Genomic DNA, 43,858 nt, shown 5'->3' on the forward strand with positions numbered 1-43,858 from the left:
GTCACACCTGTTATCGCTGCCGTACTGATTACCGCAGGCTGTGTTTCAGGAAATACCGCCGTCACAACTCCCGAACCGGCTGAATTTGTCGCTGCTGCTCCCGCTACCGTAAAAAAGTTTGCAGGCACTCCTGTCAAGGTATAGCCTGTTTTGGGTGTAAGCGTGATAGTCGCTGTATATACCTGTTCTCCCGCAAAGACTGACGCTACAGGTGACCATGATATTGCCGCCGTATATTCTGCTGTATCTGCTATTGCCGCTGTGGGAGTTGCACCTGTTACAGGTATTGTCACCCCTGTTATTGCTTTTGTGCTGATAACTATTCCTGTTGCCGGAAACTTCGCCGATACATAATTTGAATTTGCTGAATTTGTTACTGTTGTGGCTCCTGCTACCGTAAAAAAGTTTGCAGGCACACCTATCAAAGTATAGCCGGTTTTTGGTGTAATTGTGATTCCTGCTGTGTAGACTGTGTTTACTTTAAACGTCGTATCTGCCGGTGACCAGCTAATTGCTCCTGTATATTGAGTTGTTTCCGTTATTGCTGTTACAGGTGTTTGCCCTGTTACAGGTACTGTTACTCCATTTATTTCAGAAATATTAATTGGTATGGATACCGTCGAAGGAAAGGTTGCCGTCACAACTCCTGAATTTGCAGCATTTGCTGTTGAAGCACCACTTACCTTGAAAAAGTTTGAAGCCACGCCTGTTAAGGTATAGCCTGCTTTTGGTGTAATTGTGATCGTTGCTGTGTACACTGTGCTCCCTTTATACGTTATATCTGCCGGCGACCATGATATTGCCGCTGTATATTGTGCTGTTTCATCTACAGTTGTATCCGGAGCTGCCCCAATTACAGGTGCTGTTACTCCGGTTATTGCAGAAATATCAATTGGTATAATTCCCGTTGCAGGAAAGGTCGCTGTCACTACTCCTGAATTTGCAGAATTTGTTGTCGATGCACCACTTACCTTAAAGAAGTTTTCACTTACACCTGATAAGGTATATCCTGTCTTGGGCGTAATTGTAATGGTTGCTGTGTAGACTGTCCCGCCCTTAAACTTCGTATCTGCCGGTGACCATGATATTACGGCTGAATACTGTGCTGTTGAATCAACTGTTGTATCCGGAATTGCCCCGGCTACCGGTACTGTTACCCCTGATATAGAAGATATATCAATCGGCAATGATTCAGTAGCATGAAATACCGCATATATATCCCCGGAGGTATTAGTATTTGTTGATTCTGCTCCTTCTACCGTAAAAAAGTCTTTAGCTACCCCCATCAGCGTATAACCATGTTTCGCCGTAAGTATAACATTAGCCGTATAAACTACGCCTGCGCTGAACTTAGATCCGGTTGAGGGAGACCATGATACCATGCCTGTGTATTGGTCTGTAGGAGTAATTGTTGTTACAGGAGTTGCTCCTGCAACCGGTGCCGTCACTCCTTTTATTGTAGATATATTAATCACTACCGGTTCTGTCTCTGTAAATATTGCTGTTACAACTCCCGAATTTACCGCATTTGTCAATTCTACCTGAATTTCTGTTTCTGATACTCCATCTAATTTAAAATAGTTTGAAGCCACCCCTGTTAATGTATAGCCTGCTTTCGGTGTAATTGCAATTGTTGCCGTGTACACTGTACTTCCTTTAAACGCTGCATCTGCAGGTGACCATGATATTGCCGCTGTATATTGTTCTGTTTCATCTACGGTTGTATCTGGAGCCGCTCCCGTTACCGGTACTGTTACCCCTTTTATTGTCTTTATATTAATTGTTGTTGCTGTTGCAGGGAAAATTGCTGTCACAACCCCTGAATTTGCTGTATTTGTTGTAGTTGTCGCTCCTGCCACCGTAAAGAAGTTCGCAGGTACTCCTGTCAAGGTATAGCCTGACTTTGGTGTAATTGTAATTGTTGCTGTATAAACCGTATTGGCAGCAAACGGTGCCTTCGATGGCGACCATGATATCGCTGCTGTATATTCTGCTGTCTCGGCTATTGATGTAACCGGAGCCGCTCCTGCCACCGGTGCTGTCACCCCCGATATAGCAGATGTATTGATTGTCGTTGCGGCTAAGGTGCTTACAGACGGCATAATTATCCATATAATTATAATTATTAATAATAATCTGAGCAATCTCTTAACACTAATACTTAAAGAACTTAAAACCTTCTCCATTAAATCGCCTCTCTTCTAATATTAGCGGTGAATCCATCGGGCAAATTTATAGTATGATGTATGTACCCACCCAGTATTTTTATTATTAAATATAACTAAAATAACTTTCTTATATAATAGTATATACCATAATAATGCCAGAAAAAAGAAGAAAAAAAGGAATAGTAAAAGAAAAATAAATAATCCCAAGATTATTTGTAGAATCCTGCGATATTTATCAAAAATAAAGTCAATTAAGGTTTAAAGTCTTCACGTAATAAAATATAAGTATGATATTTATATCATCTTGATATAAATACTGCTTTTAAGCTGATTTTGAACACAGTTTGGGTTATATCATATTTTATGCTTTTGGGTGTGTACAAAAAAACAATAAGACACAGCTATAAGAAGGAGATGTATCTGCGCAAGGCTAGAATTATTCTAATATACTAAGGCTGGATATAGGGGCTTGCCGCAAGATATAAAGCTGTTAATGAAAATCACTGAATTTTAAATGAGCAAATGTGTATTTTACTGATGCACTACGGAAATTAAATATAATTCGAAGTGTACCGACTTTATTTTTAGATAGTTTGTCGATTATTTTATTTTCCAGCAGGTACACTTCGTACCAATATTATATTACTATTAGAGTAATCAGTCAACTATATTATGGAATAATTTTAATTTTTTTCTATAATTTTTATAATATAATTCCGGCATCAAATTTTAACAATAATTCACTTTATAAATATATTTAGCAATTAATAAAAAATATTGCTATTACTAACATTCATCCATTATAATTATTTATTGAGGTGATTAAAATGTCTGTTCTTTCAGAGAGGATTAAAACACTACGTAAAGCCAAAAAGCAATCCCAAAATGAAGTAGGAAAGGCTTTAGGCAAAAGCAGGGAAACCATATCAAAATATGAGTTGGGTGAAAGAGAGCCAGACCCGGGTGTAATTGTTTTGCTTTCAAAGTATTTTGATGTATCTTCAGATTATATGCTTGGAATCACTAATAATTCAGAAAATTTACCGAATAATGAAAATGATCTGTTCAGCCCGGAAATGTATGCTTTTGAAACCTATCTGAAAAACGAAAATTTTATTCCATATGTAAAGTTAGCCGTATTAATGAATGCTTCAAATATTGAGGCAAATCGATTTGAAGCACTTATTAGTGACTTTATCGAACAAAATAACCGGCAAAAACACCTGTAAAAGGTGTTTTTGCTATCCTTACAAATTCTGCTTATTAAATTCAATTATCGTGCAAAAGCTTCAGGCAATATTAAGTTTTAATCAGATGCTTTTGCTTTTTACGCCCTAATCCATATTCAATTTTCTCAAAAAAGCTATGTCCTGCCGGAGTAATTCCGAACAATTCCGGCAAAATACCAAAGCATAATGAAATAGCGTACAACTTAATCCCGATGGCAGTTAATAGCATTGACAATACTAACCATACAAGCATATATATAACAGATATGATTTTAAATTTTCTTTTTTCCCTCGCATCTGTAATTAAACGATTTGGAGTATCTCTTGGTGCATATTTTATCAAAATATACATTCCTGTAAAAAATGTCAAGCCAATAAAACCTGCCAGACATAAAATACTCCAATACTGATATGTATATTGTGCAATCAAGGCTGCTGAAATAAATAGAACCATAGTTACAAAAAGGCATTTGCCATAGGTTTTCATATGATATCCGCCTGCTGCCTTACGCAGCAACGCAAAAGCTAGTGATATTGTAAGTGCCGGAAGCATTGCTCCGAGAGCAAAGGAAACGGCAACTAATATAACAGCTTTAACAATACTTCCAAGGGCTATCTGAAATCCATAATAATATAAGGCCTTTTTTTGATGATCTTCATCCAGCATTTGCGACAAGCCTTTCGCACAAGAATATGACCATTTGTTAATGAAACGCATAATAACCTCCGTCCGGGGTACAAAAATTTTAAACTTTGCTTCACATAATATATGCCAGATATTCTATAAATCTTATCCATATCTGACTAGACTAATTGATAATAAATATCACTGCTCGACATTAAACCCTCTATCTGTTACAGTTACCATTATCCGACCGTCATAACTTTTATACAGGCGTGTGCCCAGAGCATTGAGCTCGGATAGCAGCGCTGAATCAAGTCTTTTTTTTGATTCAGCTGTAACAGCGGCATATAAAGGTTTTGCGTTATTTAACGCTGCTTTCAGTCCACTGTCATAGCTGCCGTGATGAGGCAGCTTTATAAAAGTATAGGAATCCTTGCATACGGAATTAAATTCCTGCATTCTCTGCTCTAATGCATCACCGCACAGCAGCAAGCTGTACCCTTTACAATAAACAGATGTGATAAGAGAGTAATTATTCTCATTGTCATATACTTTTTTTAAGGGAGCATTAATCTGTACATGCCCATTTGCAGTTTCAATGGTGTAGTCCTCCGTCAGAAAAGATACCGGAACCCTTGCGGAATTAACAGCCTTCATAAGCTTACTGTACAGCTTTGAATCTCTCTTGTAGTCAGGAGCGAATATTCTCCCCACCTTATATTTTTTTATAATATTTGAGGCACTTCCTATATGATCATTGTCATAATGGCTTATAATAAAATAATCAATGTTTTTAATTCCGTAGTCATCCAGAACCGATGCTATTAACTTATGATCATCCTCATCTGCGGAATCATTAACTATTACCTTGTCCCCAATCTGCAGGATAATACAGTCAGATTTGCCTGTATCCAAAATATCCATTTTCAGGTATAAATTCTCTTTTCCGCAACCGGAAATACCTCCTGCAATCGATATAATAGCAACTGTACAAATCAGTACAATATTAACTTTTCTAATTTTATTATACAGTTTCAAAATAATAATAACCTCCATGTCCAGTCTAGTTACAAAAATTCTTTCAAGCTGACCTCCATGCCAGCCTTGACCCTGCAATGTAAGTATATCATATTTTTACCTGTATAAGGCATTTGACATATTTTATTACCGCTGAATCAATTTGAAATAATTATTTAATCCGCCAAAAACTCCGCCTTCTTTTAATTTCACAGGCAGCACGCAAGCCCTATTACAATACAAGCTATTCTTTTTAATTAAAAACCGGCAGAAACCTGTTAGAATTAAAAGGTTCCTGCCGGTTTTTCAGCTCATTGCCAAATCCGCAAAAAGCTGCTCGAAGCTTTTTAATGTGCTAAGAGAACAATAAATGCGTGAATTGCAACCTTCTCATTTTTCAAGCTATCTCAATAGTATAGCTTTTAGCAGTGCAAGATCAACAGCATCCAAAGACCTGTCATTATCCATGTCTACAGCTGACGGATTTATAATTGCACTCTTATTGCCCAATAAATACATTCTTAAGGCTGCCAGATCCAATGCATCCACGCTTCCATCCATATTGCCATCTCCTGCTTTGTAGCTTGAAATAAGCTTTCGATAAACCTTGACGCTTCCGGCTGATGCCATGTATTCGGTATCTCCCGGGAAATCCGCACTAACAGCACTATCAATAGTAATTATTTTACCTTTTGTGAAAGACGGAAACATAACAGTTATATTGTTCTTAGCAACTCCGTCAGAATCAGTAACAGTCTGATTGTATTTTAGTATCAGCCCATAAAATTCACCGGAATTTTCTTTCCACTCTACTTTTTTTCCTGCCAACGGGTTGCCCTGCGCATCTGTGAGCTTTACCCGGACTTCATGTTCAAAATCTGAAAGATTGCAGTAGCTCTGTCCATTTTCATAAACAGCTGCAAGCTGAGTATTTGCCAAAGCAGAGTTATCTGCAAAAGCTATAGCACCCGGTGCCGATAAAGATATCAAAACCGCTGCTGCAAATACCAAACAATTTTTCTTAATATTTCTCATAAAAATTACCTCCTCATAAGTAAATAGATTTTTTAAAAACAGAAAGCTTGTCTAGACATTGAAAATTATTCTGTTTTGTTTTTTCAATTTTACTTTGTATGGAAAATTTTTACAAGTGCTTAGTTTATTTTTTAACAGTCCTGTTACAATTTGCAAATAAAAAAACTGCAGAACGGAACTTGCCATTCTACAGTTTTTATCACTACTCTGACTCTTTAACCTTCACATAAAAATATTATTAAATTTTAACAAATTTTTATTGGCAATCTCAGGGAAATTATTTCCCGGTTAACAAATAAATCTTCAGCTTTGCATAATCGAGAGCATCGATGTTTCCATCCCCGTTCATATCAGCGTTTTCCTTAGTTATGGCGGTAGAACTGTTTAAAATGTATTTCTTCAATAAGGCAAAATCAATAGAATCAATTTCACCATCCGAGTTTACATCCCCTAAAGTAACAGTAACATCGTCAGGGAACAATATCGCATATATACCATTCGCCACAGCGAACTCACTCTGAGCCCAGAAACGGTGATATTTCATTGTCGGAACATCTCCGCCGTTCAAATACGCCTCAACCTTTGACCATTCCGGATCCTTTTTATATTTTGAACGGATGTCTATAAAAGTGATACCCGGTTTAATTGCATCACCGTTAGGCATCTTGCCGGAAAATCCGGATGGAACATATACTTCCTGTTTGAAGCGGCTATAATCTGTGCGAGGCTCCGGCACGCATATTCCCTTGTCGTCCTGATAGTTTTTCCACATACCGTCAAGAAGCTTTTGGGCACTGAGCCTTGATGTCTCATCTCCCGTAGCCTTTGCATAGAAGGTTAATGTGTTTGCAAGCGAGGAGGCAACTCCAAGGTCAGTACCATAATTGACTATGGATACATGCAGGTTGGGATTTCCGGTATATTCCCCGTTCCACGTGTCCGGCTGTCCTTCCCAGCTAATTGTATTCGGAATCTGGAAGGTTCCGTCCGAATTAAATTTAATTACTGAATTCGCCCATTTCGCCCATTTATCAAGAAGATTTTTTACTCTATTATCTTTTGTCTGATAATAGTATTCAGCCATACGCTGCATTGACCATGCCTGCATTCCCATCCAGGTGTTACTGCCGGGGTCCTTATATACCGGATTTTCTTCATAGCCCATCCCATCGAAGGTGGCTGTACCTGACGGCCATGCTTCGTATCGTCCGTTGCGCGAGTTGCTTGCTCCTCCGGCTATAGCTCCTTCGGCAGACTGCAGCCATTGATAGAATTCTATTTGTTTATCAAGACTCTTTCCCCAGTCTCTCGCTCCATTAGCCGACTTTGGTTTGAAGTCCGAAACCGTGGATAATACCCATGCAGTAAATGGATTCTGATAGCCAAAGTGATTATGGCTGCAGCCTATAATCCATGCCCAGTCAGCCTCAACTCCTCCGCCCCATGCATAATACCATGAAAGCAGGTAATGACATGCATCATATCCCGTACCTGCTGATGAAGATGACCCAATTTTGCGGAAGTACTTGTCAAACATTGCATATCTCAAATAATCACCCATCTTAGAGGCCTTGGATACGTAAGTCTTTATATCCGTACTTCTTTCCTTTGCCCATACATTTGCCCAATAAGTAGCTTGAACTGCACGTGCATCGGCATCGGGAGCATTTGTATATTTGAATTGTTTTGAATACGAGCTGTCTCCTGTGAATAAATTGAGATAGCCGTTTGACCCGCCAAACTTCATTGCATCCCAGCAAGGCTGCGGTATTGTTTCCCATGTAGACTCCTGCTCACCTCTCTGGAAGGTATTGATATATGAGTTTTTTGAGGTTCCGTCGCCTCTGTTTCCAAACCCATACCAGTTATCTACATCCAAAAGCCAGTGCATACCGTATATCATGCTTGTCCCATAAGCGGACTTCAGTTCCCCCGATATTGGGTCCTTACCGACAGGAGCATTTGTATCCAGCTGCGCCGGATATTTGCTTGGGTCCTGCCACTCTGGAGCATAAGTTGCCGGATCATCAGGATTATATTTACTCATCGCGGAATTTGGCTGATCCTGCGAGGATGGAATAATATATTTTTCTGCAATATCCCATGACTTTTTAAAGCCCGAGAAATCCCCTGTAAATTTTCCGTTGACTGCTTCAAGCCACATATAGTAGCTAAAGGCTTCACTGGTTGTGACATGTCCATAGTCAGGCGCTTCAACCATCAATGTTTCAATTGAATGGTACGGAACTCCGTCAGAGCTGAAATATCCGTTTGAAGTATTTTTGATTTTTTTGTACATAGTTTCAAAACGGCTTTTATATTCCTGATTGACAGGATCATCTGCCGCTGCATAAACACCGGCAGAAGCAACTACAGATAAAGACATCACTCCAGCCAAAGTAATCGCACTGAATTTCTTTATATATCTTTTCATCAAAATGTGCCTTCCTTTCTATATTTTTAGTTTTTTGAGAAGCCTGTCACATAATCGAAAAATATGCTGTCACTTTTAATATGCCAAGTCAATTACTCTCACCTAAGAAACGATATCCTGTCATCACAAAAGCTTTATCCATAACTGGCTTTAGTCAATTATCTTTAAACATACGTGACAGGCTTTATTCAACAGCCTGCTATGATTTAGTTCACACTTCCGCTGATATAAGTAACATCAGCTAACTTGCTGAAATTACCGTCACCGAAGGCTCCGCCCTCTTTAAAGGTTAAAGCTGCGCTGGAGCTGCCAATAACCTTGAAGGTAATTGTAGCAAGCACGCCATCTGTTGTAATCAATTCCTCTCCTATGGAATTGTCCAGAAACAGAAAGCTGATTGTACCATTACTGATACTGCTTGAGAAATTCACACCCGCATTTTTTACTATTGAGCCGGCTGTTACCTTCTGAGCCTCAAGTTTGCTTGTATCATAGCTTATATAGAAGTTGCAGGTCCCCACATTTCCAACCTTGCTTACATTTGTTAATGAAATCGGTACTGTAATTGTATCTCCTGCATTACCCGATGCTTTTCCTATTGTTACACCGAGACCCTTGATGGTAACAGGAGGCGTCGAATCTGTAACTGTCAATTTAAATACCGGATTTTTTGCTTCCAAGCCAAAATCAAATGTAAATGCCTTTGTTCCTACAGCAAGAGTTGACATATATGTTCTTGAAAATCTCACAGTGTCACCCGATACTGTATATTCATTTCCTTGTGTCAAGCCTGTAATGCCCTTGAAGGTACTTCCGTTTGAGGTCATTGTCACATATACCGCTTCAGGAGCATACTTGTCAAATGTTGCATTATCAGGGCTTATTGTGGCACCTTGAGGTTTTGAGTCTTGTATTGTCAATGTCAATACAAGATTCTCAACCAGACCGAAATCAAAGGTAAGCTCCTTTGTACCTACCGGAAGAGTTGACAAATAACTGCTCAATATTGTTATTTTTGCTTTGTTATCTGATATCGTATAGTCTGTTCCCTGAGTCAAGCCGGTGATTCCCTTTAGTTTAATTCCATTGTATACGACACCTATTACTACATCCTGAGGAGCATATTTGTCAAATTCCGCAGTTTTAGGATTGATTGAAGGAAGCTTAGGCAATGAATCTGTTATTGATACTGTCAGAACAAGATTTTGCTCAAGACCGAAATCAAAAGTAAGCTCCTTTGTACCTACTGGAAGAGTTGACAAATAACTGCTCAATATTGTTATTTTTGCCTTGTTATCTGATATTGTATAGTCTGTTCCCTGAGTCAAGCCGGTAATCCCCTTTAATTTAATCCCATTATATACAACATTTATCACCACATCTTCAGGTACGCTTTTATTAAAGGTTGCTGTGTTTGGTCTTATGGATGGCATATTGTCAATTATCCTTACGCCTCCGTTTACACTTTCAACAGGCTTAATTTTCGTCCAATCAGCATTACCGAAGGTTACCTGCTTAAAGTCCACAGGTGTTACAGAAGGTAATGCATCACTCTTTACCTTAAATTCTATATTTGCAAATATCCCATCAGTGTCAATCAAGCCACTGTCTGTGGCACTAATATATATTATACTGATTGTACCGTTATCATTGATATTGTAGAAGAAGTTATCAGCCTCATCCGGTACTATTGGACCTGATGATACGGCAGTTGCTTCAAGAATACCGGTGTCATAGGCTATAACCGTATTACCCACTCCTATCTTGCCGACCTTTGAAACATTTGACAAGCTTATCGGTAATGTTACTATATCTCCTGCTTTACAATTTACAGTCTCAATTTTAGCACTGAGTCCTCCCGTTACTTCATTAACCGTTATAGTTAATACTGGATTCTTTGCCGCTCCGAAATCAAAGGTAAGTGCTTTTGTTCCGGCTGCCAGACTATTCAGATAACTCTTGAGGAGTGTCACAGTATTCCCTGACACAGTAAAATCTGTTCCGGCTGTTAATCCGGTAATACCCTTAAAGGTATTTCCGTTTGGTGTGAGCACAACCGTTAAATCAGATGCAGCTCCCTTAATTAAGGCTGCTGTCTCAGGACTGATCGCAGGCTCCTGAACAATCACTTTATTAATATCAACACTGCCGTCTGTAAAGTTGACTCTTTCCAGCTTATTCATTTCCCCATTGCCGAACGCTCCTCCTGCCTTGAATGCCACAGGCGTTGTAACCTCTTGTGTTGTGCTCTTTATCAGGAATGTAATATTTGCGAACACTCCATCCTTGGTTATCAATTCACTGCCTATAGTATTATCCAGGAACAGGAAGCTTATCGAGCCATCCTTGTTGATGCTGCTTGAGAAGTTTACTCCTGAATTTACAACTATAGGGCCGGCTGCAACTGCTTTTGCCTCCAGCAAGCTGGCATCATAGGCCACATAGAAATTACAGGTTCCTATGCTGCCTGCTTTTGCTACATTTGCAAAGCTAATCGGTACAGTCACTGTATCTCCTGCTTTCCCTGATACTGTGCCGATCGATGCGGTAAATTCCGGAGTAAGTGCTGTAATTACTATTGACAACACAGGATTCTTTGATGATCCAAAATCAAAGGTAAGAGTCTTTGTTCCAACTGCAAGGCTGTTCAGATAGCTCTTGAGTATTGTTACACTGTCTCCTGATACTGTATAATCAGTGCCTTTCGTCAGACCTGTTATTCCTTTAAAAGTACTTCCGTTTGGTGTAAGCGATACTGTAAAGTCTGATACCATACCCTGGACAAAGGATTTCGTTACCGGACTTATTACAGGGTCCTGACTGACTACTTTATTTATATCTACGCTGCCATCAGTAAAAATAACTGTTGAAAGCTTTGTCATACTTCCATCTCCAAAAGCTCCTCCTGCCTTAAATGCAACCGGGGTGGAAACCTCCTTTGTGGTATCCTTTATCTTAAAGGTAATATTTGCAAATACCCCATCAGCCTTAATAAGTTCATTTCCTATAGTGTTATCAAGGAAAAGGAAGCTTATTGAGCCATCCTTATTGATACTGCTTGAGAAATTTACTCCCGCATTTGTTACTATAGTGCCTGCGGATACAGCTGTAGCTTCCAGCAAGCCTGTATCGTAGGTCACATAAAAGTTACATGTCCCTACATTATTAACTTTAGAAACGTTTGCGAAGCTTACCGGAATTGTTACGGATTCTCCAGCTTTACCTGATGCTGTCCCTATTGACACATTCAGATTTTTAGTATCAATAGGATTAACCGTCAGTGTCAATACCGGATTCCCTTCCACGCCAAAATCAAAGGTGAGTACTTTTGTCCCTTCTGCAAGACTGTTCAGATAGCTCTTTAATATAGTTACACTGTTACCTGACACTGTATAGTCCGTACCCTCTTTTAAGCCTGTTATTCCTTTAAAGGTATTTCCGTTTGGTGTAAGTGTTATGTTTATATCAGATGCCGTACCCTTTACGAAGGACTTTGCCGCCGGACTTATTGACGGTTTGTTGCTGTTCATGTTTATTTCAACACTGCCGTCAATAAAATTAACAGCAGCCAGCTTTGTCATACTCCCATCGCCAAAGGCTCCGCCGGTCTTAAAGGCCACAGGAGTTTCGACCTCTTTTGCTGTACTCTTTATCTTGAAGGTAATATTAGCAAATATTCCATCTGCCTTAATCAGTTCATTTCCTATAGTATTATCAAGGAAAAGGAAACTGATAGAACCATTATTGATACTGCTTGAGAAGTTTACTCCTGCATTTGTTACTATTGTGCCTGCTGACACAGCTGTAGCTTCTAACAAGCTGGTATCATAGGTCGCATAGAAATTACAGGTCCCTACATTGCCAACCTTGGCAACATTTGCAAAGCTGACAGGTACCGTTACCGTATCACCGGATTTCCCTGCCGCTGTTCCAATCCTTACATTCAGATTTTTAGTATCCTGAGCTGTAATTGTTAATGTTAATGTAGCTTTTCCGGCCGTTCCGAAATCGAAGGTAAGAGTTTTTGTTCCTGACGGCAATCCGTTCAAATAGCTCTTAAGAACTGTTACAATACTTCCTGCTAAAGAGAAATCCGTTCCTTCTGTTAAACCTGTTATTCCTTTAAAAGTACTTGCATCTGAAAGGGTTACTTTCAGATCTGATGACATCCCCTGTGTAAAGGATTTTGATGCGGGACTTATTGTCGGTCCCTGTACCGGACCATTTATAACAACACTTCCGTCTATCAGATTAACTGATGCAAGCTTGCTCATATTACCGTCGCCGAAAGCCCCCCCTGCCTTGAACGCCACAGGTGTGGTGACTTCTTTAGTTGTACTCTTTATTTTGAAGGTAACATTTGCAAATATACCATCGGTCTTAATTAATTCGTTGCCTATAGTATTGTCAAGGAATAAGAAGCTGATTGTTCCATTATTGATGCTGCTTGAGAAGTTTACTCCCGCGTTTGCTACTATAGTACCTGCTGATACTGCAGTAGCTTCCAGCAAGCTGGTATCATAGGTTGCATAGAAATTACAGGTTCCGACATTGCCAACCTTGGCAACATTTGCAAAGCTGACAGGTACTGTTACCGTATCCCCTGATTTTCCTGCCGCCGTACCTATCGTCACGTTAAGACTCTTATCATCAATGGGCTTGACTGTAATGCTCATTGTCGGATTTTTCGATACTCCAAAATCAAAGGTAAGAGTTTTTGTTCCCGCCGTAAGACTGTTCAAATAACTCTTGAGTATTGTTACGGTATTCCCCGATACTGTATAGTTAGTACCCTGAGTAAGACCTGTTATCCCTTTAAAGGTATTTCCGTTCGGTGTCAATGATACCTTAATATCTGATGCGCTGCCCTGTATAAAAGCTGCTGTTGCAGGGCTGATAGCAGGATCCTTTTGTTCTTCGCCCGGTACCGGTTCTTTGCCGTATACCTTCTCCGAACCTATATATGCCGTTATCTGATCCCAATCAATATAGCTGCCCGCAGCTTTAAAGGAGTAGTCATTGGACTGGTCATAATTTGTCCAATCAGTCCTTGCCACTCTGGTTTGAATTTCCACAGTTCCTCCCGCCGAAAGGCTTCCTCCGCCGGAGAATCCGATTTCAATATAATTATCGGCAGTTGACGTTGTGGTGGTCATTTTCACAAACTTGCTTGTTACATAGCTTGTAACAGCCGTATATGAGCCTCCACTTGTCATTCCTGCATGATCACACCAGAAGTTCTGAGTCTTATCAGCATCTATGGTGTAATAGTATCTCAGCTTTATGTCAGATAAATTAACCGCAGAACCGCCGCTATTAGTTACTTTAAATCTTGCACTTATTGTATTGGATGAAGCTGATGAATTACCATTATTGAACTGCACGTTTAAACTTGTGCTTGCTGCAAACGTATTGCTTGCAGACGCAAATAATGTTATTATCATGCTTAGCACCATAAGACAAGAAATTATTTTTTTATGCATAGTATACCTCCTGTTTTTTTTATGTGTACGAAAACCATTTTTGCCATTGTATATCATTTAGGTTTTTCACTTGTATCCGGTTCTCTATCAGCAATGCAAAGCTTTTTAGGTTAATTGATTAAACTTATAGTTCTCTGCTGATAAATCAACCGAATTAATATTTTCACCCCCTTAACGTTTTTATTGGCTAGTTGGTTTTCATAAACTTACCGGTCAGACAAGCTTATGTATAGCAATTAATTACTTTAATTCCATATTTTTACTTACCAATATAATTATGCGTTGGGAATATTTTACTTATGTTGGTCGATTTTAAATTTTTTTAAAAATTTGTGATTTATTTACACAAAACTTAAATACATTTTTCATAGGATTAATTTAAAGCAAAGTTACTTTAAATTAATCCTTACAAAAAAAGATGCACAGAATAATTATTCTGTGCATCTGAATTCATAATTTTTTATTTAAAAAATATAACTATGCTATTTATTTAGAAGTAATGCCTTCAATTTTGCAATATCAAGAGCATCTATGTTTCCATCGGCATTCATATCAGCATTCTTTACATTTATCTTTACCGCAACTCCTAATAAATGCTGCTTCAGTACTGCAAAATCCAAAGCATCAACGGCTCCGTCCTCATTGGCATCTCCAAGAAGAACGACAGGAGCCGGAGTATCGAAATATTCTCCCAGTGAAATTCCGTTTGAACCGAGAGGAACCACGTGGTCAAGGCCAATGAATTTTCCTCCGCTTGTCTGCCATAAAGCAGGCTCCAGCAGTCCATATTTTTCCATATCCCATGTTGACCAGTCGTTTCCTATAAGTCCTCCTGTATCACCGGAATTTGGATTTATGCACCAGAAGGTATGGCTAATACGGTTTTTAATCATATAATCTCTTAACAGCGTCATCCATTTCTGGTTCTTGCCTGCATCCATATGTCCTCCCCACTCACCTATAAGAAGCGGAGCTATCTTCTGGTCATCAATATATGCCCATGAATCGTACCAATAATCATCTAATAATGTTTGTGTAGTAAAATCCTTATCAAACCATGACTGGGCATATACCGAAGGGCCGTAATCATGTGGGGAATATACAATCTGACTGTTCAGTGAACCCAAATTAACAGGGAAGTCTCTTACCCCCCTCAGATTGCCGCCCCACCAAGCTCCATGCCAGGGAGAAGCATCTCCGGTCGCTCCCCAGATGTCAGGTGTATTATATGTATACCCCTTTTCTGTCTTAGGATATTGCTCTATACCCTCTATCATTATCAGAAGGTTTGGATTTTCTGCAAGTATAGCCTTTGCACATTGTTCAGAAGCATACTTCCAATTGTTTTCATCCTTTGAGTCATCCCACTTTGCTATTGTATCAGGGCAGGTATCACCTGTATATCCGCGTTTTCCGTGGGGTTCATTTTTCAGATCCAGAGCTAAAATAGTATCATCGTTTTTATACTTGTCAGCAAGCCATGCCAAGGTATCTATCCACATATCAGTCGTAACGACACCTGCGGTGGTTGTATCCTTGCCGTACCACAATTCATAATTATGTCCCGAATTGTTGGCATCAGGACTGTGTACATCAACCATTACCTTGATTCCAAGCTCCTTGCAGTATCCCATTATTATATCAAATATTTCCATACTGTTCTTTACATCATCGGTTTCGGGATCATAAAAATCAGGATTACATACATGATATGGCGGATTATTGCTGGCTGTCACGCTTGAAACCGGATTTGGCTTGCCCTTCATCCAGCTGTATAGCAATTCCGTTGAAACCGGTATTCTTAGAAAACCTATTCCCTTGTCGGCTACACTGGTTAATATACCTTTAACATCATACCATGCGCCGTGGAAAACATTTTCGCTGCAGTTAAACCCAAACCAGTTAGCACCTGTCAGCCAAACTTCATTGCCATACATGTCATAGATTTTGTCCCCCTGACAATGAAGCCAGTCGTCATTATTGCTGTCAACTGCTTTCACACCTGCCCCAAAATTTGACAAGCAGATTGTGGAAGAGATTGCCAGTGCAGTAAATAACGACAATATTCTTTTTGCTCTCTTCATAAAATCATTCCCTCCAAAAAATAATTTTAGTATATCTAAAAGCTATTAGCGATTAGTTTGGTTTTTGAAGCTGACCTTCCCCAGTCAAAAACCAAGCTGGGTTCAAAGCCTTGCCTAAGAAATAATTTATACTGTAAAGCTCCCCTATTATTCTATCAGGCACAGCTTGAAACATTAGTTGTAAGCAGGCTTAAAAGCATACCTGCCCTGAAAAGACGATTTGCATCGTCAAAAGGCTTTCAACCGCAATTTACTTTGGTAATAACGATAAGTCGCATAATATACGCGCATATAAAACTGTAACCTTATCCTCCCTTCTTATTTTAAAAACAAATTATTATGGACCCTATGCTACTACCAAAAATTAAATATCTGATTAGTCAAAAATAATCTTCGTTGATCAAAACCAACCCTATGCCTTATTCCCGCAGAATCCTAAAAAATATGCAACAGCTTGCTTTTAAAGGCTTTGTACTTTTAAGATGTTTCTGAATTGGCATGATATACCTGATTTAAGTTTACATTATGTAACGTAACAATTCAAGGTTAAAATGCATAATTTTGTAGAAATATTAAATATTTTGCATGTTTTTACGAAAAGCACCTGTATGACCTGCTGCTTTATGTACTACTGTTTAGGGAAACCAGTTATACTTCCAAGCAAATAGCTTTTGACCAATGCAAAGTCTATCGCATCAATATCTCCGTCTCCGTTAACATCTGCAGCCTCAGCTCCGCCCTCTCCCGGGAAATCAGCTATTCCTCCAAGAAGATAATTCTTTATAAGAGCAAAATCCAGAGCATCCACAGCCTTGTCTCCATTTACATCTCCTGTCAGCGGCTTGTCTATTGTATTTCCTGATATATCTCCATAAATGACACCTCTTCCGTTAGTTCCCACATAAACACGTCCATATATTCTTGGATCTCCGGTTATGGTTTTGTCTATTGCACCAAAGCCCTGATCCTCATCATTAATTTTAACCCACGATACACCTTCATTATCAGAACGGAATATACCTATCGCTCCATCTACCTTGCCTGTAATATAAACAGCCATGTAAGCCTTGTCAGGTGCTGCCTTGCCAAAGCCTGCCACATATGACGTACTGACATTTGCAAGCTTTTCAAAAGTCGCTCCGCTGTCAGTAGAATGCCATAGTCCGTCATCACCTGCAGACAGCCATATATCTCCTTCAATTCCCGGAACAGCTTTAATTTTAGCTGAAGTTGGCAAACCCGTTGCTGCTGCATTAAAAGTTACGCCACCATCTGTACTTACGTAGAAGCTGCCATTTGAAAATCCATAAAATTTCTTTCCGTTTACACGGTCAGAGGCTATTGCAGAATTAACCGGAAGACCTGTGCAGGTCGTCCAAGAGCTGCCGTTGTTTGTTGTGACAGCCGGCTTTACATCCGCAGGTGCCCAGATTACTGCTGTTGCATCGGCTGCTGCTGCCACGCTGCTATCCCCGTCAGTAACACCGGCAGGCTCAGAATTTCCCTGAAACCAATTTGTTCCTCCGTCATATGAGAAAGCTATACGTTTTACATTCTCTGCATCACTTTTTGCAACAATTGTCATAAAGCTTGGCGACAATTCCGCATAATCTATCCCTGTGGCACTTGAGTATGCCGGAACCAGCATTTTTGAACGTGCCTTATCCAAGTCATCATGCCGGAAGCCTACTATATCTCCCAATGCACTGATTAACGGCGCACCTGAAGGAGGACTTATTAATCCTAAAACTGCTGTTTCCTCAATCCCTGCAGCCTTTACTGAGATTTTTATCTTCTCATTTTTATCCCATGCAGTCAGATTGTCGGTACCATACAATGTGGCACCGGTTCCATACATCATTCGGTCGGAATTGAACGGATCAATTTCAATATCGCCAACCATCCAGCCCAGTTTCGGACTTACTTCCGGCAAGCTTACGCTCGAAGCCTTATCCCAGTCCAGCCAAGGTGCGGCTGAAATATCCTGTGTGTATCTGAAGCTGCGTGAAGGATAGCCTGCCCAATCCCATATACGGCTCCAGGTTGTCCCGCCATCCACACTGCGCCATATCATATCATCCGGCCACCATGACACCAGACTTGTAACCATGATAGTATCCGGGTTCTGTGCATCTATTGCCAGTCCGCCGTAGCCAAAATAGTTGTCACCATTGTCTGAACCGTCCTCCTTCAAAGAAGGAATAGGACTTATCTTCGTCCACGCCGAGGTGCTTGTGTCATATTTCCAGACATCACCCTTTGTTCCGTCATACGGTCCGCAGGAATCACTGTATGTAATATATAATACTCCTTTTGAATTCATTACCCCATGATGAGGCAGATAACCCGCCGGCTGTCCCGGAACTGCTTCCCAGGTTACCCCGCCGTCGGTACTTCTATAAATGCTCTCTTCCTTATCGGCAACTCCGACATATATATTCTTGGTAGCATTCCCTGATGTACTGCTGCTTTTATCAAATGCCACCCAAACTACGCCAATGATATCCTTTGAGTAGTCATAAGCCGGGTCGTATACATAGTCACCCGGATTGGGAAAGCTTGCGACCTCAGCCCACGTTTCACCGTAATCTGTGCTTTTCCAAAGGCCGTTCCCGCAGCGTGTGCCTAAATACAGAATACTGTTTTTATTTGGATCAACGGCAAGCCGTTCACCCATTGAACGGCCCGGCATATTTCCGCCGAACTTGAATGGCAATTCTGTTTTTTCCCATGTAGCTCCTTTGTCTTCAGAACGGAGTATCGCGCCTGTATTAGGCAGCCAATCGTTAGTATACATTCCTGCTGCTGCATAAACCCTGTTTGGATCAACAGGGTCGGCTGCCAAGCTGTCAATTCCGTAATAGCTGTATTCATCCAAATCAAAAGAATCCATTAAAGGAATCCAGCTGCTTGTATCCTTGTTCCAGCGGTATGCACCTCCAATATCCGTACGTGCATAAATAAGATCCTTTTCTGCCTGACTGTAAATAATTCCGGGAATAAATCCACCGCCGCCGCCTATAGTAACATTTTCCCAGCTGTATGCCTGCTGAGAATAGGCTTCGGCAGAATTAACAGGTACTGTGACAGAAGCTGTAAGTGCCACCGCAAGAGCTAAACCTGCAATAGATATAAATTTTTTTCTCATAGTTATGTCTCCTCTGCAATTTAAAATCAACTTCCCCGGATATAACCTCACAGACCCGGGAAAGTTGATTGGTGATACCTTTTTGTTATGAAATATACAGTAACATAATAGGTATAACTATTAATCTTAAAATCAGTTATTCAATAATTTTTTCTTGATTGCAGCTAAGTCCAGTGAATCAACTGAACCATCCTCGTTCATATCTGCATTTTTAAGGTTTATTGCTGTACTTGAATTCAGAAGATACATTTTAATTGTTGCAAAATCCAATGCATCTATATTTTTATCATCATTTGCATCACCAAGAGTTACCGTAGTCTGCGATTGTACTCCCCACATCTTAAAGTTGCCGCTTACGTGCAGCATTCCAAGGAAGTACAGCATTCCGTCGTAATAACGGTATTGCCCGCTTGGTATTGAGGTATTCCATAAGTCATTGACAAATTCCTTTGACTTATCCGAAGTAGTGGCCAAAGCCGCTACTGCATTCATAGCCACCAATCCCGGTGAATGGTCACTGTTTAATTTTGACCCTGCTAAGGTATAATTGCTTCCATATGTTGTAACACCCTGACTGTAGAAAAAGTTATGCAGTCTGTCTGCAAAAGTTGTTGCCCATGCGTCTTTTCCGAACCATGCATAGTCTACTGCTATATTTGATGCAATACGCCACGCATCATAACGGAAATCCGAATGTCCGCTGCTCCAGGATACATCCTTAGGAGCTCCGCTGAATTCGGCATAGTCAGGCCCTAATCCGGTAGTTGCATTTGTTGCCTTTGGGAAGAACTGTCTGCTGGTAGCAGCAATCTGTGACCAGAGCGCATTGTCTGAATCATCCCATAAAGCCCACAGCTCATAAAATGCCGGGAGATGATAGGATGGATCGGTAAAATCATAATTGCCTGCTGTCGGACAGAATACAACCTGATTATAGGTCTTATTAAACATATTATATCCCTGTCCGTCATCTGACTGATGAAGCATGGCATCAAGAATAGTCTGCGCTTCCTTGTTGTAGTCTATTCCTGTCGTGTTGCTTCCCCAGCGGTTAGCAGCAAATAATAGTGACATAGCAAAGTACTCATCACCATCCGATGCAGGAGTACTATCCATAACTCCTCCGCTGAAATTGCACTGCCATGCAAAGAAGCCTTTAAGCGCACCGCTTTGCTGCTGCATGTATTTTTTTGCCCATCTCCAAAGATTATCAAATTCCTTTTGTTTATCCATCTGAACGCAGATCATCATTCCATATGACATACCTTCACTTCTGACATCCCCGTTAGCAACATCCTTTATATAAGCCATATCTGTTCCTACAGGATAATACACTCTTTCCGAGCTGTCATTACCATAAAAAAGCTTATCCCACGCTGCCTGAAGCTTCGCGTCAACCTGAGCCTGAGTTTTTCCGGTTTCCACAAACAGATTCCTGTAAACTCCTGTTTCATAAGCACCGCCTGTTGCCGCTACGGCTTGATTATTTGCAGGAATCAAAGCAACCATAGAAATAGCCACTGCCAATAAGCCTGAACATATCTTTCTTAATTTCAAGAATCCCACCTCACCTTTCGTTTTTATTGTTATTAAGCATCTAAAAGATATTTCTTCAACTTTGCAAAATCTAAAGAATCAATATGCCCGTCCTGATTGAAATCAAAGCTGCTGCTGTTTTCTATATCCATATCAGGATTCAATAAATACTTCTTTAACAATGCACAATCCAATGCATCAATACTGCCATCCCCATTTGTGTCTCCGGGCTTTATCTGAACTTCGGCAGTCATTTTCGCTGCATGTGGAGCAAGCACACTTTTCAATATCGGATCTCCATGCATAATATAGAAGCCGCCGGAAAAAGGAGCATAGCTCCAGAATAAATCCCCCGATGCATTCAGTTCCTCAATTGCTCCATACATTTCATTCCAGTATTCCTCTCTGTCATTATGAGTATTAAACTCCTCCATGACAAAGGGCTTATTCAAGATATTGTGAGAATCGTTAATCCATGAACGAACCAGACTTCCTGCCTGTTCTGAACTAAGTCCTGCCCATGCTTCATCCGGATAAGGGTGTGCAGTTGTAAAATCTATATACGGTGACTGCTGTATATAGACAAACGGATTACCGCAATTTCCGCCATAACCGTATTTAGTGCTCTGACCTTCAAGACCTGCACTTACCATGTGATTCGGATCCAAGCTTTTAACATAAGCTCCCATTTCATCAACCCAGGCTCTTAATGTGGTTCCGTTAATATTCTCTTCCTCGCTGACATCCTGATATCTTGGTTCATTCATAAGCTCCCAAGAGAAAATAGTCGGATTATCCTTGTAGGGTTCGTTTGTATAGTGATTGATCCTTGTAACAAAATGCTCTACGTAATTTTTATACTGCTCCTTGCACCCTTTATCAGTGAAAAATACTGCTCTGTTTGGATGTGATACACCAGGCAATCCTTCCCATTTAAGTCTGGTATCTATGCCGCCGTAAGACTCCCAATAGTTTTCAAATACAATAATTACTTTTATATTATTTTTCTTTGCAGATTCCAGTATATAATCAAAGAGCATAAATTGGGCTTCATTATATACCCCTTCTTTTGGTTCAAAGCCATGCCATGTTTCATGAGAAAATCCCCATGTACGAACCACTTTGATTCCATCCTCCGCCATTTGACTCATCATTGTATCTATTTTTGCTTTATCCATGAATTTAGTTTCAATATCTTCCTGAGTCTGGTCATTAGAGCCGTCTCCGTATGTAAATAAATCATAATTGTTACAGCCTGCAAACCGAAAAGGCTTACCGTCAAGAATAAATGACGTTCCATTTGTTGTGACAATACCATTTCCGGCAGCGGCTACAGCGAAATTCTTTGTACCGGGCATAATACAAAGCAGCTGTAAAATAAGAGCAAAGGCTAAACACATCCTAATTCTCTTGTTCATCTTTTCACCCCCAATCTGATTTTTATCAAATTACTCAACTTCCCATTATAAATTTGCAACTGCAAATAAAATAAAGCAAACAGGCTTTTTGATTATTACTGCCAATTTTGCTTATAGCAGTGCCTTTTTAAGGAGAGCGAAATCAATTGCATCAATATTGCCATCACCGTTCATATCTGAATTTTTAATATTTATATTTATGCTGTCCTGAGTCAGCAAATATTTCTTCATACTTGCCAAATCTATTGCATCAACACTGCCGTCACCGTTGCAGTCACCTATTTTAACATCTGGAATTGTACCTCCGAACAGCTTATAAGCACCTGCAAGTGCCCCAACAAGACCGGCATTATAGTCCAAAGCCACCTCTGTATACTGGTACTGATTCCCGTCATCTAAAAACTTATCATTTTGATCCGGTCCTCCGACTAATGCCCCTGTCAATAAATGCTGTGCAGGTTTTGCATTATCCCCGTTTGCATATGTATAGCCGTTTGCCGCCCTATGGTGGGGATGAATACACCAATTGCTGCCATATCCAATTATGTAGGACATTTTGGCAGGGTTATCGCCCAATATGTAATCAATCTGCTTTTTTGCCATATCCATTAATTCCGAATCCTTATTATCCTTGGAATATATTAATATAACCATGGATTCTGCTGCGGCATACCTTAATACACCCCAGCTTGCCAAATACTTTAATCCTCCCGGTGTTGTCGCCAAATCATTTTTCCAATAATTAAAATTAAACTGTACTGCATCCTTATATATCTGCTTGCCTGTTAGCTGGAAAAGTCTGAGTGCTGCCGGCACATACATATCATCCCAGCACATTGTCCATTTATCCTTCAGCTTATCCTCATTCATTGTATTTCCTAAAACAATAAACTTCTCAGCATCTGCTATATATGCATCATCTTTTGTTGCAGTATACAGCCATGTTGCCGCCCATGCCAAATCATCCCCATAGCTTGTTGCCTGATAGAAGGATTGTCCGTTCCCCACACCCTGCTTTGCCTTTCCCAATTCATAAAGCTCTTTTGCCGCCTTTAAGCAGGAGCCTGCATAGCCGGCATCTATATTTTTATAATTAAGGTACATTAATGTCAACGCCGCTGCAGTTTCTCCCAGAATATCCGATGCAGGGTGACTTAAATCAGCCTTGTATAAGGTCGGTCGGTCTCCTGTCTGCAGTTCCGGAGCTCCCCAATAAGTATGATCGTCATTTCCTTCCCCAACTTGATAATAGAAGGTATTGGCATCCGGATGCGCCTTTAAGAAATAATCTGTAAAATATTTCAGCTGTTCGTACATCTTCGCAGTATTTCCTGTGGCATCGAAGGAATCCTTGAATTCGTACAGTGCCCAGCCCAGTACTGCTGCGGAATATCCCTGAGGCAAGCCAAACTTCACATGATCTCCTGCATCATGGTAGCCTCCTGACAAATCCAGTCCCATATCCTTGCCGTCATCAACATGGCAGGCACTCCGCCAATTGAAGAAATTATCATCAGCAACATTTTCTCCGCATTTATTTGCATCGTAGAACAAAATTGAATCTTTAAAAGCCGCAGCATAGTCAGGATTACCTGCTGCAAATGCTCCTGAGGGAATAAGCGAGGCAGTAAGCAGAGCTCCGCTAAGTAAAGCTGCACCAAACCCTTTAGCCAGATTTTTCATTGAGTCAACCTCCTTATAATTAACACCTTCATAGAAAACAGTTTTCTTAGATTTTTTGAAAGATATTACCGCAAATCCAAGAAAGCTGCTTTTCTATCAGGTGTTAAATAATTTTTATCTTGCTGTGTCCCTGTATTGCTTTTGAAATTAACAGACAGTTAAAAGCTGTCAGCCTTCCAGCAAAATCTTCTTTATTGCGACTAAATCAAGAACATTAATCTCACCGTCTTTATTCATATCAGCTACTTCAATGTCAATATTGCCGGACGGGTCAAGCAAATATTTCTTCATTGCCGCAAAATCTATAGCATCAATGCTGCCGTCTTCGTTGATATCTCCCAGCAGCTTACCGGAAGTTCCTCCCTTTGGAGGTTCTGTACCGTATACCAATTTGCCGTCTCTATAAACTGGAATCTTGCCAGTTACGGCATATTCCTTGGTTATACCTTCTCTGCTGTAATCGTTTGCAGGATCCCAATGCGGCTTCCAATCACTGTCAAGGCCTGCGACAAGACCAAAATGGAACTCCCGGTCTCCATAGAAGGAATTGCCTGTCCAATCAGCCTCGAAATAGTAAATATTTTTTTCTTCATTCCAGACAAACGGACCTTTTACTTTTACAGCCTTTCCTTCATTGGCTTTTGCTTCATCATACATAACATCTACACGAACATCCTCTATTGATTGACCTGCTGCAATAAGCTCGGACATATCAAAGAAATACCTGAAGGATAATCCATCAACAAATTGAGGCGGCTTGCATGTTTCATTATGAATATTTACAGTTATCTGTGTTCTTTCTTTATTCTCCTGTTCCAGCTTTGCCTCCGCGAAAAATTCGTCTTCTAACGGCTCTTTTGGAGGAAAGTTTTCAAGAGGCTCCATGCCTTCTCCGAAATACTTATATAGTCCTGCTAAGGCACCTACAAACCCAGCATTATAGTCAACAGCGACTTCGTTTGAAACATAGTCTGTAGTCTCATCGTTATGGGCATCTTCTCCGTCAGGTCCTCCTACCAAGGCTCCCCAAAGAGTATGTCTGTGCTGCTCCGGGATATCCATATTAAGGGTTTTCGAACCATGTGCGGCACGGTGGTGAGGATGCAGCGCATAATCGTCTGAGTATCCGACCTCATAGCTCCTATGCAGCGGGTTATCTCCAAGAATGTAATTCATCTGTGTTTTAGCCCAGTTTGTAACATCCATATTTTCTGTATACTTTGTGTAAACAACCGCGCAGAGCTGTGCTGCCGAATTGTAGCGGCAAGAGCCGTAATTGTTAAGCATACTGAAGCCTGCCGGAGTTTTTGCAAGAAATGTCGTGTCAGTTTTATCTGCATGCTGTATTCCTGACCAGTATTCAAGATTCCATCTGAATAAATACCAATCTCTTTCAGTATTTGTTATAGGAGCCAGCTTTGCAAAAACTCCTCCCCATACTGTATCCCAGCAATGTACCCAGATATTCTGCCATGTATTCTGAGTATTTTTAATGATTCTTCCCATATATCCTGTATATACACCGCTATCGCTGGTGGAAATTATATCGTTGATGTATGACTGGTCACCTGTTGCTATATTGAGCCAAACAGCCGCCCATGATAATTCATCCTCATCAAAGCCGGAGCCGTAGAATCCGCCTGAATAGCCTAATCCTCTGTTCTTTACTGCAAACTTATAAAGCGCTTTTGCCGCAGTAAGGAATTCTTCCGCATATTCCGGCTCCTTATCCTTGAAGTTCAGATAATGTATAGTCATAGCTGCTGCCGCACCTGCACATTGGTCGCTGGCAGGAGTCTCTGCAGTGGCAAAATATGCGGGACGCGGAACCAATTCCTTTACATTCAATTCCGGCGGCTGCCACCAGTTGTGGTCCTCATTTCCCTCTCCTACCTGATAACAGAAGGCGACAACTTCACCCTTGTCATCCAGGAATGTGGAACGAAGCAAATAATCATTCCCCCATTTCAGGAGATCTATCATATGATCCTCTTCTTTTATTTTCTGGTAAGAGTCTCTAAACTCATAAAAGCCCCAGCCAAGGGTGGAAATTGCATAAGTCTGAGGTAATCCGAATTTAACATGGTCTCCCGCATCATGGAAGCCGCCGTGTAAATCCAAAGTGCCGTTTCCGTCCGGGTCAAGGTAACTTTTATTTTTGTCAATGAATGCCTGTGACATATTTGTTCCGGTTTTGGTTTTTGAATATGGAGTAAGAGGAACTTCACAATCCTCCACATGGCAGTCGCCTCTCCATTCAAGCTTTCCTCCGGCTATTTCCGGTCCGCACTTATTTGCATCATAAAAATATAAAGATTTTTGAAGAGCTTCCGCATAATTAATATAGGGAGTAAATGTTGAATCAGATGCTGCAGTTGCAGTATCTGGACTGATTCCGGCAAACAATGTAGAAATAACTGATAATGCGGTTACAAAAGCTATTGTTTTTCCGATATACCTTTTAATTTTCAAAACTAATTCCTCCTTTTATTTTTTTTAATTCAGCAATTTCTTCTTGAGCAAAGCATAATCAATAGAATCAATTTCTCCGTCAATGTTCATATCTGCCGCGTTAAAATTAATTTGAACAGTATTATCCAGAAGATATTTTTTTAGAACAGCAAAGTCAATGGCATCAACACTGCCATCAGAATTAACATCTCCCTGCTCAAAGCCGGTATGAATTTCACCGTAAACCTTGCCATCCGCTGATGATGACTGCATATTTTCATTTCCGGCAAAGCTTGCTGTTATATAGCTGTCAATAGTTGCATCATAATCTTCTATGACCGCAGGTAAAGGAACCACTAAATCTACTGCTGCAATTCCTTCAGAATCAGTGCTGGATGACCTGTGCAAAATATCAAATCCGGGATTTGAATCCTTTGCAGACCATTGTATTTGCATCCCTTCAAGCGGATTACTCGATGCATCGGTAAGCTTAACCTTAGCAGTACAATATGCCTGTGAAATATCAAAATATGATTTCCCATCCGGGTAAACCGGAGTCAATATTGTTTCAGCAAGTGTTGATGCTCCTCCTTCAGGTTCATTTCCAGCCAGCCTTTTAAAGCTGTCTCCTTCATATACAACAAAATTCGGTGCATAGCTTCTGGTCCCGCTTATATAGGTTTTATCCCAATTTTTGTATGACCAGTCATTTGTCACATCCCACTGATTTGATGCAGAACTTACTGTAAAATCTACCTCAGGACCTCCAACCTCCCAGCCATAGCCCGGATATATATCTTCACCTGATAAATCAATAGTAAAATAATATATTTTATTTGCCTCATCCCATACCGTCGGCCCGGAAACCTTTGACCACTTAAGAGACTTAATGCTTACATCACTGATGTCCTTTGCATCAAGGGTAAAGAAATAGCGCAGCTTTAAATTATTTTTGGGTCTTGCAGGCCATGCTGAACGGTTCTCTACAGTCAATGTAAATTGAGTTCCTGATGTCCCGTTAAAATATGTATTTGCAAATACCGGGAACTCATCCTTTTCACTATATGGTTTGTCCGGCAATGGGAAACTGCTGTCCGAAATAGGCTTACCGCCGAATTCATCATACATTCTGGCAAGTGCTCCGGTTATTCCGGCATTATAGTCTATTGCCACCTCATTACTTACATAATCATCCACAGAGTCGTTAAATCCGTCAGCTGCGGTAGGACTTCCAACTAAAGCCCCATAAAGAATATGGCGATGCTCCGACGGCAAATTCATTGTCTGTCCCCATGAACTATGTGCTGTACGATGGTGGGGATGCTGAGGATAATTATCACCGAACCCGACAATGTAACTTGCTTTACGAGGGTTGTCCCCCATAATATAATTTATCTGCTTAACCGCAAAATCATGATAACGTGCTTTCTTTGAAGCATCTGTCAGGTTATCGGAATAAGCAAATGCAAACAAAGCTGTCGTTGAAGCATATCTGAAGGAACCCCAACTATCAAGCTTTGCATGACCTCCGGGAGTATAAGCTATTTTCGTTCCATCGGCATTATGCTCTGTTCCGCCAACTGTCCACCAGTTTAGCCAGCGCTCGGCATCTTGTAAATATTCCGTATTAGACGGTTCTATCTGGGACATTAGAACATATGAGCCAAAGGATTGATCATCCCAGCAATGTGCCCACTTATATTTATGTACGGCTTGATTTGCTTCTTTACCTATTCCGTTATAATACTCCTTTGCCTTAGACAGATAACCGGAACCGCTTCCTGCTTTTTGTGCTTCCAAGGCCTTATAGAGCCATATTGAGCCCCAAACCAGCTCGTCATTATAGCCGCTATGAGAGGTGTATGCAGCCGCTCCCTGTGGATCTGTTTTATTGATAACATCAGAGAACTTTCCCCTGTATGTATCTCCGAATTCATAAAGCTGCTTTGCGTGAGTCACAAGCTTATCTGCATACTCGGGATCAGAGCTGCGAAAAACCATAGATGCAGCAGCCATAGCAGCAGCAGTATCCATCGCGACTTCTGTACCCGGATTTTGTTTATCAAGCTTTATTGCTGTCCTGTCATTTACAATATGAGTAACTTCAATAGGCATCCAGTTATTATGATCCATCGCTGTCATACCAACCTGTGCCCAAAAAACATTTGGTTCGGTATGGCACTTAATAAAATAATCATTTATCCATCTCAACTGGTTTTGAAGCCATTTCATCTGTCCGCTTTCTACATATGCATCCTTATATTGTATTGCTCCAAAAGCAAGCAAACCGGCTGAATAAGCACAGGTTATACCAAATTTGATATTATCCCCCGCATCTACCCAACCGCCTGTTAAATCTATGCCTTCTTTTTTGCCGTCAGTTAATTGAGAATCACCGCGCCAAGTGAGCCTTGTAGGAATACTTGATGTTGAAATTGCTCCCGAGCGTTGGGCTTCATAAAATAAAATTGATTTCTGCAAAGCTTCCCCGTAGTTAAATGAAGACACGGCAGATGTTTCTGCTTGTATTCCGAATTGAGTCACAGTCATTGCTGCTGCAAGGATAAGGGCATAGATTCTACCTTTTTTAACTTTAGCCATTTTACACCCTCCACTTTTAATAAACTATATTAAAAATTATTATTTTTGCTAAGCTTCTTATTTTACTGTTAATTCACCGCTATTAAAAGTAGCGGAAATTTTATTTAAGGAATTATCGCCAAATGCTCCCGCAGTACCGTTTGTTATAGCTGTCGCACCCTTCTCTGCATCCTTTTTAACTTTAAATTTGATTTTTGTAAGTACACCGGGCTTAGTTATTGCATCCTTACCATCATTGCTGCTTGTAAATAAGTAGCTTACCATACCTGTAGTCTCAATAACTGAGTATTCCAAGTTTGCTTCTATATTTTTTGTTATATCACCCGGCAGCACTTCAACTACTTCAAGTACCTTTGTATCATACTTAATATTGAAATTACAGCTGCCTATGCCGGCTTTAGGTACTGTATCCATGCTTACAGGAATAACTACCGTCTGTTCAGCCGAAGCGTTTCCTGATCCTATAGTAATTATTACATCCCCTTTTGCAGGCTCCTTACCGTCAGTGTTGTCTTTAGAGGCTTCTGTATCGCCGGATGCTGCTTTAGTATCCTTCGTATCTGCAGTAGATGCTGCTCCCGAGCTTTCAGCCGTATTTGCAGCAGTTGATGCTTCCGCAGAAATTTTTGCTGCTGTTTTATCTGATGCAGTCGATATTGCTTCCGAATTTGAGGTCAGCTTGACTATTCCGAATATTGCCAATCCACATACAATAATAATTGATACGATTAATATAGTTTTTTTCATGTCCTTATCTCCTCATTTGATGATTTTTAATTAACTAATGGATTTTTGGTGTTTGACCACCATCTACCATATCTGAAGCAACCTTACTTCTCCTAATATATATAATGAGTATTTTTTCATACCCGGAATTATATATATATTGTTGCCTTACTTCCATAATGTTTGTTTGAACTAGAGACAATTTTTGATAGAATAATCAATGCAAGTTGGCAAACCAACAGTTTGTTAAATCAAAATTATTTTAAATGCCTCCAGCGTCTCCAGAGTTAGCATTTAACACCAAAATGTATGATTAATATTATTATCAGAAATCAGGACAGCCAACCACTCTATTTGCTTTTTGCGCCCGCCTGATTTGTACTCTTGATTTTTCCTGTTTTTATTGGAGAACTTAAATTATAGAGAGAGGAACTATAGAAATGCAGCCTGCATTTCTATAGTTCCGCCATATAATCCCAGCTAATGCTAGAATTGAGTAATACCGCCTAACAGATACAGCTTAACTTTTGCATAGTCAATAGCGTCTACATTGCCGTCTTTATTAACATCTGCATTCTTAAGATTGATTTCTTTACCGCTTAACATATACATCTTTAAAGCAGCAAAGTCCAATGCGTCAATAGTTCCGTCATCGTTAACGTCACCCAAGAGTCCCGGAGTTATTACTTCTCCGCCTGAGCCTTTTTCATCAAGATAAGCTGAAACCCATGCAAGAGGAGCATTCCAGTTGATAGTTACTTCGTTTGTAGACCATGATTCTATGTGATCCATGAAGCACTTTTCCGGTGCTCTTGATCCTGCAAGCCAACCTGAACCCTTAACCCATGGATCCTGCAAGCCTGAGTTAGGTCCGCCTGACAAGCATCCTGCAGGTGCTGTAGGGAATGTGTTGTCTGCCTGATATGCCCAGAAACGGTGATGTGGGTTTTCAAGAGGGTTATCGCCATAACCGGTTACATAACTCTGAACATTAGGGTTACGTCCCAATATATAATCCATAACTCCTGCTGTACCGCTCAAATACTTGCTCTCACCGCTGAATTCATATGCGTATGCCATAACAATTGCTTCATTTACTGCAAATGAGTTTGAACCCCATGGGAAACCAGTTATCTTCTCACCGTTAACAACAACAGTGCTCTCTACAATCGGTACTCCATAACCTTGTGAAGTAGCTATAGATATAAACTTATCCGCAGCCTTCTTTATATTTGCCTTAGCTGTAGCAACATCAGCTGTTGGCAAGCTGCTTGGAACAAGAGCAAGAGAAATCGTTCCAAGACCTGCGGTATTACCCCAGTCAAAGCATCCTGTAACTCCAATATCTTCTCCGCCGTTTAATTCAGTAGGCTCTTCGAGGTAATGCTTTGAACTCTTGATATAATCCAGATATTTAGCTTTCCCTGTAGTAACATATAATTCACAAGCTGCCCAGTAGAAGTCATCGCCAACATAGTCATCGCCGTATGCTCCTCCACCTGATTCCTGTTCCATAGATGCAAGTATATTAGGATGTGCAACTGCTGCATCCCATGCAGTTTCTGCTGCAGTCAGGCATGTAGTGGCAAAGGAAGCATCAAATTCCTTCCAGAGACGTGAACCCTGCGCAGCTATAGCAGCAAGATTTAATGTAGCTGCTGTGCTTGGCGGCTGCAGCCAACGTGGCTGTTCATCCTGGTCAGGACGTACAGCAAGTGCTGTCCACTTTTCGTCATGTGCCTTATGATGAACCATACCTGCCAATGTATTACCGGCTGGTACCTGCATCTTTAATAAGGTCTTTAAGTTGTAGCGTGTTTCATCGAGAATATCAGGCAAGCCATTTCCACTCTCGGGGATATTCATAGTATTATCAGCATAAGGCGCAATTGAAGTCTTTCCCAGAACCTTTGCGCGCTCATACATGTTCATTACTGTCCATGTGGATATACCACCGTTTACAACATACTTTCCGTGGTCACCGGCATCATACCAGCCACCTGTTATATCCAAGGTATAGCTTGCACTGTAATCCTTTGATGGGTCCGGTGTAAGCTTATCACTTGGATGTCCGGCAGGACGTGTTAAATCCTGACGGTCTGCATATGGCATTGTTATTGCAATACCGCTTCTGTTATGATAGAAATATTTTATAGCATTGTATTTCATAGTGCTATACATATCTGTTCCGATATCAAAAGGCAAACTGTCATCTGACCCTACAGCTAAGGTATAGCCAGTTCCTATTTCCTTATATGATGAGAAATCAATAATATGTACATCATCACCTGATGATTTGTCAAAACCTTTTACAGTAGTTTTTCCTGTTGCAACAACTTTTCCTGAACTGTCCTTTAATGACCAGTTCTGTGCGGTTGTCGAGCTTGAAACGTATGTTGCAAGCTTAGTTAAGTTAGGGAAATATCCCAGCTGATTTACACGAATAGCATTTGTAGGCTCAGGTACTACTTCAGGATATCCTTTAAACTGAGGATCTGTTAAATAAATTTCATCAAATTTCAATGTGTAAGGAGCTGATGAAGTTGCGCAATCTCCACCCAAATGGAAAGCAAACTCTACAGTATCTTTGGTGCCATTCATTGTGAATGTTTCTGTAACAGTCTTCTTTACATTCGCCTGTAAATCTACCTTGGCCCAGCTTTTGTTATTATAGTTCCAGTACTCATCATATGGTTCACCCTGATCTCCGATTTTAGGATAAATCTGGCATGCCTTTGATGAAGTAACTGTAAACTTAACAGTGTACTTGTGACCGCTTTCCAGTTTCAGCCCTCTGTGACGCAGCTGAACATCCCATCTGTTTACTCCGGGATTGTTTATTGTTACGTTATAGGTACCGCCTGAAATGTCAAATACAGCTTTTCCTGTATCTGATTCAACAACATGCCATGGAAGACCTACTCCACCGTTAAAGTTGTTTTGTTGGATAAGCTCACCAACACTAAAGTAATTTCCTGTGTACTCAACAGCAAAGGCTGCCGTTCCGAATACGCCAGACAGCAGAACAATAAATGCTACTAAAAATGAAACCCTTCTGCATAGCCTTTTTTTCATACTTACCTCCTATAATTTTTGTTTTATTTAAAGCTTGATTCTGTTGCAATCCATCACTTAGCCACATAGTCTGTGAAGTTTTCTGCGCATTAACATGCAAAGTTTTGTGGTTGGATTATGTATTGCAGCAGCATCATTCTTTATAACTGAACAATACTCCTAAACCAATTAGCTTTATTTACTCTATATCAGTCCCTTCATTCTCCATGAATTATGCAGATTCTGATACTGGCTTGCATAAGCCGGAAACTGAAAATCTTATGTGGGTTTGAAAATACAGATTGCTATTCTCTTTTATAACGCATATCATTTTATCCTCAGGAACTGACATATTATGTGCAATAATTACCCGCCGCCGCAAATTTTAATATATCAGCCGGCCACCGGCAACTCTGTGGTAGTCCCCAGCAGGTATTTCTTCAGTGTTGCAAAATCCAGAGAATCAATATTACCGTCCTTATATGTATCAGCAGCTTTAGCGTCAATAGTAACGCTGTTGTCCAGCAAATATTTCTTTAATGCTGCCAAATCAAGTGCATCTATGCCTTTATCACCGTTTATATCACCGTACAAAATATCTTCCGTTCCGGTTCCGCCTTCCGGCTCTGTGCCATATACCTTAACTCCGTTATCATAAACAGGTATATATTGAGTTAATTCAACAGTACTTCCGGCTTTAAGTCCTTTATACGAAAAATCATTTGAGCTGTCCCAGTAGCTTGTCCCTTCAGATGCCGATATTCTGAACTGCACCTCTCTTCTGCAAGCAGACTGTCCGCCCGGATAAATATTCTCACCGGTCAAGTCTATATTCACATAGTAAATATTTTTGGCAGTATCCCATGGCAATATTTTAGAAATTGTAGTTTTGCTTCCTTCTGAATAGTTTATCTTTGTTACAAGACTAAGAGGGTCAATATTGGCTTCAACAATTTCAGAAAGATCCATGAAATATTTGAAGGAAAGCTTGTCAGTAACTCTTGCAGGCCATCCTGTCTGGTTATATACAATCGCTTTTATTTCTGTATAAGTAGGGCCTGTGGAGTTCAAGCTTGCTTTAATGGTAACCTCGTCGTTTGTTATCTTTTCAATCGCATTAAGATTTGAAATGGGATTCCCTCCGTATTGGTCATACAATTTGGCCAATGCTCCGGTAAATCCTGCATTATAATCGCAAGCAATTTCATTATTAACATAATTATCTATTTCATCAGTATAACCGTCTTTACTGTCAGGTCCTCCAACAAGAGCACCATATATTGTATGACGATGATATGATGGTGAAGTCATTTGATCAGTCCATGAACCGTGCGCCGTTCTGTGATGCGGATGCTGAGGAGAATTAGTTCCAAACCCTACAACAAAGCTTCTTCCCGTACTTCCAAGCGCGTAATCAACCTGACTTTTAAGAAAGTCATTATATGTGGAAACCTTTGAAGGTGTACAACCTTCCCACTCTGCCCAAATACCGGCAAGAAACGCTGTCGTTGTCGCATGTCTCAGCGAGCCCCACTGGAACAGCCATGCCAATCCCTTCGGTGTATATGTTATGCGTTGTCCGTCAACTCCGGTTGTCCAATAATCTAAATGTCTTTCAATGCTTTCAACATAAATTGGTTTCTTAGTAATTCTTGCAAGCAGCAGCTCAGCCCCGTAATGAACATCATCCCAGCACTGACCCCATTTATATGCAATAGTTTCCGACTGCTGTTCTCTTCCCCATTTCTCAACATAGGATTCCGCTTTATCGAGATAAGCAGTATCTCCAGTTGCAAGATATATCCATGTTGCCGCCCAGGACAATTCATCCCAGTAAGCACCCGAACTATAGAAGTTGGCCGCAGCCTTTTGATATCCGGTGTCACTTCTTGTCGCATCGGCAAAAGCAAACAATTCCTTTGCATGCTTCAAGCAAGTAGCAGAATAAGTAGGATTGCTTTCCTTAAATACAATGGATGCTGAAGCAAGTGATGCTGCAGTCTCTGCTGATACAGCCGTACCCGGGTTAGAACTGTCCAGCTTATAAGCCGGCCTGTCCATCTGCATTACTTCCGCAGCTCCCCACCATGCATGATCCACAGTACCGTTTCCAACCTGATAATAGTATACATTTGCTGAAGGATGGCATTTTATAAAATAGTCATTAGCCCATTTAATATCATCCATAATGTATTTAGTCTGGCCGCTCTTATCATATGCTTCTTTATCCTCATATAAAGACCATGCCAGCATTGTTGATGTATATGACATCGGAAGGTTAAACTTCACGTGATCTCCCGCATCATACCATCCGCCTGTCAAATCCAGCCCTACATCAGAGCCGTCTTTCAATCCGGAATCTCCGCGCCAGTTATCACGCTGATCATCCGGAAGAGCTCCTGAACGTTGGAACTCATAAAACATAATTGATTTTTGCAATGCTTCTCCATAGTTATATGTTGAAGCAGCTAATGTCTGAGGTTGTGGAACCAGTGCCGATATAACTGCGGCTGCTACAACAGCAGCTAAAATCTTATTAACCGCATTTTTTACTTTGCGCATTTATTCATTACCCCCTTAAACACTTACTGGCTTTATACTCAATTAATTATTAAGTAAAAGGATTTTCAGCTTAGCATAGTCTACAGCATCAATTGCTCCATCATCATTCATGTCAGCTGCTTTTGTATCGATTTCATTAAACGATTGTGACAAAAGAGCCTTCTTTATTGCTGCAAAATCCAGTGCATCAACTGATCCGTCGTTATTAACGTCTCCCTTTGTAATTGAAGGCGTACTACCGGTATAAGTGTACAAATTTGGGAAGTTCCCTGTTGTATACAGAAGTGCCATTATTCTTAGCGAATTCCCGAAATAAGTGTAAGCTCCAGAATCCTTTACCTTTACACATTCATTATAAGCACTGCTTGCATAGGCAGAATCAGTGCCTGTCATAGCAGCTGCTGCCACACATGAAACAAATGTTGCGGTATGATTTGAGCTTACCTGGCTTCCTGAAATTGTATATCCATCCTTAACTTTATCAACGCCGATATTCTTAAAGAAATTTGAAATCTGGTCACAGTTTGTTTTTGCTTTTGCTGTTCCGTACCAGCTGTAATCAACAGCCGCTCTCCACTGGTAACGGATTGCATCATACAAGAAATTATATCCCTGACCGCTTGCTTGTCCGCCTGATGCCGTACACCAGTCAGGAACAAGTCCGGTGCTCTGATTTTTTGCTTTATCTACAATTTCATAGCACTTGTCTGCTACCTTAATCCATTCCGAATTGCCTGTAAAATCTGCAAAAATTCTGTACCATGCCGGTGCAAAGTATGATGGATTTGTACAATTAGATCCACCCCATGTGTCTCCGTTCTTTAAAACGTAGGTGCCCTTTTCAACCATGAAATTGTAAACCTTGCTGATATATGCTTTAGCTTCTGACTCATAATTCATGGAACCGCTTGAACCCCATTTTTTATGCGCAAATACCAAAGCCACCGCTATGTCTTCATCCGCATCGGTTGCCGCACCTTTACCATCAGTTCCTGCAATATTTCCGCTTGCATCAATATGCCAGGACATTAATCCGTTTGAATTCAAATAAGCTTTTACATAATTATATAGGTCATTAAATAATTGCTGTTCATCAAAATAAACTGCTAATATCATTCCATATCCAAGTCCCTCGGAAACAGTATCATAGTTAGTCGCCGCATCCCTTTGGACTCTCTTAAATCCTTTTGCTCCACTGCTCGTTATATGTGCACTCTTCCACGATTCCCACTCAGTTGCCAAAAGCTGATTCGCAGTTGACTGGTTATCTGCCAGTGAACTGAAACCATATGTATATTTTGCATCATATGGGAATGCCTCTGCTGCATTTACAAGAATAGACGGCAATATCAAAGATATTGAAAGTGCTGCTGCCATTACAAGTGTCTTAGCCCTTTTAAATTTCACGCTATTCAACATACTTTTTACCTTTATCCTTTATATATTTTGTACAGGTTATTTGTTGCTCTTAGTTATAACCCTTTAAAAATTAAAGTCCGGATAGTACCGGGATGGAATCATTCCAAATACTTATCCGGACTATAATTTTACTCTTAATTAATACTTATATTGTCCGAAGGACAATTATAATTATTGGTTAAGCAATATTTTCTTTATAGCAGCCAAATCAAGTGCATCGACTGAACCGTCATCGTTTACGTCTGCATTTTCCTTATTCATATCAACTGTATTTCCTAAAAGGAACTTCTTTACCATTGCAAGGTCTAATGCATCTATAGAACCATCGCCGTTTGCATCACCATTAAGTCCACCGCCATCCGGGAACAGCATTGCATAAACACCGTTTGCAACTGCATATTCACTCTGAGCCCAGAATCTGTGATATGTGATTGTTGGAGCGTCTTCAGCCTTACCTGATTTCAGGTATTTTTCAACCTGTGGCCAGTTAGGATCCTGCTTGTATTTAGAACGGATGTCTATAAACTTGATACCCGGTTGAATCTTGTCTCCGTTAGGCATTGTTCCTGACCAACCTGAAGGTACATAAACCTCCTGATTGAAACGGCTGTAATCTGTACGAGTCTCAGGTGCTCCTATACCCTTCTCATCCTGATAATTAGCCCAAACAGTATCAAGCAACTTCTGAGCATTGTTTCTTGAAGTCTCATCTCCTGATGCAGCTGCATAATATGATAATGCATTGATAAGAGAAGAAGTAACACCAAGGTCAGTACCACGATTTACAACTGATACATGCAGGTTTGGATTTCCTGTGTATGTTCCGTTCCATGTATCCGGCTGTCCTTCCCAATCTATTGTGTTAGGAATTGAGTATGTTCCGCCTTCAAATTTAATTTCTGAATTAGCCCACTTAGCCCAATTGTCTGCTAAAGTCTTAAGTCTTGAATCTCCAGTCTCATAGTATAATTGCATTATACGCTGCATTGACCAGCACTGCATACCAAACCAGGTGTTACTGCCCGGATCAGCATATACCGGATTTTCTACATAGCCCATTCCATAGAACTTTGATGTTCCTGAAGGCCATGTCTCATAACGTCCATTGTATGAGTTGCTAGCTCCGCCGGCTATAGCACCTTCAGCTGACTGCAGCCACTGATAGAATTCAATCTGTCTGTCTAAGCTCTTACCCCAGTCAGTTGAGCTATTTGCTGCCTTTGGTTTCATATCAGCATCAGTTGACAATACATATGCTGCAAATGGATTCTGGTATCCGAAGTGGTTGTGGCTGGAACCGATAACCCATGCCCATTGTGAGCTGACTCCGCCGCCCCATGCATAATACCATGATAGTAAGTACATGCAAGCATCATAGCCTGTTCCTGCTTGTGCCGAGTCTCCAACTTTTCTGAAATACTTGTCAAACATTGAATATCTTAAATAGTCACCCATTTTGGAAGCTTTTTTTACATAAGTGTCTATATTTACACCTTGAGACTTAGCTGCCTCTTTTGCCAGATAAGTTGCCTGTACGGCACGAGCATCTGCATCCGGAGCATTTGTGTATTTGAATTGTGTTGCATATGAGCTGTCGCCTGTAAACAGGTCAAGGAAACCGTTTTTACCGCCGAACTTCATTGCATCCCATGAAGGCTGAGGTATAGTTTCCCAAGTTGATTCCTGCTCTCCTCTTTGGAAGGTATTTATGTATGAATTCTTTGAAGTTCCGTCTCCTCTGTTACCGAATCCATACCAGTTATCAACGTCTAAGAGCCAGTGCATACCATATATCATGCTTGTTCCATAAGTTGACTTGAGGTCATTGAATATTGGATCTTTTCCAACAGGTGCACTTGAATCCAGCTTTGATGGGTATTTGCTTGGATCCTGCCATTCACCTGCATAAGTAGCCGGCTTGCTAGGATCATATCTGCTCATACTGGTTTCTGGTTGATCCTTGTCTGATGGAATTATGTATTTTTCAGCTACATCCCATGATTTTTTAAATCCGGAAAAATCTCCGTTCAATCTGCCGTTCATAGCCTCTAACCACATATAGTAGCTGAAAGCTTCACTTGTAGTAACATGACCGTAGTCAGGCGCTTCAACATTCATTGTTTCAATTGTATGGTACGGAACTCCGTCCGGACTGAAATATCCGCTATCTGAAGCCATTATTTTATTATACATAGTGTTAAAACGATCAGCATACTCCTGATTTACAGGACCTGTAATTTCATCACCTACTGCTAAAACTGTCGAAGGAACCATTACTGATAAAGTCATTGATGCTGCAACGGCCATTGCACTGATTCTTTTAATACCTTTTCTCATCTTTGCATTTCCCCTTTTCTATAATTTTAGTGTTGTAACATATTTAACAATATTTCTGTGCCTTCATGGCTGAAATCAGCCATGAAGGTGAAATACATTAAACCTGAAGCAATTAGTTTAATTTAACGCTACCGTTTGTAAAAGTAACATCTTTAATTTTTGACATATTGCCATCACCGAAAGCTCCGCCTTCTGTGAAGGAGACAGCAGCTGTCTGAGTTGATGTGCCTAATACTGTAAATGTAATATTTGCTAATACACCGTCAGTAGTGATAAGCTCATCTCCAATAGTATTATCAAGGAATACAAAGCTGATTGTTCCAGCTGTTGCATTAATCTTGCTTGAGAAGTTCACAGGTGCATTTACAACTATATCTCCTGCTGTTACCTTTGTTGCCTTGAGTAATGTAGGATCATAGTTCATGTAGAAGTTAAATGTACCAACATCACCAACCTTTGATACATTTTTCAAAGTTATAGGTATTGTAACAGTAGTATCACCAGTATTACCAGCTGCTGTTCCTATTGCTACAGCTAAACCGGTAACTACAGGTGTTGAATCTTTAATAATTACAGTCAATACAGGATTGCTTGCTGTTCCGAAATCAAAGGTAAGTGCTTTTGTGCCAACTGCTAAGGTTGACAGATAGCTCTTTGAAATTGTTACTGTGCTTCCTGATACTGTATAGTCAGTTCCCTTTGTTAAGCCTGTGATACCTGCAAAGGTATTTCCATTAGCTGTATAAGTTACTGCTACGTCTGCTGGAGTATACTTGTCAAAGGTTGCTGTTGTAGCACTAAGTGTTGCAGGAACAACTACAGGTGTTGAATCCTTAACTGTTACAGTCAATACAGGATTGCTTGCTGTTCCGAAATCAAAGGTAAGTGCTTTTGTGCCAACTGCTAAGGTTGACAAATAGCTCTTTGAAATTGTTACTGTGCTTCCTGATACTGTATAGTCAGTTCCCTTTGTTAAGCCTGTGATACCTGCGAAGGTATTCCCGTTAGCTGTATAGGTTACTGATATGTCTGCTGGAGCATACTTGTCAAAGGTTGCTGTTGTAGCACTAAGTGTTGCAGGAACAACTACAGGCGTTGAATCCTTAACTGTTACAGTCAATACAGGATTGCTTGCTGTTCCGAAATCAAAGGTAAGTGCTTTTGTGCCAACTGCTAAGGTGGATAAATAGCTCTTTGAAATTGTTACTGTGCTTCCTGATACTGTATAGTCAGTTCCCTTTGTTAATCCTGTGATACCTGCAAAGGTATTTCCATTAGCTGTATAAGTTACTGATATGTCTGCAGGAGCATACTTATCAAAGGTTGCTGTTGTAGCACTAAGTGTTGCAGGAACAACTACAGTTGTGCCCTCTTCTATAGATACACTTCCGTCTTTAAGCTCAACACTTGTTATTTTAGCCATATTGCCATCACCGAAAGCTCCGCCCTCGTTGAATTTAACCGTTGTTGTTGTTTTTGCTGTTCCCAGCACCTCAAAAGTAATATTTGCTAATACTCCATCAGCAGCAATCAGTTCGTCTCCTATTGTGTTATCTAAGAATACGAAGCTAACTGTTCCTTTTGTTGCATCAATCTTTGTTGAGAAGTTTACAGGTGCATTTACTACTATATCACCTGCTGTTACTTTTGTTGCCTTTAACTGAGCACTGTCATATCCAACATAGAAATTGAAGGTTCCGACATTGCCTACTTTTGCTACATTTGCCATAGTTACAGGTACTGTTATTGTATCGCCGGCCTTGCCTGATGCAGTTCCGATTTCTACACTGAGCTTTCCAGCCGGAACCGGTGTTGAGTCAGTTACTGTTAATTTTAATACAGGGCTAGTTGCCGTACCAAAATCAAATGTAAGTGAATTCATGCCTAAGCTGAGTGTTGAAAGATAAGTCTTTGAAATTGTTACTGTGCTTCCCGATACTGTGTAGTCAGTGCCGCTTACCAAGCCTGTGATACCTTTGAAGGTATTTCCGTTAGCTGTCAAGGTTACTTTGATGTCAGCCGGTACATACTTATCAAAGGTTGCCAATACAGGGCTGATTGCCGGGTCTTGTACCACTGTTCCGGTTTTTATAGCAACACTTCCGTTTGTAAACTTAACGCTTGAGATTTTTGCCATGTCACCATCGCCGAAAGCTCCGCCATCATTAAACTTTACAGTTGTTGTTGTTTCTTTTGTTCCTAATACCTTGAATTTGATGTTTGCCAATACTCCGTCGGCAGCAATCAGTTCATCACCAATTGTGTTGTCGAGGAATACAAAGCTGATTGTTCCTTTTGAAGCATCAATCTTTGTTGAGAAGTTTACAGCAGGGTTTACAACTATATCACCTGCTTCAACTGACAATGCTTCTAACTGAGCTGCATCATATCCAACATAGAAGTTGAAGGTTCCAACATTGCCTACTTTAGCTACATCTGCAAAAGTTACAGGTACTGTTACTGTATCTCCTGCAGTTCCGGTTGCTGTTCCTAATGCTACGCCTAATTCTACAACAGGACCTTCTGTTATAGATACACTGCCATCCTTAAAGTTTACAGCTGATATTTTAGCCATGTCGCCATTGCCGAAGGCTCCGCCTTCATTAAATTTTACAGCTGTTGTTACTTTTTTGGTTCCTAATACAGTGAATTTGATGTTTGCTAATACTCCATCCTTAGTAATCAGCTCATCCCCTATTGTATTATCAAGGAATACAAAGCTGATTGTTCCAGCTTCAGCATTAATTTGTGTTGTAAAGTTAACAGCTGAATTTACAACTATATCTCCTGCTGTTACTGATTGTGCTTTAAGAAGAGTCTTGTCGTATCCAACATAGAAATTGAAGGTTCCAACATTGCCTGCTTTTGCTACATTTGCAAATGTTACAGGTATTATTACTGTATCTCCCGCAGTTCCTGTTGCTGTTCCGATTGTTACATCAAGACCTTCAACAGGAGTTGAATCCTTAATTGTTACCTTTAATGTAGGATTGCTTGTTGTACCAAAATCAAATGTAAAGGTCTTTGTAGTATCCTTAGCCAAGGTTCCGAGATAGCTGCTCTTGATTGCTACAGTATTATCTGATACTGTGTAGTCAATACCGCTTTTCAAGCCAGTGATACCTGCAAAGGTATTTCCGTTTGGTGTCATTGTAACTACTACATCCTTAGGAGCATACTTATCAAAGGTTGCTGTTGTAGGAGTTATTGTTGCCGGTGTAACTACAGGACCTGAAACAGGTTCCTTACCTGATACAAGTTTACCGTTCAAGTAAGCAGTTATTGTTTCCCAATCCTGATATGAACCTGCTGCTTTGTAGGAGTAGTCATTTGACATATCAAAATTACTCCAGTCAGTTTTAGCAACTCTGGTTTGAATTGTTAATGAACCGCCTGCTGGAATGCTGCCTGATGAGAAGCTGATTTCAAGATAAGTATCAGCAGTTGAAGTAGCCGGACTCATCTTCACAAATGAACCCTTTACAGCACTTGTAAGAGCAGTATAGTTACCGCCGTTTGCATCAGTTGCCGCAGCATGGTCACAGTATAAACTAAATGCAGCTGAAGAATCTGCTGTAAAGTAATATCTCAGCTTCAGATCTGCCAGATTCAAAGCAGATGAACCCTTGTTGATTACCTTGTAGTTTCCTGTAATTGTGTTGCCTGTTGCCGATGAATTATTATTGTGGTACTGAACCTGTATATCTGAAGTAACTTGTGGAGTGGAATCAGTAACTGTTACTTTTAATACAGGGTTGCTTGCTGTACCGAAATCAAATGTAAGAGATTTCGAACCTACTGTAAGAGTTGAAAGGTAACTCTTTAATATTGTTACTGTATTTCCTGATACTGTATAATCAGTGCCCTTTGTTAAGCCTGTGATACCTGCAAAGGTATTTCCGTTTGGTGTCATAGTTACTTTGATATCTGCCGGAGCATACTTATCAAAGGTTGCAGTTGTAGGAGTTATAGTTGCCGGAAGAACGAGAACGTCACCGTCTATATCCACGCTGCCCTCTGTAAATTTAATGTTGGTTATCTTTGACATGTTGCCGTCGCCAAATGCTCCGCCCTGATTAAATACTACAGGTGTAGTCTGGTCGTACTGGCCTAATATCTCAAATGTAATGTCAGCTAATACTCCATCAGCAGTAATAAGCTCATCGCCTATGGTACCGTCAAGGAATACAAAGCTGATTGTTCCATCCTTAATCTGTGTTGAGAAGTTAACAGCGGCATTTACAACTATATCACCTGCTGTTACCTTTGTAGCCTTAAGAAGCTTGCTGTCATACCCAACATAGAAGTTGAAGGTTCCAACATTACCAACCTTTGCTACATTTGCAAAAGTAATAGGTACTGTAACAACATCACCCTTTTTACCTGCTGCAGTTCCTATTTTAACATTAAGATCTGAGCCTATTTCTGTCTTGATAACCTTTATTGTCAATACAGGATTATTAGCTGTACCGAAATCAAAAGTCAAGGTCTTTGTACCAACAGCAAGAGTTGAAAGATAGCTTTTTGATATTGTTACTGTGTTTCCTGATACTGTATAGTCAGTTCCCTTTGTTAAGCCTGTGATGCCTGCAAAGGTATTTCCGTTTGGCGTCAAAGTTACATTAACATCTGAAAGAGCTGTTAAATCAACAGTTACAGTTGTAGGAGCTATTGTTGCTGAAGCTTGTCCGCCGTCACCGTCTATAGCCACGCTTCCGTCTGTTAATTTAATCTTGGTTATTTTAGCCATGTCACCATCGCCAAATGCTCCGCCTTCATTGAATTTTACAGGAGTTGTTACTTTTTGAGTTCCTGTAATTTCAAATGTAATATTTGCCAATATTCCGT

19 protein-coding genes and 1 pseudogene are annotated in these 43,858 nt (G+C 40.4%); 1 reads left to right on the forward strand and 19 read right to left on the reverse strand.

Annotated elements, in window-relative coordinates; all coding sequences use genetic code 11:
• Positions 1-2,186 (reverse strand): annotated as a pseudogene (locus LY28_RS14665) (hypothetical protein); the annotation flags it as partial.
• An 809-nt stretch (positions 2,187-2,995) separates the two neighbouring features.
• Here LY28_RS14665 and LY28_RS14670 point away from each other — a divergent pair.
• Positions 2,996-3,397, forward strand: a complete 402-nt coding sequence (locus LY28_RS14670; RefSeq protein WP_110462939.1) for a helix-turn-helix domain-containing protein — start codon at positions 2,996-2,998, stop codon at positions 3,395-3,397.
• Positions 3,398-3,467: 70 nt separating this feature from the next.
• Here the strand turns inward: LY28_RS14670 and LY28_RS14675 are convergent, their stop codons facing one another.
• The 18 genes from LY28_RS14675 to LY28_RS19570 form a co-directional block, all read right to left on the reverse strand.
• Positions 3,468-4,115, reverse strand: a complete 648-nt coding sequence (locus LY28_RS14675; protein ID WP_110462940.1) for an accessory gene regulator ArgB-like protein — start codon at positions 4,113-4,115, stop codon at positions 3,468-3,470.
• A 108-nt stretch (positions 4,116-4,223) separates the two neighbouring features.
• Positions 4,224-5,060: a ComEC/Rec2 family competence protein gene (locus tag LY28_RS14680; RefSeq protein ID WP_165835586.1), complete on the reverse strand. Its 837-nt coding sequence runs from the start codon at positions 5,058-5,060 to the stop codon at positions 4,224-4,226.
• 381 nt (positions 5,061-5,441) lie between these two features.
• Positions 5,442-6,074: a dockerin type I domain-containing protein gene (locus tag LY28_RS14685; protein WP_110462942.1), complete on the reverse strand. Its 633-nt coding sequence runs from the start codon at positions 6,072-6,074 to the stop codon at positions 5,442-5,444.
• 277 nt (positions 6,075-6,351) lie between these two features.
• The gene (locus tag LY28_RS14690) at positions 6,352-8,508 is read right to left on the reverse strand and encodes a glycoside hydrolase family 48 protein (RefSeq protein ID WP_110462943.1); all 2,157 of its coding nucleotides are present in this window, start codon (positions 8,506-8,508) and stop codon (positions 6,352-6,354) included.
• Positions 8,509-8,714: 206 nt separating this feature from the next.
• On the reverse strand, positions 8,715-13,991 hold the full coding sequence (locus LY28_RS14700) for a cohesin domain-containing protein (RefSeq protein WP_242981317.1): 5,277 nt from the start codon (positions 13,989-13,991) through the stop codon (positions 8,715-8,717).
• A gap of 482 nt (positions 13,992-14,473) precedes the next feature.
• Positions 14,474-16,075, reverse strand: coding sequence for a cellulase family glycosylhydrolase (locus tag LY28_RS14705; RefSeq protein ID WP_110462944.1), 1,602 nt, complete (start codon positions 16,073-16,075; stop codon positions 14,474-14,476).
• A gap of 628 nt (positions 16,076-16,703) precedes the next feature.
• Entirely contained in the window at positions 16,704-19,223 is a 2,520-nt protein-coding gene (locus LY28_RS14710; protein ID WP_110462945.1) for a dockerin type I domain-containing protein, read from the reverse strand.
• Positions 19,224-19,355: 132 nt separating this feature from the next.
• Complete coding sequence (locus LY28_RS14715) at positions 19,356-20,780, reverse strand: glycosyl hydrolase family 8 (RefSeq protein ID WP_340162548.1); 1,425 nt, start codon at positions 20,778-20,780, stop codon at positions 19,356-19,358.
• Between the two features lie 32 nt (positions 20,781-20,812).
• The gene (locus tag LY28_RS14720; protein ID WP_110462946.1) at positions 20,813-22,177 is read right to left on the reverse strand and encodes a dockerin type I domain-containing protein; all 1,365 of its coding nucleotides are present in this window, start codon (positions 22,175-22,177) and stop codon (positions 20,813-20,815) included.
• A gap of 111 nt (positions 22,178-22,288) precedes the next feature.
• The gene (locus LY28_RS14725; protein WP_110462947.1) at positions 22,289-23,860 is read right to left on the reverse strand and encodes a glycoside hydrolase family 9 protein; all 1,572 of its coding nucleotides are present in this window, start codon (positions 23,858-23,860) and stop codon (positions 22,289-22,291) included.
• Positions 23,861-24,028: 168 nt separating this feature from the next.
• On the reverse strand, positions 24,029-26,332 hold the full coding sequence (locus LY28_RS14730) for a glycoside hydrolase family 9 protein (RefSeq protein ID WP_110462948.1): 2,304 nt from the start codon (positions 26,330-26,332) through the stop codon (positions 24,029-24,031).
• Positions 26,333-26,356: 24 nt separating this feature from the next.
• Positions 26,357-28,912 carry a glycoside hydrolase family 9 protein gene (locus LY28_RS14735; RefSeq protein ID WP_110462949.1) on the reverse strand — a complete coding sequence of 852 codons (2,556 nt, stop codon included), beginning with the start codon at positions 28,910-28,912 and terminating at the stop codon, positions 26,357-26,359.
• Positions 28,913-28,969: 57 nt separating this feature from the next.
• Positions 28,970-29,659 carry a cohesin domain-containing protein gene (locus tag LY28_RS14740; protein WP_110462950.1) on the reverse strand — a complete coding sequence of 230 codons (690 nt, stop codon included), beginning with the start codon at positions 29,657-29,659 and terminating at the stop codon, positions 28,970-28,972.
• A gap of 465 nt (positions 29,660-30,124) precedes the next feature.
• Positions 30,125-32,713 carry a glycoside hydrolase family 9 protein gene (locus LY28_RS14745; RefSeq protein WP_110462951.1) on the reverse strand — a complete coding sequence of 863 codons (2,589 nt, stop codon included), beginning with the start codon at positions 32,711-32,713 and terminating at the stop codon, positions 30,125-30,127.
• A 372-nt stretch (positions 32,714-33,085) separates the two neighbouring features.
• Entirely contained in the window at positions 33,086-35,254 is a 2,169-nt protein-coding gene (locus LY28_RS14750; RefSeq protein WP_110462952.1) for a glycoside hydrolase family 9 protein, read from the reverse strand.
• A 42-nt stretch (positions 35,255-35,296) separates the two neighbouring features.
• Positions 35,297-36,673, reverse strand: coding sequence for a glycosyl hydrolase family 8 (locus LY28_RS14755; protein ID WP_110462953.1), 1,377 nt, complete (start codon positions 36,671-36,673; stop codon positions 35,297-35,299).
• Positions 36,674-36,844: 171 nt separating this feature from the next.
• Positions 36,845-39,010 carry a glycoside hydrolase family 48 protein gene (locus LY28_RS14760; protein WP_110462954.1) on the reverse strand — a complete coding sequence of 722 codons (2,166 nt, stop codon included), beginning with the start codon at positions 39,008-39,010 and terminating at the stop codon, positions 36,845-36,847.
• Between the two features lie 112 nt (positions 39,011-39,122).
• Positions 39,123-43,850, reverse strand: coding sequence for a cohesin domain-containing protein (locus LY28_RS19570; RefSeq protein ID WP_242981319.1), 4,728 nt, complete (start codon positions 43,848-43,850; stop codon positions 39,123-39,125).
• Between the last annotated feature and the right edge of the window lie 8 nt (positions 43,851-43,858).

Source organism: Ruminiclostridium sufflavum DSM 19573 (genome assembly GCF_003208175.1).
Lineage (GTDB): Bacteria > Bacillota > Clostridia > Acetivibrionales > DSM-1351 > Ruminiclostridium > Ruminiclostridium sufflavum.

What these genes read in the sequence shown, in the direction of transcription:
- LY28_RS14670 (WP_110462939.1), top strand. Translation starts at nt 2,996, where the DNA reads ATGTCTGTTCTTTCAGAGAGGATTAAAACACTACGTAAAGCCAAAAAG.
- LY28_RS14675 (WP_110462940.1), bottom strand. Translation starts at nt 4,115, where the DNA reads ATGCGTTTCATTAACAAATGGTCATATTCTTGTGCGAAAGGCTTGTCG.
- LY28_RS14685 (WP_110462942.1), bottom strand. Translation starts at nt 6,074, where the DNA reads ATGAGAAATATTAAGAAAAATTGTTTGGTATTTGCAGCAGCGGTTTTG.
- LY28_RS14690 (WP_110462943.1), bottom strand. Translation starts at nt 8,508, where the DNA reads ATGAAAAGATATATAAAGAAATTCAGTGCGATTACTTTGGCTGGAGTG.
- LY28_RS14700 (WP_242981317.1), bottom strand. Translation starts at nt 13,991, where the DNA reads ATGCATAAAAAAATAATTTCTTGTCTTATGGTGCTAAGCATGATAATA.
- LY28_RS14705 (WP_110462944.1), bottom strand. Translation starts at nt 16,075, where the DNA reads ATGAAGAGAGCAAAAAGAATATTGTCGTTATTTACTGCACTGGCAATC.
- LY28_RS14710 (WP_110462945.1), bottom strand. Translation starts at nt 19,223, where the DNA reads ATGAGAAAAAAATTTATATCTATTGCAGGTTTAGCTCTTGCGGTGGCA.
- LY28_RS14720 (WP_110462946.1), bottom strand. Translation starts at nt 22,177, where the DNA reads ATGAACAAGAGAATTAGGATGTGTTTAGCCTTTGCTCTTATTTTACAG.
- LY28_RS14725 (WP_110462947.1), bottom strand. Translation starts at nt 23,860, where the DNA reads ATGAAAAATCTGGCTAAAGGGTTTGGTGCAGCTTTACTTAGCGGAGCT.
- LY28_RS14735 (WP_110462949.1), bottom strand. Translation starts at nt 28,912, where the DNA reads ATGGCTAAAGTTAAAAAAGGTAGAATCTATGCCCTTATCCTTGCAGCA.
- LY28_RS14740 (WP_110462950.1), bottom strand. Translation starts at nt 29,659, where the DNA reads ATGAAAAAAACTATATTAATCGTATCAATTATTATTGTATGTGGATTG.
- LY28_RS14745 (WP_110462951.1), bottom strand. Translation starts at nt 32,713, where the DNA reads ATGAAAAAAAGGCTATGCAGAAGGGTTTCATTTTTAGTAGCATTTATT.
- LY28_RS14750 (WP_110462952.1), bottom strand. Translation starts at nt 35,254, where the DNA reads ATGCGCAAAGTAAAAAATGCGGTTAATAAGATTTTAGCTGCTGTTGTA.
- LY28_RS14755 (WP_110462953.1), bottom strand. Translation starts at nt 36,673, where the DNA reads ATGTTGAATAGCGTGAAATTTAAAAGGGCTAAGACACTTGTAATGGCA.
- LY28_RS14760 (WP_110462954.1), bottom strand. Translation starts at nt 39,010, where the DNA reads ATGAGAAAAGGTATTAAAAGAATCAGTGCAATGGCCGTTGCAGCATCA.